Origin of the sequence: Rhodococcus sp. NPDC059968, assembly GCF_042738615.1 — a bacterium.
Classification (GTDB): domain Bacteria; phylum Actinomycetota; class Actinomycetes; order Mycobacteriales; family Mycobacteriaceae; genus Rhodococcus_F.
The window spans coordinates 57,672-115,342 of the sequence record NZ_JBHWUE010000001.1 but is presented as its reverse complement, the minus strand read 5'-3'; the positions used below and the strand labels follow the sequence as shown (position 1 = coordinate 115,342).

50 protein-coding genes and 1 pseudogene (2 of these 51 cut by a window edge) are annotated in these 57,671 nt (G+C 67.3%); 33 read left to right on the top strand and 18 right to left on the bottom strand.

All coding sequences use genetic code 11. The features are described from left to right. From ACFWAY_RS00530 to ACFWAY_RS00465, 14 genes are all read left to right on the top strand, one after another. Positions 1-791, top strand: the 3' end of a protein-coding gene (locus tag ACFWAY_RS00530; RefSeq protein ID WP_378457010.1) for a GMC family oxidoreductase. Its footprint begins 847 nt before the window's first position; only the last 791 of its 1,638 coding nucleotides appear in the window; its start codon lies beyond the left edge, outside the window; the stop codon is at positions 789-791. After that, positions 788-1,297, top strand: coding sequence for a hypothetical protein (locus ACFWAY_RS00525; RefSeq protein ID WP_378457009.1), 510 nt, complete (start codon positions 788-790; stop codon positions 1,295-1,297). The genes ACFWAY_RS00530 and ACFWAY_RS00525 overlap by 4 nt, the downstream gene beginning before the upstream one ends. Before the next feature lie 60 nt (positions 1,298-1,357). Continuing rightward, entirely contained in the window at positions 1,358-2,143 is a 786-nt protein-coding gene (locus ACFWAY_RS00520) for a GntR family transcriptional regulator (RefSeq protein ID WP_378509509.1), read from the top strand. Then, positions 2,136-3,956 (top strand): putative nucleotidyltransferase substrate binding domain-containing protein, encoded by a 1,821-nt coding sequence (locus ACFWAY_RS00515; RefSeq protein ID WP_378509508.1) that lies wholly within the window; start codon positions 2,136-2,138, stop codon positions 3,954-3,956. Before ACFWAY_RS00520 ends, ACFWAY_RS00515 begins: the two co-directional genes overlap by 8 nt. Next, a complete protein-coding gene (locus ACFWAY_RS00510) occupies positions 3,953-4,597 on the top strand; it encodes a PolC-type DNA polymerase III (RefSeq protein ID WP_378509507.1) in 645 nt (214 codons plus the stop codon). Before ACFWAY_RS00515 ends, ACFWAY_RS00510 begins: the two co-directional genes overlap by 4 nt. Positions 4,598-4,796: 199 nt before the next feature. Next, the gene (locus ACFWAY_RS00505) at positions 4,797-6,260 is read left to right on the top strand and encodes an APC family permease (protein WP_378509506.1); all 1,464 of its coding nucleotides are present in this window, start codon (positions 4,797-4,799) and stop codon (positions 6,258-6,260) included. Between the two features lie 44 nt (positions 6,261-6,304). Beyond that, positions 6,305-7,744 carry an aldehyde dehydrogenase family protein gene (locus tag ACFWAY_RS00500; RefSeq protein ID WP_378509505.1) on the top strand — a complete coding sequence of 480 codons (1,440 nt, stop codon included), beginning with the start codon at positions 6,305-6,307 and terminating at the stop codon, positions 7,742-7,744. Beyond that, positions 7,741-7,998: a hypothetical protein gene (locus ACFWAY_RS00495; protein ID WP_378457003.1), complete on the top strand. Its 258-nt coding sequence runs from the start codon at positions 7,741-7,743 to the stop codon at positions 7,996-7,998. The genes ACFWAY_RS00500 and ACFWAY_RS00495 overlap by 4 nt, the downstream gene beginning before the upstream one ends. A 35-nt stretch (positions 7,999-8,033) precedes the next feature. After that, positions 8,034-9,467, top strand: a complete 1,434-nt coding sequence (locus ACFWAY_RS00490; RefSeq protein WP_378509504.1) for an FGGY family carbohydrate kinase — start codon at positions 8,034-8,036, stop codon at positions 9,465-9,467. After that, positions 9,460-10,899 carry an NAD(P)/FAD-dependent oxidoreductase gene (locus ACFWAY_RS00485; protein WP_378509503.1) on the top strand — a complete coding sequence of 480 codons (1,440 nt, stop codon included), beginning with the start codon at positions 9,460-9,462 and terminating at the stop codon, positions 10,897-10,899. The genes ACFWAY_RS00490 and ACFWAY_RS00485 overlap by 8 nt, the downstream gene beginning before the upstream one ends. Beyond that, positions 10,896-12,230, top strand: coding sequence for an NAD(P)/FAD-dependent oxidoreductase (locus tag ACFWAY_RS00480; RefSeq protein ID WP_378509502.1), 1,335 nt, complete (start codon positions 10,896-10,898; stop codon positions 12,228-12,230). The genes ACFWAY_RS00485 and ACFWAY_RS00480 overlap by 4 nt, the downstream gene beginning before the upstream one ends. Before the next feature lie 82 nt (positions 12,231-12,312). Continuing rightward, positions 12,313-13,653, top strand: coding sequence for an MFS transporter (locus ACFWAY_RS00475; protein WP_378456999.1), 1,341 nt, complete (start codon positions 12,313-12,315; stop codon positions 13,651-13,653). A gap of 162 nt (positions 13,654-13,815) precedes the next feature. Then, a complete protein-coding gene (locus tag ACFWAY_RS00470) occupies positions 13,816-14,715 on the top strand; it encodes a dihydrodipicolinate synthase family protein (RefSeq protein ID WP_378456998.1) in 900 nt (299 codons plus the stop codon). Positions 14,716-14,909: 194 nt separating this feature from the next. After that, positions 14,910-15,944 carry a proline racemase family protein gene (locus ACFWAY_RS00465; RefSeq protein WP_378509501.1) on the top strand — a complete coding sequence of 345 codons (1,035 nt, stop codon included), beginning with the start codon at positions 14,910-14,912 and terminating at the stop codon, positions 15,942-15,944. 44 nt (positions 15,945-15,988) lie between these two features. On the opposite strand, the gene ACFWAY_RS00460 is transcribed toward ACFWAY_RS00465, so the two are convergent. Further along, on the bottom strand, positions 15,989-16,873 hold the full coding sequence (locus tag ACFWAY_RS00460) for an LLM class flavin-dependent oxidoreductase (RefSeq protein WP_378456996.1): 885 nt from the start codon (positions 16,871-16,873) through the stop codon (positions 15,989-15,991). 43 nt (positions 16,874-16,916) lie between these two features. Further along, the gene (locus ACFWAY_RS00455; protein WP_378509500.1) at positions 16,917-18,002 is read right to left on the bottom strand and encodes a LacI family DNA-binding transcriptional regulator; all 1,086 of its coding nucleotides are present in this window, start codon (positions 18,000-18,002) and stop codon (positions 16,917-16,919) included. 208 nt (positions 18,003-18,210) lie between these two features. On the opposite strand from ACFWAY_RS00455, the gene ACFWAY_RS00450 reads away from it, so the two are divergent. From ACFWAY_RS00450 to ACFWAY_RS00440, 3 genes are read left to right on the top strand one after another with little or no spacing between them, the layout of a single operon-like run. Next, a complete protein-coding gene (locus ACFWAY_RS00450; protein WP_378456994.1) occupies positions 18,211-18,876 on the top strand; it encodes a ThuA domain-containing protein in 666 nt (221 codons plus the stop codon). A gap of 20 nt (positions 18,877-18,896) precedes the next feature. Then, the gene (locus ACFWAY_RS00445; protein ID WP_283334878.1) at positions 18,897-20,684 is read left to right on the top strand and encodes a thiamine pyrophosphate-binding protein; all 1,788 of its coding nucleotides are present in this window, start codon (positions 18,897-18,899) and stop codon (positions 20,682-20,684) included. Continuing rightward, positions 20,681-22,267, top strand: coding sequence for a GMC oxidoreductase (locus tag ACFWAY_RS00440; protein ID WP_378509499.1), 1,587 nt, complete (start codon positions 20,681-20,683; stop codon positions 22,265-22,267). Before ACFWAY_RS00445 ends, ACFWAY_RS00440 begins: the two co-directional genes overlap by 4 nt. Positions 22,268-22,324: 57 nt before the next feature. Here the strand turns inward: ACFWAY_RS00440 and ACFWAY_RS00435 are convergent, their stop codons facing one another. The 3 genes and pseudogenes from ACFWAY_RS00435 to ACFWAY_RS00425 all read right to left on the bottom strand — a co-directional run bounded on the left by ACFWAY_RS00435 (position 22,325) and on the right by ACFWAY_RS00425 (position 26,766). Beyond that, a complete protein-coding gene (locus ACFWAY_RS00435; RefSeq protein ID WP_378509498.1) occupies positions 22,325-23,560 on the bottom strand; it encodes an MFS transporter in 1,236 nt (411 codons plus the stop codon). A gap of 116 nt (positions 23,561-23,676) precedes the next feature. Continuing rightward, positions 23,677-24,993, bottom strand: a pseudogene (locus tag ACFWAY_RS00430) (MFS transporter); the annotation flags it as partial. Between the two features lie 231 nt (positions 24,994-25,224). Further along, positions 25,225-26,766 (bottom strand): PucR family transcriptional regulator, encoded by a 1,542-nt coding sequence (locus ACFWAY_RS00425; protein WP_378456990.1) that lies wholly within the window; start codon positions 26,764-26,766, stop codon positions 25,225-25,227. A 132-nt stretch (positions 26,767-26,898) separates the two neighbouring features. Here ACFWAY_RS00425 and hisD point away from each other — a divergent pair, with 132 nt between their 5' ends. From hisD to ACFWAY_RS00390, 7 genes are all read left to right on the top strand, one after another. Further along, complete coding sequence (gene hisD / locus ACFWAY_RS00420) at positions 26,899-28,224, top strand: histidinol dehydrogenase (RefSeq protein ID WP_378509497.1); 1,326 nt, start codon at positions 26,899-26,901, stop codon at positions 28,222-28,224. Then, positions 28,221-29,615: an aspartate ammonia-lyase gene (locus ACFWAY_RS00415; RefSeq protein WP_378509496.1), complete on the top strand. Its 1,395-nt coding sequence runs from the start codon at positions 28,221-28,223 to the stop codon at positions 29,613-29,615. The genes hisD and ACFWAY_RS00415 overlap by 4 nt, the downstream gene beginning before the upstream one ends. Before the next feature lie 171 nt (positions 29,616-29,786). After that, positions 29,787-31,373, top strand: coding sequence for a GMC family oxidoreductase (locus ACFWAY_RS00410; protein WP_378509495.1), 1,587 nt, complete (start codon positions 29,787-29,789; stop codon positions 31,371-31,373). A gap of 35 nt (positions 31,374-31,408) precedes the next feature. Further along, positions 31,409-33,208 carry a thiamine pyrophosphate-binding protein gene (locus tag ACFWAY_RS00405; protein ID WP_378509494.1) on the top strand — a complete coding sequence of 600 codons (1,800 nt, stop codon included), beginning with the start codon at positions 31,409-31,411 and terminating at the stop codon, positions 33,206-33,208. A 12-nt stretch (positions 33,209-33,220) separates the two neighbouring features. Further along, on the top strand, positions 33,221-34,060 hold the full coding sequence (locus ACFWAY_RS00400) for a sugar phosphate isomerase/epimerase family protein (RefSeq protein ID WP_378456985.1): 840 nt from the start codon (positions 33,221-33,223) through the stop codon (positions 34,058-34,060). 174 nt (positions 34,061-34,234) lie between these two features. Further along, on the top strand, positions 34,235-35,617 hold the full coding sequence (locus ACFWAY_RS00395; RefSeq protein ID WP_378456984.1) for an NAD(P)/FAD-dependent oxidoreductase: 1,383 nt from the start codon (positions 34,235-34,237) through the stop codon (positions 35,615-35,617). 72 nt (positions 35,618-35,689) lie between these two features. Beyond that, a complete protein-coding gene (locus ACFWAY_RS00390; protein ID WP_378456983.1) occupies positions 35,690-36,754 on the top strand; it encodes a LacI family DNA-binding transcriptional regulator in 1,065 nt (354 codons plus the stop codon). Position 36,755: 1 nt separating this feature from the next. Here the strand turns inward: ACFWAY_RS00390 and ACFWAY_RS00385 are convergent, their stop codons facing one another. After that, positions 36,756-37,649 carry a LysR family transcriptional regulator gene (locus tag ACFWAY_RS00385; protein ID WP_378509493.1) on the bottom strand — a complete coding sequence of 298 codons (894 nt, stop codon included), beginning with the start codon at positions 37,647-37,649 and terminating at the stop codon, positions 36,756-36,758. A gap of 112 nt (positions 37,650-37,761) precedes the next feature. Between ACFWAY_RS00385 and ACFWAY_RS00380 the strand changes: the two genes are divergently transcribed. Together ACFWAY_RS00380 and ACFWAY_RS00375 are read left to right on the top strand one after the other, a co-directional pair. Further along, positions 37,762-39,252: a CoA-acylating methylmalonate-semialdehyde dehydrogenase gene (locus ACFWAY_RS00380; RefSeq protein WP_378509492.1), complete on the top strand. Its 1,491-nt coding sequence runs from the start codon at positions 37,762-37,764 to the stop codon at positions 39,250-39,252. Positions 39,253-39,264: 12 nt separating this feature from the next. Then, positions 39,265-40,425, top strand: coding sequence for an iron-containing alcohol dehydrogenase (locus tag ACFWAY_RS00375; RefSeq protein WP_378456980.1), 1,161 nt, complete (start codon positions 39,265-39,267; stop codon positions 40,423-40,425). A 2-nt stretch (positions 40,426-40,427) separates the two neighbouring features. Here ACFWAY_RS00375 and ACFWAY_RS00370 read toward each other — a convergent pair whose 3' ends face one another. The 3 genes from ACFWAY_RS00370 to ACFWAY_RS00360 form a co-directional block, all read right to left on the bottom strand. After that, positions 40,428-41,249 (bottom strand): PhzF family phenazine biosynthesis protein, encoded by an 822-nt coding sequence (locus ACFWAY_RS00370; protein ID WP_378509491.1) that lies wholly within the window; start codon positions 41,247-41,249, stop codon positions 40,428-40,430. Positions 41,250-41,323: 74 nt separating this feature from the next. Continuing rightward, a complete protein-coding gene (locus ACFWAY_RS00365) occupies positions 41,324-41,818 on the bottom strand; it encodes a DUF3830 family protein (protein WP_005244798.1) in 495 nt (164 codons plus the stop codon). A 68-nt stretch (positions 41,819-41,886) separates the two neighbouring features. Next, a complete protein-coding gene (locus ACFWAY_RS00360) occupies positions 41,887-43,128 on the bottom strand; it encodes an aspartate aminotransferase family protein (RefSeq protein WP_164059384.1) in 1,242 nt (413 codons plus the stop codon). Positions 43,129-43,242: 114 nt separating this feature from the next. On the opposite strand from ACFWAY_RS00360, the gene ACFWAY_RS00355 reads away from it, so the two are divergent. Continuing rightward, positions 43,243-44,691, top strand: a complete 1,449-nt coding sequence (locus tag ACFWAY_RS00355) for an NAD-dependent succinate-semialdehyde dehydrogenase (protein ID WP_378509490.1) — start codon at positions 43,243-43,245, stop codon at positions 44,689-44,691. Positions 44,692-44,695: 4 nt separating this feature from the next. Here the strand turns inward: ACFWAY_RS00355 and hsaB are convergent, their stop codons facing one another. From hsaB to hsaA, 4 genes are read right to left on the bottom strand one after another with little or no spacing between them, the layout of a single operon-like run. After that, a complete protein-coding gene (hsaB, locus tag ACFWAY_RS00350; RefSeq protein WP_378453456.1) occupies positions 44,696-45,283 on the bottom strand; it encodes a 3-hydroxy-9,10-secoandrosta-1,3,5(10)-triene-9,17-dione monooxygenase reductase subunit in 588 nt (195 codons plus the stop codon). Continuing rightward, positions 45,280-46,182 carry an iron-dependent extradiol dioxygenase HsaC gene (hsaC, locus tag ACFWAY_RS00345; protein ID WP_378453457.1) on the bottom strand — a complete coding sequence of 301 codons (903 nt, stop codon included), beginning with the start codon at positions 46,180-46,182 and terminating at the stop codon, positions 45,280-45,282. Before hsaC ends, hsaB begins: the two co-directional genes overlap by 4 nt. Next, positions 46,182-47,060: a 4,5:9,10-diseco-3-hydroxy-5,9,17-trioxoandrosta-1(10),2-diene-4-oate hydrolase gene (gene hsaD / locus ACFWAY_RS00340; protein ID WP_378453458.1), complete on the bottom strand. Its 879-nt coding sequence runs from the start codon at positions 47,058-47,060 to the stop codon at positions 46,182-46,184. The genes hsaC and hsaD overlap by 1 nt, the downstream gene beginning before the upstream one ends. An 8-nt stretch (positions 47,061-47,068) precedes the next feature. Next, complete coding sequence (gene hsaA, locus ACFWAY_RS00335) at positions 47,069-48,244, bottom strand: 3-hydroxy-9,10-secoandrosta-1,3,5(10)-triene-9,17-dione monooxygenase oxygenase subunit (RefSeq protein ID WP_378453459.1); 1,176 nt, start codon at positions 48,242-48,244, stop codon at positions 47,069-47,071. Positions 48,245-48,434: 190 nt separating this feature from the next. On the opposite strand from hsaA, the gene ACFWAY_RS00330 reads away from it, so the two are divergent. The 3 genes from ACFWAY_RS00330 to ACFWAY_RS00320 all read left to right on the top strand — a co-directional run bounded on the left by ACFWAY_RS00330 (position 48,435) and on the right by ACFWAY_RS00320 (position 50,467). Beyond that, positions 48,435-49,595: a Rieske 2Fe-2S domain-containing protein gene (locus ACFWAY_RS00330; protein WP_378453460.1), complete on the top strand. Its 1,161-nt coding sequence runs from the start codon at positions 48,435-48,437 to the stop codon at positions 49,593-49,595. Positions 49,596-49,597: 2 nt separating this feature from the next. Further along, the gene (locus ACFWAY_RS00325; RefSeq protein ID WP_378453461.1) at positions 49,598-49,945 is read left to right on the top strand and encodes a hypothetical protein; all 348 of its coding nucleotides are present in this window, start codon (positions 49,598-49,600) and stop codon (positions 49,943-49,945) included. A gap of 144 nt (positions 49,946-50,089) precedes the next feature. Next, positions 50,090-50,467, top strand: a complete 378-nt coding sequence (locus tag ACFWAY_RS00320; protein ID WP_005574864.1) for a VOC family protein — start codon at positions 50,090-50,092, stop codon at positions 50,465-50,467. A gap of 39 nt (positions 50,468-50,506) precedes the next feature. Here ACFWAY_RS00320 and dmpG read toward each other — a convergent pair whose 3' ends face one another. From dmpG to ACFWAY_RS00305, 3 genes are read right to left on the bottom strand one after another with little or no spacing between them, the layout of a single operon-like run. Beyond that, positions 50,507-51,544, bottom strand: a complete 1,038-nt coding sequence (dmpG, locus tag ACFWAY_RS00315; RefSeq protein WP_112301955.1) for a 4-hydroxy-2-oxovalerate aldolase — start codon at positions 51,542-51,544, stop codon at positions 50,507-50,509. Then, complete coding sequence (locus tag ACFWAY_RS00310) at positions 51,541-52,443, bottom strand: acetaldehyde dehydrogenase (acetylating) (protein ID WP_378509489.1); 903 nt, start codon at positions 52,441-52,443, stop codon at positions 51,541-51,543. The genes dmpG and ACFWAY_RS00310 overlap by 4 nt, the downstream gene beginning before the upstream one ends. A gap of 10 nt (positions 52,444-52,453) precedes the next feature. Beyond that, positions 52,454-53,239, bottom strand: a complete 786-nt coding sequence (locus ACFWAY_RS00305; RefSeq protein ID WP_378509730.1) for a 2-keto-4-pentenoate hydratase — start codon at positions 53,237-53,239, stop codon at positions 52,454-52,456. Between the two features lie 148 nt (positions 53,240-53,387). Between ACFWAY_RS00305 and kstD the strand changes: the two genes are divergently transcribed. The 3 genes from kstD (at position 53,388) to ACFWAY_RS00290 (ending at position 56,663) form a co-directional block, all read left to right on the top strand. Beyond that, positions 53,388-55,106, top strand: coding sequence for a 3-oxosteroid 1-dehydrogenase (kstD, locus tag ACFWAY_RS00300; RefSeq protein WP_378509488.1), 1,719 nt, complete (start codon positions 53,388-53,390; stop codon positions 55,104-55,106). After that, positions 55,096-55,962 (top strand): MaoC/PaaZ C-terminal domain-containing protein, encoded by an 867-nt coding sequence (locus ACFWAY_RS00295; protein WP_378509487.1) that lies wholly within the window; start codon positions 55,096-55,098, stop codon positions 55,960-55,962. The genes kstD and ACFWAY_RS00295 overlap by 11 nt, the downstream gene beginning before the upstream one ends. A gap of 173 nt (positions 55,963-56,135) precedes the next feature. Further along, positions 56,136-56,663, top strand: coding sequence for an NlpC/P60 family protein (locus ACFWAY_RS00290; RefSeq protein WP_005244825.1), 528 nt, complete (start codon positions 56,136-56,138; stop codon positions 56,661-56,663). Here ACFWAY_RS00290 and ACFWAY_RS00285 read toward each other — a convergent pair. Both ACFWAY_RS00285 and ACFWAY_RS00280 read right to left on the bottom strand, forming a co-directional pair. After that, complete coding sequence (locus ACFWAY_RS00285) at positions 56,642-56,974, bottom strand: hypothetical protein (RefSeq protein WP_378453467.1); 333 nt, start codon at positions 56,972-56,974, stop codon at positions 56,642-56,644. The genes ACFWAY_RS00290 and ACFWAY_RS00285 overlap by 22 nt on opposite strands. Then, positions 56,971-57,671, bottom strand: partial view of a DUF58 domain-containing protein gene (locus ACFWAY_RS00280; RefSeq protein WP_378509486.1) — the 3' portion only. 523 nt of this gene lie beyond the right edge of the window; 701 of the gene's 1,224 nt are visible here — the last part of the coding sequence; the start codon falls outside the window, past its right edge; its stop codon occupies positions 56,971-56,973. Before ACFWAY_RS00280 ends, ACFWAY_RS00285 begins: the two co-directional genes overlap by 4 nt.

Sequence of the window (57,671 nt, the reverse complement as noted above, 5' to 3'; positions counted from 1 at the left end):
GCATCGGAACACCGCGGCTCCTCCTGCTGTCGGCCGACGAGAAGCATCCGGACGGCCTGGCGAATTCCTCGGGGCAGGTGGGCCGGAACCTCATGCTGCACCCCAACTGCACCGCCGTCGGGTACTACGAGGACAACCTGGAGAGTTGGCGCGGGCCGGCCGGACAGCTGATTCACTCCATGCAGTTCTACGACACGGACACCTCCCGCGGATTCGTCCGGGGAGCCAAGCTGCACGCCCTCCCCACTCCGGGACCGCTGAACACGATCGAGACCCACCGGCAACTCGATTTCGACGACCTGTGGGGACCGGCCATCCACGATGTCGCGCGCGCGGCGTCCAACGGCATTCTCTGGGCGGCCAACGTGGAGGATCTGCCCGAAGAACACAACCGGGTCACCCTCTCCACCGAGGAGTTCGATGCCGACGGCCTGCCTGCGCCGAAGGTCGAGTACCGGGTCAGCGAGAACACCCGCAAGATCCTGAAATACACCGTCGACCGCATGGTCGAACTCCACGAGGCGGCGGGCGCGAAGCAGATCTTCACGCAGGAGTTGTGGGTCGACCAGCCAGGGCACCTCCTCGGGACGGCCCGGATGGGCGACGATCCGGCGACGTCCGTGGTCGATTCGTACGGCCGGGCCCACGATGTCGACAACCTCTACATCGCGGACGGCAGCATCTTCGTCACGTCCGGCTCCGCCAACCCGACCTGCACGATCAGCGCCCTCGCCCTCCGGGTGGGCAAGAAGGTCGTCGACGACGTCACCACACGGAAGGCATCGGCATGAGCACCACATCCCTCGACCTGCAGTCGGCACCGAAGCGGCGACTGTCGGTACCGGGCAGGCACACGGCACCGCCGTGGCCGCTCACGGACTCCGAACTGACGACGCTCCTGCGGATCGCGGACTGCCTGATCCCCGCGTCCGGTGAGAATCCCGCCGCCAGTGAGGCCGACGAGTACCTCCGCTACCTGAATCTGGCGCTGGCCGCGCGGGCCGACGTCTTCGACGCGGTCCTCTCCGCGGTCGACAAGGCAGCCGGTCTCCACGGTGACGACCTGCGCGCGGTGATCAAGCGGATGTGGGCCGAAGACAAGTGCACGTTCGATCCGCTGTCCTCGATCCTCGCCGGCGCCTACTTCATGACTCCCCAGGTCAAGGCACTGATCGGGTACCCCGGGCAGCACCGGGACGCCGCCGGATTCGAGGATGCGGCCAACGAACTGGACACCGGGATACTCGATCCGGTGCTCGAACGCGGCCACTTCTACGTGTCCGCGAACGGCGAATAGCCGGCTCGGGCGCTCCCCCGTTCCGCACTGTTGATCTATTGTCGACAAGAGGCTCCCGGCGTGGTCAACGTCGAGTCAACCACCATCAGAAAGGTCAACCCGATGACTCTGTCACCGAATCGTCCACCGGGATCGACTGTGGGTCGACGCGAGGACGGCGACATCTCCCTCGGGCGGATCCATCAGCGCACCACTCCGGGCACGGTCGCGGGCGTCCTGCGCACGGCGATCCTCGACGGCACCCTGGCCCCCGGCAGTCAGCTCCGCGAAGCACACATCGCCGCCGACCTGGGCGTGAGCCGGGCGCCACTGCGGGAGGCGCTGAGCATCCTCGCCGACGAAGGCCTCGTGGTGAAGATCGCGTACAAGGGTGCGTTCGTCGCCGAGGTCAGCGCGAAAGGGATGGCCGAGATCGCCAGCCTGCGCAAACGGCTCGAGCCCTATGCGATCGAACTGGCACTGCCACGACTGTCGGGTGCCGGCCGGACCAAGATCGTGCGGACCCTCCAGGACATGGCCCGGGGCGCCGACGACGGTGACCTGACCCGGACCATCGACGCGCACATGAGCTTCCATCGGGTGATCTACGAACTGTCCGAACACGGCCTCCTGCTGGACCTGTGGCGCAGCTGGGAATCCCAGCTCCAGTTGTTCCTCTCGGCGGATCATCAGTCGTTCCCCGACCTCCACGACGTCGTCGCCGAACACGAGCGTCTGCTCACCATCATCGATACCGGCGACCTCGAGGCGATCACCCGCGAGATCGACCGGCACGTCCACGGTTCGACCGACGCTGCCCCGGCCGCGACCGCGGCAGGCGACGGTTCTCCACCGTCGAATGCGTGAGTACGTCGACTTCCTCGGCAGTCAGCCGCCCTACGACGCGCTGGACTCCGCCGACCTCGACGCCCTGGCCCGGACGGTGGAGGTCGAGTACTTCGTCGCCGGCGCACGGATCGTCGAGGCAGGCGAGGCCCCACTCGATCACTTCTTCGTAGTCCGCACCGGCGAGGTCGAGGTGATCGACCGCGGCCGGGTCGTCGACCTGCTCGGCCCCGGCGAAACCTTCGGGCAGATCTCGGTGCTGTCCGGTTTGCCTCCGCCTCTCGCGATCCGCGCCTCGGAAGACACACTCTGCTACCGCTTCCCGGACCCGCGGCCGGTGCTGCGGCACCCGCAGCGACTCCAGTTCGGGCATTACGGCACCCTCGTCACGCGGGAACGATTGGCCCGCTCCGGACTGGTCGATCAGGCGTTGCGTGCGGCCCGTCATCAGATGCGCCCCGTCGTCTGGTGTCCCGCCGACGCGACCGTGAGCGAGGCCGCGTCCGTGATCACCGACGCCGGCCAGTCGTACGCGCTGATGGACCGGGGCGGTGCGATCGGCATCGTCACCGACAACGACTTCCGGCGGGCGTTCGCCGACGGGCACGTCGACGCGCACGGCCCGGCATCGGTCATCGCCTCGTTCCCCGCCCGGTCCGTCCCCGCCGAGACGCTCGTGGGCGATGCGTTCCTGACGATGGTCGAGTCGGGGGTGCACCACCTGGTCGTGACCGGCACCGGTGAGAGACCGGTGGGGATTCTCCGCGTCGTCGACCTCGCGTCGGCCGAAGTGCGCAATCCCCTCGTCGTCCGCCGGGCGATCGACGACGCGACCACGGTGGAGGACCTGGCGTCCGCGGCGGCCCTGCTCCCCGGAACCTGGGTCGAGTTGTACGACACCGGAGCGTCCGTCATGCACGTCGCGGGTCTGATGTCCGCGGTGATCGACGCGATCATCAGTCGGCTCGTCGAGCTGACCGACGTCGGCGCCGACCACGTTCCCCACCGGACGTCCTGGCTGCTTCTCGGGTCGGTGGCCCGGCGCGAACCCCTCCCCAAGTCGGACGTCGACACCGGCCTGGTCTGGGAAGACCTGCCCGGCACGGACTCGCCCGCCCGGAAGTTGCAGAACTGGGCCGGGCGCGTCCTGGACAACATGGAACGCTGCGGCCTGCCCCGCTGCGCCGACGGCGCCAACGCGACCAACCCCCTGTTCGCGCGCTCGCGCACCGACGCGGTCGCCGCCGCGACGTCGTGGATCACGAATCCCACCCAGAAGAACGCTCTGCTGCTGTCGTCGATGATCGCCGACAGCAGACCCGCCAGCGGGATGTCGCTCGGACGTTCGGTGTCCGACGCCATGCTCGCGACCACCCGCAGTCGCGAGTACCTGTCGGCCCTGCTGCGCTTCACCACCTCCCGGCGACCTCCGGTCGGGTTCGTGCGCAACTTCGTGGTCGAGCACTCCGGCGCCAACCGCGGCCACCTGGACCTCAAGGCGGGCGGACTCGTGCCGATCGCCTCCCTGGGCCGGTGGATCGCCGTGGTCACCGGGGACGATCGCGGCTCCACCCTCACCCGACTGCGGCGCGGTGAGGCCGCCGATCTGCTCACCTCGGACGAAACCGAGACGCTCGTGCGCGCGTTCGAGTACGTGTACGGATTGGTTCTGGGCCGCGAGATCGAGGCCATCAAGGGCAACACCGTCGCGACGACATGGGTCGCGCCCAACCAACTGGACACGCTCACCCGCCGGTATCTGCGTGAATCGTTCCGAGCGGTGGCCGAGGTCCAGAACCGGCTGGAAAGTGAATGGGTGGCGCGCCTTCCATGAGGGCGCACCGGAGGTTCCGCCGCCCCGACACTCTGGTGCGCCCGTGGCGCGACGCCGAGTTCGCGGTCGTCGATCTGGAGACGACCGGACTGGATCTGGTGCGGGACACCATCGTGTCCTACGGGGCGGTCGTGGTCCGGCACGGCCGCATCGTCATGGCGGAGAGCGTCTACGGGCTGGTCCACCCCGAGTGCGACATCCGCCCGGAGGCCGTTGCCGTCCACACTCTGCGGGAGGCGGACGTCGCCGATGCGCCACCGTTGAGCGAGGCCGTCGGCGTCCTGCGCCATCTCCTCACCGACCGTGCCCTCGTTGCCCACGCGGCGTGGGTCGAGACGGCCTTCCTCTCCCGTGCCTTCCGCGACAGCGGGCTGAAGTTCCGGCCGCCGGTCGTCGACACCGCTGCTCTCGCCCGTGCGGTCGGCGTGGCGCCGCGACAGCACCGGTGCGAGCCGAACCTGGAATGGCTGGCCGACACGCTCGGTCTGCCCGTCGTCGATCCCCACCACGCGCTGGGCGACGCGGTCACCACGGCACAGGTGTTTCTCGCACTGGCGTCCCGGCTCGAGCGCCTCGGTTGCGACACCGCACGGTCCCTCGTCGATCTGACTGCCGGCGATCGTCGCCTCGGGCGCGGTTGACGCAGAGGCAATCCAGTCGAAACAACTGGTGATTGAGGTCACACCGATTTGTGGTAGATTGTCGACAGTAGAACAAGAGCGGCGCATCCAGTCGCCTTCTTCCACGACAACCGAACCTCGTCTCGGCGCATCCCCCGCCGAGATACCCGCGACAGAGACCAGCGAGGTCACGATGGCCATAACCCCGGAAGAGCCCCCGGTGTCCACTCAACCGCCCACCGAGCCCGAGCGTCCGCTCCTCGATTCCGGAGCGGACAGCGATTCCGCGTATCTGGAGAAGCTCGGCTACAAGCAGGAACTCAACCGAACGCTGGGACTGTTCTCCGCCTTCGGAGTCCAGTTCACCTCGATCGCGATCGCCTCCGGTATCTTCACGACCCTGATCGTCGGATTCGGATTCTTCGGGCCCGCGTCGTTCTGGTCGTTCCTCGTCGGCGGCGGCCTGCAGGTGTTCACCGTGGGACTCGCGGTCGCGCAGCTCGTCTCGGCCTACCCACTGGCCGGCGGGGTGTATCAGATCACCGGGCGGATCACCGGGAAGCCGTGGCTGGCCTGGCAAACCGGATGGTGGCTGCTGATCGCGCACACCGTCGCGGTCACCACCGTCGCCGTGAGCATCGCCCCCTTCGTCGCCGGCTGGTTCGGCGTCACGTTCGAGGACAACACCGACGCACTCCCCTGGGCGCTCGGCCTGATCGTGCTCGGCACCGTCATCAACATCGCCGGAGTCAACGTCGCCGCCGTGCTCAACAACATCGGTGTGGTGGCGGAAGTGCTCTGCGTCGTCGCACTCGTAGCCGTGCTGCTGATCGTGAAGCATCCGACCCAGCCGCTGTCGTTCCTGAGCGAATCCGGCGGAACGACCACCGGCGGCAACTGGTTCGTCCCCTTCCTTCTCGCGATGATCCTTCCCGCATATGCGATCTCGTCGTTCGACGCGACCGGAAACGCCTCCGAGGAGACCAAGGACGCCGCCCGCAAGGCGCCGATGGCATCGGTGATGGCCAACGTCTCCTCCTACGTCGTCGGCATCTTCATGGTCGCGTTGATCATGCTCGCCATCCAGGACCTCCCGGCGGTCATGGAGAGCACCACCCCGGTCAAGCTGATCCTCGACACCGCGGTCGGTACCGCATTCGCGAACATCTTCGAGGCCGTCGCGATCGTCGCGCTGTTCGCCGCCCTGGTCATGCTGCAGCTCACCGGAATTCGCGTCCTGTGGTCACAGGCACGCGACGGCCAGATCCCCGCGGCGTCCTGGCTGCGGAAGGTCAGTGCCCAGCGGATCCCGATCAACGCGACCCTCACGATCTTCGCGATCTCCGTGGTGTTCGCACTGTGGTCCTCGCTGCTGTCCGTACTCGCAGCGATGACGGCACTCGCCTGGGGAATGGCCTACGGTGTCGTGGTCGTCGTCGGCTTCTACGGACTGGTCAAGCGCAAGTTGCCGTCCCACCCGTGGCACTACGGCATCGTCAGCCCGGTCATCTTCGTCCTGGCGATCGCCTGGTCGGTCGTGCTGTGCGCACTGCTGATCTACTCCGACCCCACCCATGTCGGCCTCGGCATGCTGCTGGTCATCGCGTCGGGCGCCGTCATCTACATGCTGATCCCCAAGAGCAGGCGCGGTAAGTCCATCGACACCCAGGCCGGACACCTCTGACAGCCCGCTCCCCCGAGAACCGACCCACATTCGAAAGGAACTTCATGTCATCCACGCTTCGTTCCGTCACCAACATCATCGACGGCAAGGCCGTGGCAGGATCCTCCGAGCAGGTGCGACAGGTCCGCAACCCGTCCACCGGCGAGGTCGTCGCCGAACTCCAGGAATCGACCGTAGAGGACGGCTACCGCGCCGTCGACGCGGCCCGCGCGGCCTTCCCGGCCTGGGCCGCGAAGACGCCCGGCGAGCGCTCGCAGATTCTGCACGACCTCGCCAACCTCCTCGAGGCGAACCTGGACGACCTCGCCGACCTCGAGACGCTCGATGCCGGCAAGCCGACCACGGCGGCGAAGGGTGACGAGCTTCCCGGCATCGTCGCGGCGTTCCGGCACTTCGCCGGTGCGGGCCGGGCGTTGTCCGCGCAGGCCGCCGGTGAATTCACCGCCGGCAACACCAGCTTCGTCCGGCGCGAACCCCTGGGTGTCGTCCTCGGAATCACGCCGTGGAATTTCCCGCTCTGGCAGGCGATCTGGAAGCTGGCGCCCGCACTGGTCGCCGGCAACACCGTGGTCATCAAGCCGGCCGAGCTGACCCCGCTGGCCACCACCCGGTTCGCGGAGCTCGCGCAGCAGCTGCTGCCCCCGGGTGTTCTCAATGTCGTGCACGGCAAGGGCAGTGTGGTCGGGGACGCTCTCGTTCGTCACCCCGACGTCAACCTCGTCTCCTTCACCGGCTCGACGTCGGCCGGACAGCGGATCGCCGAGGCGGCGGGTGCGACACCCAAACGGCTGGTGCTCGAGCTGGGCGGGAACGCTCCCGTCGTCGTCTACGACGACGTCGACCTCGAGGCCGCTCTCCCGATCCTCACCAACGGCATCCTGTTCAACGCCGGCCAGGAGTGCATGTCGGCAACCCGGCTGCTGGTGAGCGAGACCATCCACGACACGTTCGTCGCGGCGCTGGCCGACAGCCTGCGGGCGGCCCGGATCGGTGACGCGGCCGACGCGTCGACGGTTCTCGGACCTCTCATCTCGGAGGGCCAGCGGGCCCGCGTCGCCGGGCTCGTCGACGGCAGGCCCGACCACGCACGGGTGGTGACCGGCGGCAGGATCGTCGACAGTCCCGGCTACTTCTACGAGCCCACGCTCATCGACGGTCTGCAACAGGACGATCAGCTGGTGCAGGAAGAGATCTTCGGCCCGGTGGCGACGGTCCAGACGTTCACGGACGAGGCGGACGCGCTGGAGAAGGCCAATGCGGTCGAGCAGGGACTCGCCGCGTCGGTCTGGACCCGCGACATCGGTCGTGCGCTGCGGAACGTCAACGCGATCGAGTCCGGAGTCGTGTGGGTGAACAACCACATGGCGGTCGGCCCGGAAGGACCGCTCGGCGGTTTCAAGGGCTCGGGCTACGGTAAAGAGGGCGGCGCGGCCGGCCTCGAGGAATTCACCCGGGTCAAGCACGTCATCGTGAGCCTGTCGTGACGGCGCCGAGCCGCCACGACACCGCGTGGCGCACGTGGGAGCCGGCAGAGCCGGAAGACGCGGTCGGACGGGCCATCCGGCGGATCGACCTGCGCAGCGGTACGGCGTCGCCCTGGGCGCACGCCACCATGGTCGTGCCGTCGCGCGGACGCAAGTGCTGGTTGGTGACGTTGTGGGACGGCAACGTCGACGTGTGGCGGGTCGACGACACGACCGCGAGATACGAGTTCGATTTTCGCAATCGGACCGACTAGACCTGTCCCACCCATCCGATTCGAAAGGAAGAGCTGTGACAGTCCTTGCCATCGACCAGGGCACGTCCGGCACGAAGGCTGTCGTCGTCTCCGAGGACGGCGACGTCCTCGCGATCGCCGAAACACCGGTCCGTCCCGCATATCTCGCCGCGGGCGGCGTGGAGCAGGACCCGATGGAACTGCTGAGCTCGGTCCTCGAAGCGGGACGGAGCGCGGTCGCGAAAGCGGGTGTGCCCGTGTCCGCCGTGTCCCTCGCCAACCAGGGTGAGACCGTCCTGGTGTGGGATCCGGACACCGGCCGACCGCTCAGCCAGGCCGTGGTGTGGCAGGACCGTCGGTCGGACCAGCTGTGCCGCAACAAGTCCGAGTCCAAAGCATGGGTCGAACAGCGGACGGGCCTGGTGCTGGATCCGTACTTCTCGGCGCCGAAGATGCAGTGGTTGCGGCAGAACGCCACCGCAGCGGGCGTGGTCACCACGACGGACACCTGGATCGTGCACTACCTGACCGGAGAGTTCGTCACCGATTCCGCCACCGCCGGCCGCTCACTGCTCACCGACCTCGACACGGTCGCGTGGGATCCGCAGCTCCTCGATCTGTTCGAGCTCTCCGCCGAACGGATGCCCACCATCGTCGCCAACGACGTCGTCGTGGGAACCACGGATGTCTTCGGATCCGACACTGCCGTCGGCGGTCTCGTCGTCGATCAGCAGGCGGCCCTCCTGGCGGAGCGGTGCTTCGACGCGGGCACCGCCAAGTGCACGTTCGGCACCGGGGCGTTCCTGCTGGCCAACACCGGCACGCTCCCGGTCCGTTCGGCCGCCGGGTTGGCGTCCTGCGTCGCGTGGAATGTGCGCGGGAAGACGTCGTACTGCGTCGACGGCCAGGCCTACACCGCCGCCTCTGCCATCCGGTGGATCCAGGACCTCGGCCTGATCGAGTCGGCGCGCGACCTCGACAGTGTGGCCGCGCACGATTCCGGTGGAACGTACTTCGTGCCCGCGCTGGCCGGTCTCGCCGCACCGTGGTGGCGACCGGACGCGACGGCGTCGTTCTCCGGGATGACGTTGTCCACCGATCGGTCCCAGTTGGTGGCCGCCGTCCTCGAGGGGCTGGCGGCGCAGACGGCGGAGCTGGTGTCTGCCGTCGAAGGCGACCTGGGCGCTCCCCTCACCCGGCTGCGGGTGGACGGCGGACTCACGCGGTCCCGCCGCCTCATGCAGGCCACGGCCGATCTGATCCAGATCCCCCTCGACGTCTATCCGTCGTCCCACGCCACCGCTCTCGGTGCGGCGGCCTGTGCCAGATTGTCACTGAACCCGGACCTGTCCCTGGAGGACGCGGTAGCCGACTGGGAACCGGCGACCACCTACGAGCCGCGGTGGTCGGTCGACCGCGCGGCAGAATTCCGATACCACTGGCGGGCGGCCGCACGAGCGGCACTGCCACAGGAGAAAAGCGATGACTGACACCCCTCCGCCCCCCGACTACGATTTCGTCGTGCTCGGTGCGGGCATCGTCGGCTCGGCGATCGCGCGGGAGCTGGCCGGATACCACCACACCGTGGCACTCGTCGAGGCGCGGGACGACGTGGGCGACGGGACGAGCAAGGCGAACACGGCGATCCTGCACACCGGATTCGACGCGAAACCGGGCACACTCGAATCCCGCATGGTGAGCCGCGGTTACACGCTGCTCTCCGAATACGCACAGCAGACCGGGATTCCCGTCGAACGGTCGGGCGCCATCCTCGTCGCGTGGAACGACGAGGAACTGGCCGCACTGCCGGGCCTGCGCGACAAGGCGGCCGACAACGGCTACACCCACTGCGAGATCATCGACGCCGACGAGGTCTACCGGCTCGTGCCCGCGCTCGGTGACGGCGCGCTCGGCGGGCTCACCGTCCCCGACGAGTCGATCATCTGCACCTGGACCACCAACCTCGCGCTGGCCACCGACGCCGTCGCCCGCGGAGTGACGCTGCGGACGCGGACCCGCGCCGAGTCGGTGACGGTCGAGTCCGAGCGGACGATCCTGCACACCTCGAGCGGCGACATCGGCGCGCGGTGGGTGATCAACGCCGCCGGTCTGGGAGCCGACTACGTCGACAAGGAATTCGGTTACGACCGATTCCACGTCACGCCTCGGCGCGGCGAACTGCTCGTCTACGACAAGCTCGCGCGACCGCTGATCGACAAGATCGTGCTCCCCGTCCCGACGTCCCGCGGCAAAGGTGTTCTCGTCAGCCCGACGATCTACGGCAACGTGATGCTCGGGCCCACCGCGGAAGACCTCACCGACCGTTCCGCGACGGCGACGTCGGAAGCCGGCTTCGAGTTCCTGCTGGGCAAGGGCGGCAAGCTGATGCCGCGACTGCTCGAAGAGGAGGTCACCGCCACGTATGCCGGACTCCGTGCCGCCACCGATCACGGCGACTACCTCGTCGAGGTCGACCACGACCAGCGTTACGTCCTGGTCGGCGGAATCCGCTCGACCGGACTGACGTCCGGAATGGCGGTGGCCGAGTACGTCGGCGAACTGCTCACCAAGGCAGGCGTACTCGACAGCGCACGCACCGAATTGCCGCCGCCACCCCGGATGCCGAACATCGGCGAAGCATTCACTCGCCCGTATCAGGACGCCGAACTCATCGCGCGTGACAGTGAATACGGCAGGGTCGTCTGCTTTTGCGAGCGCGTCACGGCGGGTGAGATCCGCGACGCGTACCAGTCGCTGATTCCCCCGGCCGGACTCGAAGGGCTCCGTCGCCGCACCAGGGCGATGAACGGCCGATGCCAGGGCTTCTTCTGCGGCGCCGAGGTCGGTTCGCTCGTCGACGCACACCGATGCCCCGCCGGGTCGCCCGAGACGACCGAGACCCGGAAGGAAGCCGTCCGATGAGCGCTCCCGACACCTCACGCACCGTGATCACCGCCGATGTCGCCATAGTCGGCGCAGGCCCCGCCGGGTTGGCCGCAGCCACGCAGCTCGGAAAGGTCCACGGGCGCCAGGCTCTCGTCCTGGACCGCGAAAGCCACGCCGGTGGGATCCCGCGGCATTGCGATCACCCCGGTTACGGCATCCGCGACATGCACACGTTCATCGGCGGCCCGGCCTACGCCGAACGCCTGGTGCGGGAGGCGAAGTCCGCGGGAACCGACATCATGCCGAACGCGATGGTGACGGCAGTGCATCCGGGCGGCGCGCTCGACGTCACCTCGCCCGCGGGTCTCCTCCGCATCGAGTCCAGGGCGCTCGTCCTCGCCACCGGTGCCCGCGAGCGTGCCCGTCCGGCCCGGATGATTCCCGGCGACAGACCGTCCGGGGTCTACACCACCGGACAATTGCAGAACATCGTGCACCTGCACCACGGCCGTGTCGGAACACGCGCGGTGGTCGTCGGCGGCGAACTGGTGAGCTGGTCCGCGGTCATGACTCTGAAGCACGCCGGGTGCACGACCGTGCTCATGACGACGCAGTACCCGTCGCCGGAGTCCTACGCCGCCTTCATCATTCCCGGCAAGGCACTGTTCCGGCTCCCGATCGCCACCCGCACCCGCGTCGTGCGCGTCATCGGCCACGGAAATCTGGAGGCGGTCGAGATCGAGAATCTCGACACCGGCGCCCGCGAGATCGTCGAATGCGACACCGTCGTCTTCACGGGCGAGTGGATCCCGGACCACGAACTCGCGCGCACGGCGGGTATCGCCATCGACCCCGGAACGAAGGGACCGCTGGTCGACACCGCTCTGCGGACCAGCCGGCCGGGCGTCTTCGCCGCGGGCAACGTCCTGCACCCGGTCGACACCGCCGACATCGCTGCCCTCGACGGCACGTTCGTCGCAGACCGGGTGGCCGCGTTCCTCGACGCCGGCGAAGCGATCGATCCGGGTGCGACCGCGGTGCGCATCCTCGCGGCCCCGCCGTTCCGCTGGGTTTCCCCCGGAATCCTTCGGGCCGGCGACCCGGCCCCACCACGCCGGCGCCTGCTGCTGTGGACCGATCAGCTGGTCCGGTTCCCGAAGGTGACTGTCTCACAACGGGGTCGCGTCGTCGCGACCAAGCTGCTGCCGTGGGCCGCGTCACCGGGACGGGTCTTCCGCGTGCCGTGGTCGATCATGGACGCCGTCGACCCGGAGCAGGGACCCGTGACCGTCGGACTGGCGAACGCGCCTCAGGTGGGAACCATGCGCAACGCGGCAGGGGAATTCATCCCGACCCGCTGCAGCTGAGCACACCCCGACACCCTCTCTCGTTTCAGCATCATCTCTCACACAGATTGTCGACAATAAACTTCGATCGATCGGAAGACACATGACGGAAGTACAGGGCGGTTTGCACGGCCCCGAGATGCGGCGGGCCATCACGGCCGCCGCGATCGGAAACTTCATCACCTGGTTCGACTTCGCCGCATACGGGTTCCTCGCCGTCCTGCTCGGCAGGATCTTCTTCCCGTCCGAGAATCCGGCGACGAGCCTGCTCGCGACGTTCGCCGCGTTCGGAGTCGCGTTCCTGATGAATCCCATCGGCGGATTCGTCTTCGGCCGGCTCGGAGACAAGGTCGGCCGCAAGAAGATCCTTGCGACAGTAATCATCCTGATGTCGCTATCGACGTTCGCGGTCGGTCTGCTGCCGGGATACGCGACCATCGGCCTCGCGGCGCCTGCCCTGCTGGTGACACTGCGGATCATTCAGGGTTTTGCCGCCGGTGGTGAACCCGGCGGGGCGGCGACGTTCCTCGTCGAATCCGCGAAACGTGGCCGGCGGGCGCGCACCGTCAGCTTCTGGCACTGCTCGAGTTACCTCGCCAACGCGGCGGCCTCGGTTCTCATCCTCGGCCTCAACACCGCACTGAGCGAGGCGGCGATGTTCGAGTGGGGCTGGCGCATTCCCTTCCTCATCGCGGGACCACTCGGGCTGGTCGGGCTCTACATTCGCCTGAAGCTGAGCGACACAGCGGAATTCGAACGACTTCAGGCCTCGGGCGAAGTCAGCGAGTCCCCGGTCAAGGATGCCCTCGCGACCAGTCGCCGGCAGATCCTGCAGGTGGTCGGTTGTATTGCGCTGCAGGCCGCGGCCTTCTACTTCATCTTCGTCTACATGGAGACGTATCTGCAGTCGGAGGTGGGATTCTCGTTCGGTCTGGCCTCCGCGTCCACGGTCACCTGCCTGTGCTCGGCGGCGGTCGCCATCTTCGTGTTCGCCCGCTTCTCCGACCGCTACGGTCGCAAGCCGGTGATCATCCTCGGTGCCGTCTCGAGCACGCTGATCGTCTATCCCGCGTTCATGGTGTTCGCGACGGGGAATGTCCCCGCAATCGTCGTGGCGCACGCCGCGATGGGGATCTGCCTCGCCATGTTCATGTCCGCGTCGGGCGCCGCGATGGTGGAGATCTTCCCGAGTCGTGTTCGGTACGCAGGATTCTCGATCGGGTTCAACATCTCGGTCGCAGTCTTCGGCGGCACCGCGCCGTATGTGGCGACGTATCTGATCGCGGCAACCGGCAGTCCGTTGTCGCCCTCGGTCATCCTGATCGTGACGGGTGTGATGGCCATCGTGGCGGCGGCGACGCTGCACGAGACCGCAGGCCGGAAAGTCGATGCGCGGGTCTCGGCGGAGCCCCTCCGCCGCGATCCCATCACCGTCGGCGAATAGCGGCCGAAGAACCCCGGCCGATCCCTTGACACCACCGCGGATCGACCTTAGATTTAACATCGTTCTCTTGTCGACAATCGCCAATGTAACAATCGCTGAGGCCTAGAGCGCGGTCGACACCACAAGACATCACCTGACCACCACCACCGAACAGGACACGACATGACCAAGAAGCTGGGTGGCATCCTCGCCGCCGTCTCCACTCCCTTCGCCCAGGACGGCACCGTCGACGAGGGCGCACTGCGCAACCACGTCGACTTCCTGATCGAGAACGGACTGCACGGCCTGGTCCCCGGCGGCAGCACCGGAGAGTTCGCAGCACTCACGCTCGACGAGCGCAAGCTCGTCAACACGGTCGTCATCGACCAGGCCGCCGGTCGCGTGCCCGTCGCACCCCAGACCGGCTCCACCCGCACGGCGGAGGCCATCGAACTGTCCCGGCACGCAGCCGACGCCGGCGCCGACGCAGTCCTGCTGGTGCAGCCCTTCTACGAGGCCCCCACGCGCCACGAGGTCATCGAGTACTTCGCCACCGTCGGCGAAGCGGCGAACATCCCGGTGATCGCGTACAACCTGCCGGGTGTCACGGGAATGAACCTCGACCGCCCGTTCTACCGTGAACTGCTCGAACGCACGGACGCCGTCAAGTACATCAAGGACACGTCCGGATCGATCGAGCAGGCCTTCGACCTCATCTTCAACCTCGGCGACGCCATCGACACCTTCGTCGGCTGGGACACGATCGTGCTGCCCGCCTTCTCCGCCGGTGCCGCCGGGTCCATCTGGGGTGCGCCCAACTTCGCGCCCAGGGAGTGCGTCGCGATCTACGAACTCGCCAAGGCCGGCAAGTACACCGAGGCCCTCGAAATCTTCAAGCGGCTATGGAACGTCCTCGACTTCCTCGGCAAGGAGGGCTACGCCGTGGCCACCAAGGCCGCCGCTCAGGCCGTCGGCGTGGACCTCGGAGTGCCCCGCGCACCGTACGGTGAGCTGCCCGCGGACAAGAAGGAAGAGCTCACCAAGCTCATCGCCGAGACCGGACTCACCTACGCCCGCAGCTAGGGCGTGTGTCCCGATCCCAGACCGCGCGCGTTCATCACGGAGTGACCCTTCCCCGACACGTGCGCAGAGGCCGGCAGCAATCACCCCCGCTGCCGGCCTCGCCTCTCGCCGGCAGGCGCAGAGAAGTTCAGCCCTGGCAGGGTGGAACCAGGCAACGCAATTGCAGAACGCAGACGAACACACGGAGGAACATCGTGCGCTGGAGTCGAGTAGTCAACGTAGTGAAGTGTCACGTCGGGGGCGAGATCAACAACGTCGTCACCGGCGGAATCGGCGACGTCCCCGGTGCCACGGTCTTCGACAAGATGAAGCACTTCCGCGAGCATCGCGACGACCTCCGGCAGCTTCTGCTCCACGAGCCGCGGGGCTCGGTGACCCAGTGCGTCAACTTCGTCGTCCCGGCGACGGACCCCGAGGCCCAGATGGGCTACGTCATCGCCGAGTCCACGGAGTACCCGGCGATGTCGGGCAGCAACACCATGTGCGTCGCCACCGCCCTGCTCGAGACCGGCATGATCCCGATGGTCGAACCGGTCACCGACATCGTGCTGGAAGCACCCGCCGGACTCATCCGCATTCGCTGCACCTGCGAGAACGGCAAGGTGACCAGTGTCGAATTCGAGAACCAGCCCGCGTTCGCCTACGAGATCGGGGTGCCGCTCGAACTCGACGGCTATGGCACCCTCACCGTCGACGTGGCGTGGGGTGGCATGGCCTACGTACTCGCCGACGCCGAACAGCTCGGATTGAAATTGCAACCCGACGAGGCGCGCGAGATCTGCGGTCTCGGACAGAAGCTCAAGACCGCCGCCGCCGAACAGATCCCCGCGGTGCACCCGACCAATCCCGAGTTCGCCGGAATCACCCAGACCGAGTTCGTCGGCCCGCTCGCACGCACCGACGGGGTGCTGACCGCCCGGAATGCCGTGGTGGTCTCCCCCGGCCGACTCGACCGCTCGCCCTGCGGCACCGGCACGTCCGCCCGACTGGCGGTGCTGAAGGCGAAGGGCCTCATCGAGGTCGGGGAGAAGTTCGTGCACGAATCGGTGATCGGCAGTCGCTTCGAGAGCCGGATCGACAGACTGACGAAGGTCGGCACGTACGACGCCGTGGTCCCCCGTGTGAGCGGCCAGGCGTACATCACCGAACTCAGCCAGGTCGGGCTCGACCCCGCCGACCCGTTCCCGACCGGCTACACGCTGTCCGACACCTGGCCGACCGGCAACTGACCCCCCACGTGAGTGGCAAAGTGTGCTCGGGCACTCTTTCCCACTCACGTGGGGATAAGGGGTTTGACGGCGCGGCCGAGGAACTCGACGAAGCCCAGCAGGTCCGGTTCGTCCTCGGTCGGCGCGAAGGCCACCGACGTCGCGCCCAGGCGGACGAGCCTTCGCACCTCCTCGGCGACGGTCTTCGCGTCACCCGCGACCCCGATTCCGGTGTCGGACGGCTTCTCCCACCGCGCCAGTTCCTCGTCCACCCGGCGCCGCGCACCCTCGCCGGTGGCGGCGATCTTCGGAACGATCATCCGCTGCGAGGCGGCACCGTCGGCTCCGATTTCGTCCAGGATCAGGTCGCGGGTTCTGCGGATTTCGTCGTCATCGACCGCGGAAGTGACGAGGTTGCCGTCACCCAGACGTGCCGCGAGGCGTATCGACTTGGGGCCCTCGCCGCCGAGCATCAACGGAACCCGTTCGGTGGGAGGCCAGTCGAGTCTCACACGATCGAGCCGAACGTACCGCCCCTGCGTGGTCACCGACTCGCCGTCCAGCAGTGCCCGGAGCGCCACCGTGTACTCCTCGAGGAGGGTCATCGGCGACGCCGCCCGCGCGCCCACCTGCTCCATCCACCTCTGCACCCCGTGCCCGACGCCCGCGATCACTCGACCGGGAAACAACCGGGTGAGCGTGGCGATCTCCATCGCGGTGAGCGCGACATTGCGCAGCGGGACGGGCATCAACCCGACGCCGACGTGGATTCGCTCCGTCCACGCGAGTGCTGCGGCCGCCGAGGCCACGGCGCTCTCCTTGAAACAGTCTTCCCACAACCAGATCTCGTCGAGGCCACTGTCCTCGGCCACCCGCGCGAAGTCCTTCAACCGCTCGGGTTCGATCGTCGGGATGAACGTCACGCCCAGTCGCGGCACTGCACTCGTCATCGATCCATCATGAGGGATGACGCCCGGCCGTCGCGGAGCATCGTCACATTTCGCGCGGCGGCGCGGTGCTGGATTCGCGCGGCGGCGCGGTGCTGGCGCGGACGACCAGTGACGTCTTCATCAACGATCGTGTGCGGGTACCGCCACCCAGGCGATCGAGCAGGATCGTCGCGGCCGCGCGGCCCTTCTCGACGATCGGTTGATGAATTGTGCTGAGACCGAGAAGTTCTGCAACGGGTGCGTCGTCGAACCCGATGACGGACAGGTCGTCGGGCACCGCCAGACCGCGCTCGCGTAACACCTGCCACGCCGCCACCGCGTGCACGTCGGACGTCGCCACGAGGGCGGTCGGCTGAGCGGCGTCGAGCAGGATCCGGGTGGCCTCGGCACCGGCGGCGCGATCGATGTTGCCCGCCACGACGATCGACAGTTCCTCCACCGGGAGGTGGTGGTCGCGGGCTGCGGCGAAGTAGCCGGCGAGCCGCTCCCGCGCGTTGCGCTCGGTCGCCGCGCCGACCTCGTCCACCGTGACCATCCGGCAGTCGGAATCCTGGCCGAGCTTGTCGACGATGATCCCGATGCGTCGATGGCCCAGGCTCAGGATGTGATCCATCTGCAGGTAGGCGCCGTGCCGGTCGTCGATGGCCACGAACGGCAGTCCCGCGCTTCTCGGCGAATCGACCACGACGGCCGGAATGCCGCGCGCGATGATCGCCTCGACCAGGGGATGACCGTCGGGGACGTTGTGGATGACCACACCGTCCACGAGCCCACGGAGAACCAGCGAGTTCGGTGGTGAATCCGGGGAGCCACCACGCGAGGCCGGGAACAGGGTGAGGGCGATGTCGGCCGAGTTCCCGATCTCCGCGATGCCCTTCATCAGCAGGGTCACGGACGGATCCTCGAGCGCTTGCACCGGGGAGTCGGGCACGATCACGCCGACCGCGCCGATCCGCCCCGACCGCAGACTGCTTCCGGCGATGTTCGGCCCGGCGTAGCCGAGTTCCGCGGCGACGGAATAGATGTGTTCCCGTTGTGTCGCAGAGACCTTCGACGATTTGCTGAAGGCGTAGGAGACGGTGGCGACCGATACTCCGGCCGCTTTGGCGACGTCTTTCATCGTGACCACGTGGTACTCCCTCGTCGGCGTTCATCGGCCACAACCGGCCGTTGCGCACCGAAGCGCACAGGTGGCGAAGCCCGATCCTAGTCCGCGTTCGGGTGCTTCCGACGTTCCCCTCGACATCACCCATTGACACCGGTCCAGCCGGTGATACGATTCACCACCATAAGTTAATCGTTTCACCATTCCGGTTTCACCATCCATGGGAGCACTCATGACCAAGGTCCTCTACCTCTACGGCGGCTGGCCCGGCCACCATCCGTACGACATCGCCGCATGGGCACGCGAACTGTTTTCTGAACTGGACTACCAGGTCGAGGAGTCGCAGGACATCTTCACCCTCGACCGCGACCTGACCGGATACGACCTGATCGTGCTCGGTTGGAACAACGCGCTCACCACCGAGGACCTGAGCGATTCGCAGGAGAAGAACCTGCTCGACGCCGTCGCCGCCGGAACCGGGGTCGCAGCGTGGCACGGCGCCGCCGCCGCGTTCCGGGCGAGCCTGAAGTACCACTTCCTCCTCGGCGGCGATTTCGTCGAACATCCCGCGGGAGAAGCTTTCCCGCAGCCGTACAAGGTGAGCATCACCGACCGAGAGCATGAGGTGACGGCCGATGTCGAGGACTTCGCCGTGGCGTCCGAGCAGTACTACATGCACGTCGACCCGAACAACCGGGTACTCGCGGAGACAGAGTTCAGCGGCGAGCACCTGCCCTGGCTGGAGGGACTGCGCAGCCCGGTGGCGTGGGTGCGCCAGTGGGGTGCCGGCCGGGTCTTCTACCACTCGATCGGCCACACCCCGGAAGACCTGTCGGAGCCGAACGTGCGCCGACTGACCAAGCAAGGACTGCGCTACGCCGCCCGCGTAGCCAACTGACACAGCAAGGAGACACGATCATGGCGAAATTGACCGGCGGGCAGGTGGTCGCCCAGGTCCTGAAGCAGTACGGCGTCGAGTACGTCACCGGCATTCCCGGCCACGGCATCTGGTCGCTCACCGATGCGTTCCTGGAGAAGGGGTCCGAGATCCCGTTCATCCAGGTCTACCACGAGCAGAGCGCCACACACCTCGCGGACGGGTACTACCGGGTGTCCGGCAAGCCGATGGCCGCGGTGGCGTCGATCGGGGCCGGTGCGGCGAACACCGTGCTCGGACTCGCGACCGCATACAGCGACTCGACGAGTCTGCTGTGCATCACCGGCGGACCGCCCACCCACATGCGCGGGCGCGGCCTGCTCCAGGAACTCGAGCGGCACACCGACAACGGCTTTCCGCAGGTCACCGACGCAGTGTCGAAGCGCAGCTGGGTCGCCACCCGCGTGGAGGAACTGCCGTTCATCATGCACCGCGCATTCAGCACCATGCTGACCGGTCGCCCGGGGCCTGCGCACATCGAGGTCCCGATGGACGTGCAGGCCGAGGCCGCCGACGTCTCCCTCCACGACCTCGCACGACGGCTGCCGGTCGGGCTCCAGCAGCCCGACCCGCTGGCGATCGACAAGGCCGTCGACGTGCTCCGTGACTCACGCCGCCCGGTGATCGTCGTCGGCGGCGGCGCCATCACGTCCGACTCGGCCGACGAAGTGCTCGCCCTCGCCGAGGCGTGGCAGATCCCCGTGGTCACCACGTGGAACGGCAAGGGCGCGTTCCCCGAGGACCACGCACTGTTCGCAGGCAGCGTCGGCCAGACCGGAACGATCGTGGGCAACGCCGTCGCGTCCCGCGCCGACGTGGTGATCTCCATCGGATGCCGGTTCACCGACTGGTCCTCCTCCAGCTACGCGCAGGGAGTCACGTTCTCGATCCCGCCGGCCAAGCTCATCCACATCGACATCGATCCGCACGAGATCGGCAAGAACTACCCGGCGGAGGTCGGCATCGTCGCCGACGCCAAGCCGACCGTCGCCGCGATCGTCGCCTCCCTCCCCCGCAGCAGCGCCGACCGGTCCGAATACCTTGCCGAACTCGAGCAGCTGAAGGCGGAGTGGGAGACCAAGCTCGCAGGCCGTCGCGATTCCGACCGGTTCCCGTTCACCTCCCAGCGCCCCCTCGGCGGCCTGCGGTCGGTGATGGAACGGGACGGCATCATCGTCGCCGGCTCCGGCAACACCCAGGGCGCCGTGAAGCAGACGTTCCCGGTGTATCACCCGCGCACCCACCTGACGTCCGGCGGATTCTCGTCCATGGGCTGGGCCGTGCCCGCCGCCATCGGCGCCAAGCTCGCCGCCCCCGACCGGCAGGTGGCGTGTGTGCTCGGTGACGGCGACTTCCTCATGACGTCGCAGGAGATCGGTGTCTGCGTGCAGCACGACATTCCGGTGGTCTTCGTGGTCCAGGACAACGCCGGCTTCATGTCCATCCGCGGTGGCCAGCGCAAGCAGACCAGCCGGCACATCGGCACCGAGTTCAACCGCCCCGACGGCACCCCGTACAGCCCCGACTTCAAGGCGCTCGGCCAGTCCTTCGGCCTCGAGTCGTTCCGGGTGGACGACCCGGCCGACCTCGAGAGCACCTACCGGAAGGCCTTCGACTCGAAAGCTCCTGCGCTGATCGAGATCCCGACCGATCGCGACGCGGCCGGACCGTGGGTTCCCGGCTGGTGGGACTTCCCGGTTCCCGCCTACATCGAGGACGAGCGCCAGGACGAGTACTGGGCGACGCGAGCAAAGGAACAGCACCTGTGAGAACGTCGGGACACGATCAGATCGACGCGTATTCACCTCTGCGCGAGGGCGCGGTGGTCGACGTGGGCGACTCCGACACGGTCACGGCCGATGTCGTGGTCGTCGGATCCGGGATGGGTGGTTCGACGCTGGCGTGGGCGCTCCGCGATCGGGACGTCGACGTCCTGGTCGTCGAGCGCGGGCGGTTCCTCCCCCGCGAGGTGGAGAACTCGCAGGCCGCTGAAATGTTCCTCGAGGGCCGGTACAAGACCGCGGAACCGTGGTTCGACGGCAGCAACGGTGAGCCGTTCCAGCCCGGCGTGTACTACTGGGTGGGAGGCAACACCAAGTTCTACGGCGGCAGCCTCCCCCGCTTCCGCGTCACGGATTTCGAGGAGACGCAGCACTGCGACGGCATCTCACCGAAGTGGCCGTTCAGCTACGCCGATCTCGAACCGTTTTACGCCGAGGCGGAGCGTCTCTACCAGGTGCACGGTAGCGACGGCGAGGATCCGACGGAACCGCCGCGGTCGTCTCCGTACCCGTTGCCACCGCTGCCGCACGAGCCGACGATCGAGCGTTTCGCATCGTCCCTTCGTCAGCAGGGCCTGCACCCGTTCCACACACCGAACGGCATGAACCTGACCACACAGGAGCGTCGACGGCAGTCGACGGCGTCGGACGGCACCCCGTCGCAGACCGATCACAAGAGTGAGGCGGAGAACCGGGCCTTGCGTCCCGCGCTCGAGTCGGAGCGGGTGCGCCTGCTCACCGAGGCGAAGGTGACGCGTCTGCTCACCGACGCGAAGGGAACGCGAATCGTCGCCGCGGAGGCCGATTTCCGTGGTCGCACGATCCGAATCACGGCCAATCAGTTCGTGGTCTCGGCGGGCGCGGTCAACACCGCGACACTGCTGCTCCGATCGGCCGACGAGCGGAATCCGGACGGCCTCGGCAACTCGTCGGGGCTGCTGGGCCGGAATTACATGGTGCACAACAGCACGTTCTTCATGGGCGTCAACCCCTTCCGCACGAACACGACTGCGTGGCAGAAGACCCTGGGAATCAACGACTGGTACGTCGCGGGCCCGAACAACGAGTACCCGCTCGGCAATCTGCAGATGCTCGGCAAACTGCAGGCCGCGCACGTGAAGGGGGCACGGCCCTGGGCTCCGATGTGGGCGCTGAAGGCGGTGGTGGATCGCAGCCTCGACATCTACCTCACCACCGAGGATCTGCCGACGCGGAACAACCGGGTCCGGATCGACGGCGACCGGATCGTCGTCGACTGGACTCCCAACAACACTGCACCGCACAGTGAACTGGTTCGCCGCGTCTCCGCGGCGGTCCGCAAGGCGGGGTATCCGATCATCCTCACCGAGCGGATGGGGATCGCGACGAACTCGCACATGTGCGGAACCGCGGTCGCGGGTACCGATCCGGCGGCGAGTGTCCTCGACCCGAACTGTCGCAGTCACGACGTCGACAACCTGTGGGTCGTGGACGGTTCGTTCTTCCCGTCGTCGGCGGCGCTCAACCCCGCGCTGACCATCGCGGCCAACGCGTTGCGAGTCGCACCCCACATCGCTTCTGCCGCAGTGTGATGTGATCGGAACACGTGATCGCCCGGCCTCGCTCTCGGAGGCCGGGCGATCACGTGTTCATTTCCAGCTGATCTGTTCCGCGGCGAGCGGATGGTCCTCGGTCTCTCGGGTTTCGCCGGCAGCATTCGCCACCAGCCCGGCGAGGACGGCGCCGGCGAGGACGATGTAGAAGGCCTGCAGGAGTCCGAACTGCTCCCCGAGCAACCCGAGGAGCGGCGGCCCGACCAGAAACGCCATGTACCCGAGCGTCGATACCGCGCTGACGCGTCGCGCGGCGTCGGCCCCCGAGTCGGCCGCCGCGGACAGTGCCAGCGGAAAACCGAGGGCCACCCCGACACCCCACAACGCGCACCCCAGTGCGGCGAGTACCAGGTTCCCCGCCAGGATCACGATCAGGATCCCCGCCACCGCGAGCGCCGCGGACCAGCGGACGGTCGCAGAGCGGCCGTACCTGTCGACGACGCGCCCACCGAGCAGGCGGCCCGCCGTCATCGCGGCCACGAACACGACGTAGAACGCGGCGCCGGTGGCCGACCCGACGCCGTATCCGTCGACGATTCCCAGTGGCAGCCAATCGTTGGCACTTCCTTCCGCGAACGCCATGCCGAGAGCGATCAGGCCGAGGAGAACGATCCGGGTGTCCCGCCATATGGCCAGACCGCTGGACGTGCCGGACCGACGGCGCGTGCGCCCGACCTCTCGTCCGGTGGCCGGAGGTAGCAGGGCCACCACGCTCCCGCTCGACACGAGGACCACGACGGCAAGCACCCCGAGGTGCAGGGGTACCGGAACGTCGAGCAGTTCGGCGATCGCCCCGAGGCCGGCGCCGGCGAGCGTTCCGAGACTGAATGCGCCGTGTAGTAACGGCAGAAAGCTGCGTCCCATGCGCTTCTCGATCGCTGCGCCCTCGACATTGAGCGCCACCTCGCACATGCCGAACCCCGCACCGGTGAACGCGAGTCCCAGAGCGACCAGAGCCGCGATCGCGACACCCGAACCGAGCCCCACCGTGAACAGGCCGAGGCTGGCGACGGCCGCCGCGGCCGTGATGACGTGACGGGCGCCGACCCGGGCGACGACGGGACCGGCGAGCAACAGCCCCGCCATCGATCCGATCGACAGACCGAGAATGATCAGGCCCATGTCGCCCGTGCCGACTCCGAGGGACGAGCGAATGGCCGGCGTGCGGGTCACCCAGGACGCATAGGTAATCCCCGTCCCGACGAAGATCGCGAAAGTTGCTGTTTTCCAGCCACACTCACCGCGCTTCAACGGCGGACTCTCGGTAGGCACAGCTGTCTCCTGTTCGCGTCGGGAAATGGTTAATCGTATCACCGGATAGTGACACCAAAGCGGTCCGGCACCTCGGGAGAGGTACCGGACCGCAGGAACCGAAAGCGCCGGAGGACCTATCCGGTCGCGACCTCGTGTCTGCTCGTCTCCGACGCCGGCTTGTGGTAGCGCGGCACCAGGCGCATCAGCGCGGGACCGCCGATCGCGATCAGCACGAGAAGGATGACCGGCAGTAGGGGCATCCATTCGATACCGAGGTTGTCGACGACGACGGTGATCGCGGCCGGCCCGACGAGCATGCCCACGTAGCCGATTGCGTTGACCAGACCGATGTTCCGTCCCGCGTTCTCGGGATCGCGTCGCCCGGCCGCCGACAACATGAGCGGCGCCATGCACGCCAGGCCGAGTCCGAGCAACACGAAGCCGGTGAGGGCGAGCGGCGCCGATCCACCCAGCATCGCGAGAAGCGCACCGGCGGCACCGATGACACCGCTCGCACCGACGATCAGTCGAGCACCGAAGTACTCGGCCAGCTTGTCGCCGAACAACCGGCCGACGAACTGCGCTCCCGAGTAGAGGGTGACGGCCGTCGCTGCCAGGCCCGCCGTGGTGCCGACCGCGCGGCGAACGAATTCCTGACCCCAGTCCAGGACCGCGCCCTCGCTCAACATCGATCCGAGCAGGAGCACACCGAATCCGATCATCACGAGGAGCGTCGCCGTGGTGGCCGAACGCTTCCCCGGGTGCGCGGGGTCGGCGGCGCCCGGAATCTCGTCCCGTTCCGGAGGCAGCAACTCGTCGAGGGAGAGAAGCCATTTACCGAAGACGACACCGAGTACCGACAGGACCACGCCGATCGAGATGTAGGCGACGGCCGGACTGTCGGTGAAGTGCCGCGCCAGAGCGCTGCCGACGAGGCCGAGAACGAAGCCACCCGCCGGGTAGGCGGCGTGGAACGCGGACATGATGGGTCGCCCGTAGTACCGCTCGACCTGCACACCGTGGGTGTTGAACGCCGTGTCGAAGGCGCCGCGGAGCAGTCCGATGAGCACGCCGATCACCATCGCTCCGACCAGTCCGTCGAGGAAGGCGAGGGGGATGTAACAGAGGGGGTAGACGACCATCGTGGGCATGGCCGTGTTTCTCGGACCGTACCGATCGATGAAGGGGCCGATGGCGAAGCAACCGACGGCGGCGCCGATGCCGATCGACAGCGCGAGGAGGCCGAACTGGGAGTCGCCGCCGTCGCCTTCCCATCCGAGGTGACTACGCAACGAGGTGGTGCTCGTCGACCACATCAACATCACGGCGCCCAGCTGGAAGAAGCCGAAGAATGTCGCGATTCGCGCCTTACGCACGCGTGTATGGTCGAGCACGGGAGCGGTGCCTGCTCCATGTGTTGCCATGATTTCGTCCTTGCGGTAGGTCTCGGACCGCCGCGGGCGCCTACGGGGGTAGGCGTCCGTTCAGCGAGAAGCGAGTGCGTGAACTTTCGATCAACGCCGACTGGATGGCCGGAATCTTGGGGAAAACACTACGAAGGTGACGCGCCGCACAACAGGTACAGACCGTGTACCTCCTGCGCGCGAACTGCACAGAATGAGAAGACGGCACTGACCGTGTCATCGTCGCCCGCTCCGCCATCATGGTCGCCCGCTCCGCCATCATGGTCGCCCGCTCCGCCGCGCCACGATTGACGACCCCTCGAGCAGATCCAGCCCCTTCACCGCCAGCAGCAGGCTTTGCCGGGTGGCGGCGTCATCGAGGGATTTGCCCAGGATCGCGGCGATGCGGTCGAGCCGGTTGTACAAGGTCCGGCGCTGGATGAAGAGTTTCTCCGCCGCTTCGGTCTTGCGGCCGTCGACGGCGAGGAATGCTCGCAGTGTCGGCAACAGCGGGGTCGTGGACTGCGCATCCTTCGTGAGCAGTGGGCCGAGCTCGTCCTCGACGAAGCTGGCGAGCTCGGGCCCCTGCGCCAACGTCACGAGCAGACGTTCGACGCCGAGATCGTCGAAATGCAGCATGGGTGAGGCAGGCAGGGAACGCGACACCGCGGCAGCACTTTTCGCCTGCGTGACCGCGACCTGCAGCATCGACGCGGGCACCGCGCGGCTCATGCCGCCGCCGTGCTCCATCGTCCCGAGCAGGCCCGCGAGCTCGGCGCGGGTCCGGCCGGACTCCGCCGCCACGGCCACGACGTAGTCGCCCATGTCGGCGCTGATCGCACCCGTGTCGATCTGACGGCCGGCGCGCGGACCGGGCGACTCGTCGCGGGCATCCTTGTTCGCGATGACGACGACGATCTGCCCCGACCCCAGCTGGTACCCGAGTCTGCCTGCCTGGTCGACGAATTCGGCCCCGGAGAGATCGCCGATCAGCAGTCGCGTGATCAGTGCCGTGCTCCGCTGATCGTCCCTCGCTTCCCGGCTCCGGTCGGTCAGCAATGAGATCGCGACGGACGCGGCAGCGCGCTCGGTCGCGAAAGCCGCGGTGGACCGTTCGGTCGCGGGCCGGTCGGTGAAGACGTGAATCCAGCCCCACGGCTGACCGCGCATCAGCACCGGCCTGCGGACGCATCCACTGTCGTCGCTGTGGAGGCCCCGCGCGTGCCGGTCCCAGTCCTCGATGCCGGCCTCTTCGTCGAACTCGCCGACGTACGCCATCACGCGATGCGCGATGTTCTCGAGTACCACCGTGCCGTCGGTGAGTTCGGCCAGCGTCTGCACGATCGAGAGATAGTCGGCGCCGTCCAGGAGCAGGTTCGAGAACGTGGACTCGACTTCCCGTTCGTAGGTGAGGGCCTGCAGGCGCTTGTCGGTCAGGATCTCGTGGACCTGCGACGAGACACCGGCGAACGACACCTCGCGGGCAAGGGCGATGATCGGCAGGCCGCAGGCCTGCCCTTCGGCGACTACTGCATCCGGTACGCGGTCGAACATCCGTCCCGACTCCTCGATGACGAGAGCGGCGGCCCCGGCATGAGCGGCTGCGCGCACGAACACCTGTTGAAGGGCGCCCGTGCTGCCCATTCCGAGCCCGGCGGTCAGGAGTAATTCTCCACCCCGGAGGAAGCGGGCGATATCCGAGATCTCCGACGAATGCACCCAGCGGACCTCACGGTCGAGGCTGCCGGATCCGGTCAGGACACGGGCTCCCGCGTCTTTCAGGAGATCGATGTCGAGAGCGTCGGCGACGGTGAAGACCATGCTCAATGGTACACAGAACGTGCATGAACCGACGCAAACAGTTCCCACAATGCAACTGTCGGAAACACGTGCGGCACCGCGATGCTGAGTGACAACAGATCCAGCCCCTCGCTCATCCGAAGGAAGCATCCCATGTCATTCGTTCTCAAGGCCGCCGTCGGTGAACCAGCGCAGCGGGCGAGCAACCCCGCCGTGGTCGACACCGTCGCCGCCGTCATCGCCGATGTCCGCGCGAACGGCGACGAGGCCGTCCGGAAGTACTCCGAGAAGTTCGACGGCTGGTCCCCCGAATCGTTCCGGCTGAGCGAGGACCGGGTCGCGGAGATCGTGAAGTCCGTTCCCGAGACCGTCCTCGACGATCTGCGATTCGCGCAGCGCCAGATTCGCGACTTCGCCCAGGCGCAGCGGGACTCCATCCAGGACCTCGAGGTCGAGACCCTGCCGGGCGTGTTCCTCGGGCACCGCAACGTCCCGATCGACGCGGCTGCCGCCTACGTCCCCGGCGGGCGCTACCCACTGACCGCGTCCGCGCACATGACGGTCCTCACCGCGAAGGTCGCGGGTGTCGAACGCGTGGCCGCGACGACGCCTCCGAATGCCGGGGAGCCGCCACAGATCAGCGTCGCGGCGATGCACCTCGCCGGCGCCGACGAGATCTTCGTCCTCGGCGGAGTGCAGGCCGTAGCCGCACTCGCGCTGGGCACCGAAACCATCGACCCGGTATCCATCCTCACCGGCCCCGGCAACGCCTACGTGGCCGAGGCGAAGCGCCAGCTGTTCGGCGAGGTCGGGATCGATCTCTTCGCCGGACCGACCGAAACGCTCATCGTCGCCGACGACCTGGCCGACCCGTTCACCATCGCCGTCGACCTGCTGAGCCAGGCCGAGCACGGCCCCGATTCGCCGTGCGTGCTGATCACCACGTCGGAGTCCGTGGGCCGAGCGGTGATCGATCATATCGACGCCCTGCTCCCCGGCCTGGTCACCAACGCGATCGCCGGCCCCGCGTGGCGTGATCACGGCCAGATACACGTGGTCGACACCCTCGACGAGGCGTACCGACTTGCCGACGTCTTCGCGTCGGAACACGTCCAGATCCTCACCGAGGACCCCCGTCGGGCCCTGACCTCCATGCGGAACTACGGCGCCCTGTTCCTCGGCGAAGGCACGTGTGTTCCTTACGGCGACAAGCTGATCGGCACCAACCACGTTCTCCCGACGCTCGGTGCGGCCCGCTACACGGGCGGTCTGTGGGTGGGCAAGTTCCTCAAGACGCTCACCTACCAGGAGGTGCGCGACCTCGGCAGCAGCGCGAAGCTCGGCGAGGTGTGCGGTCGCCTGTCGCGTCTGGAGAAGTTCGAGGGGCACGCCCGCTCCGGCGACCTTCGCGCCGCCAAGTTCGGCAACGCCCCGCTCCCGTGGGGCAACGTCCCGACCCGGGTGACGTCCGAACGATGACCCGCATCGAGCACGACCTCCTCGGCGACCGCGAGGTCCCCGACGACGCCTACTACGGCATCCACACGCTGCGGGCGACGGAGAACTTCCCGATCACCGGCATTCCGCTGGCCAGCCATCCCGACCTCGTGTCGGCGCTGGCGTCCGTCAAGCAGGCGGCGGCGCAGACCAACGCCGGCCTCGGCCTGCTGCCGCGGCGCGAAGCGGACGCCATCGTGGCGGCCTGCGAGGAGATCCGGGCCGGCGCCCTGCGCGACCAGTTCGTCGTGGACGTCATCCAGGGTGGTGCCGGCACGTCGACGAACATGAACGCGAACGAGGTGGTGGCCAACCGGGCGCTGGAATTGCTCGGCCACCGGCGCGGCCGCTACGAGTATCTCCATCCGCTCGAGCACGTAAACATGAGCCAGAGCACGAACGACGTCTACCCCACCGCGATCAAGGCCGGCCTGCAAACCGCCCTGACCAGGCTACGGGCAGCCATGCACGACTTGGCGGCGGCGTTCGCGGTGAAGTCGACGGAGTTCTCCGACGTCCTCAAGGTCGGCCGCACCCAGTTGCAGGATGCGGTTCCGATGACCCTGGGGCAGGAGATCGCGACGTTCGCTCTCATGATCGACGAGGATTCTCAGCGACTCGGGGAGGCGGCGACGCTCATCTCCGAGATCAATCTGGGCGGAACAGCGATCGGGACCGGCCTCAATGCGCACCACGAGTACGCGTGGCGGGTGCGCGAGCATCTTGCCGCGATCACCGGGATCGAGGTGACGACGGCGTCCGACCTGATCGAAGCCACCCAGGACGTCGGGGCGTTCGTCCAGCTGTCCGGGGTGCTCAAGCGCACCGCGGTGAAGCTGTCCAAGATCTGCAACGATCTTCGGCTCCTGTCGTCGGGTCCGCGCGCCGGCTTCGGTGAGATCACGTTGCCGCCCGTGCAGGCGGGGTCGTCGATCATGCCGGGCAAGGTGAACCCGGTGATCCCGGAGGTGGTGAACCAGATCGCCTTCCGGGTGGTCGGCAACGACCTGACCGTGACGATGGCGGCCGAGGGTGGGCAGCTTCAGCTCAATGCCTTCGAGCCGGTGATCGCGCACAGCCTGTTCGAGACGATCGAACTGCTCACTCGCGGTTGCACCGTCCTGCGGGAGCGATGCGTGGTCGGCATCGGCGCGAACATCGACCACCTGAAGAACATGGTGGACGCATCGATCGGCGTGGTCACGGCCCTCAACCCGCACATCGGGTACACCGCGGCCACCGCGATCGCTGCCGACGCACTCGCGACCGGGCGCACCGTCGCCGCGCTCGTGCTCGAGCGGGGCCTGCTCAGTCGCGAGCAACTCGACGACGTGCTGCGGCCGGAAAACCTCACTCGACCACTCGTGCCCTGACGGCGCGAGCAACTCATCCTCAGCCGGGATGAGTTGCTCGTGCGGGGTTGACATCCAGCACACTGCCGCTAACCTTTAGTTATACGTATAACCAATTCACCGACTGCCGGTTCGCGTCGACCCGCCCGGCAGAACCGTGACACCACTCCCTACGACCGAGGAGCAGGACCCATGAGAGACGCATCCGTGGGGGAGCCCACAGGCCCGAGCAAACACAGCTACGACGTCGTCATCGTCGGCAGCGGAATGGGCGGCGGGACGCTCGCCTACGCGCTCGCGGACTCGGGAGTCGATGTGCTTCTGATCGAGCGCGGCGACTTCCTGCCGCAGGAAAAGCAGAACTGGGACCCGCAGGAAGTTTTCGAGGGACACCGGTACGCGAATGCCGAGCAGTGGTACGACACCGAGGGCACACCGTTCAGCCCCGGCACGTACTACTACGTCGGCGGTAACACGAAGCTGTACGGTTCGTCGCTGGTGCGGTTCCGGCGTGAAGATTTCCAGTCGACGCAACACGAGGCCGGCGAATCTCCCGAGTGGCCCTTCTCGTACGACGACTTCGCGCCGTATTACGCACGGGCAGAACAGGTGTACCGAGTCCACGGCGATCCCACCGACGACCCGACGCTCCCCCGCGACGAACCCTTCCCCTACCCGGCGATCGGACACGAGCCACCGGTGCAGGAGGCGGCAGACGCACTGCGGCGTCTCGGGTACACGCCGTCGAACATCCCACTGGGCATCGACCTGCGGGACGGTGGCGGATGTATTCGATGTCAGACCTGCGACGGGTTCCCCTGCCGGTTGCTGGCGAAGTCGGACGCGGATGTGCGCTGCGTCCGGCCGGCCATCGCGTCCGGCTCGGTGGAACTGCTGACCAACGCGTACGCCGAGCGCGTACTCACCGACGAGAGCGGGCAACAGGCCACCGGCGTGCAAATCCGGCACCGCGGTACCGAACTCGTCGTCGACGCACGCACCGTGGTGGTGTCCTGTGGCGCCGTCAACTCCGCGGCGCTGCTGCTCCGGTCCGCGAACGCCGCACACCCGGACGGTCTCGCCAACTCCTCCGGCATGGTCGGGCGAAACTACATGGTGCACAACAACTCCATCATGGTCGGCATCAACCCGCTGAAGAAGAATACGTCCGAGTTCCAGAAGACGTTGTACATCAACGATTTCTACACGCACGGCACCGCAGACCACCCCTACCCGCTGGGACACGTGCAACTCATCGGCAAGTTGCAGGGCGAGATGATCAAAGGCCAACGGCCGCTGATCCCCAAGTGGGCACTGAACCAGGCCACGGCCCGCAGCATGGACTGGTGGCTGTTCACCGAGGATCTGCCCGATCCGGACAACCGGGTCACGCTTACCGACGACGGCAACATCCAGATCGCGTGGACCCCCAACAACACTCGCGCCCACGAGGTCCTCGTCCGCGAGGTACGGAAGATCCTCCGGAAGATCGGCTATCCGTTCGTCTTCAGCCAGGGCACCGGCATCGAGGTCAACTCCCACCAGGCCGGCACGGTACGGGCCGGAACCGACCCCGCGACCTCCGTGCTCGATGCCGACTGCCGCACCCACGACGTGAACAACCTGTACGTCGTCGACTCGTCCTTCTTCCCGTCCCTGCCCGTGATGAACCCTGCCCTGTCCATCGCGGCCAACGCCTTCCGCGTCGCCGAGAGCATCGCCGACCGAGTCGGCAAGACCCGTTCCCACGACACCCCGGCCCAGTCCGCGTCCCTGTGACGCTTCGCCCCCACCACACCCAGAAAGCCTCTTCGATGACAACACAGAAACTCACCGGCGGACAGATGGTCGTCGACTTCCTCATCCGCGAGGGAGTCGAGAAGGTCTTCGCGATCCCCGGACACGGCAACACCGCCCTCCTCGACGCGTTCGTCGACCGAGCCGACGAGATCGAACTGGTGCCGGCCATGCACGAACAGGGCGCCGCCCACATGGCCGACGGCTACTACCGGGCCTCCGGCAAGATCGCCGCGATCTGTACCTCCATCGGACCGGGCGCGACCAACACCCTCACCGGACTCGCGACGGCCTTCGCCGACTCGATGCCGATGCTCCTGATCACCGGCGCCGTGCACACCTACATGGAGAACCGCGGGGTGCTCCAGGAGATCGACCGCCCGCACGGCAACAACTTTCCCCGCATGGTGGAGCCGGTGGTCAAGCGCTGGTGGCAGCCCAGCCGCCTGGAACAGCTTCCGGTGGCGCTCGCCCAGGCGTTCAACACCATGCACGAGGGTCGGCGCGGACCCGTGCTCGTCGACATCCCGCAGGACCTGCAGGCGGAGTACGGCGACTACACCCCGGACACCGGTGCCCGCCGTCCTGCCACCCGTGCAACCGGTGACCCGGCCGTGATCGCCGAGGCCGCACGCCTGCTCGCCGGTGCGAAACGTCCCGTCATCGTGGCCGGCGGCGGCGTCATCCACGCCGAGGCCGCCGCGGAACTGATGGCCGTCGCCGAGCACCTCGGCGCACCGGTGACGCACTCGTTCCAGGGCAAGGGCGCGTTCCCCGCCGACCACGACCTCTACGCGTGGCCGTGCGGCGACATGGGTTCGATCCCCGGCAACGGCGTGACGCGCACAGCCGACGTGATCCTCGCGGTCGGCTGCCGGTTCAGCGACCGCATCACGTCGTCGTACCGTCCCGGCGTCACGTTCGACATCCCGAACACCAAGCTCGTGCAGATCGACATCGACGGTTTCGAGATCGGCCGCAACTACCCGGTCGAGGTCGGCGTCGTCGGTGACGCGAAAACGTCCCTCGCCGCGCTGCGCGACGTGCTCGCCGACCTCGGGCCTGCCCTCGACTACCGCGACACCGACTATTTCGCCGAACTGCAGGACCTCAAGGCGCAGTGGGAAGAACACCTGCGGCCGATGCGGACCACCGACTACCTGCCGATGACCAATTCGCGGGCGATGGTCGAGATCCGCAAGGCCCTTCCGCGCGAGGGCATTCTGGTCACCGACTCGTCCAACCCCGCGAACCAGGCGTTCAACGAGTTCCCGATCTACGGCCCGAAGACCAACATCGTGGCCGGTGGCTTCTCCGGCATCGGATTCGGTGTGCCTGCCGCGATCGGCGCGCAGATCGGTGCCCCGGACACCCCGGTCCTGGCGATGGTCGGCGACGGCAGCTTCCTCCAGACCGGCACCGAGATCGCGACCGCCGCCATGCTCGGGGTGCCGCTGGTGATCGTCGTACTCAACAACGGCGGCTGGGAAGCGATCAAGGACCTCCAGATCAGCCTGTTCGGTGAAGAACGCGAAATCATCTCCGGGTGGAAGAACCTCGACGGGACACCGTATTTCGCCGACATCACCCGGTTCGCTCAGTCACTCGGCTGCAGTGCCGAGCGCGTCGAGGACCCGGAGAAGCTGGCCGACGCCATCGAGCGCGCGTTCGCGACGCCGGGCCCGGTGATCATCGAGGCGATGAGCGCCCACGAGCTGCCGTGGACCGAGATGCACCCGACCGGCTGGTGGGACATCACCGTTCCCGCGTACCACGGCGAGGTCCGCGACGACTATGTCGCGCAACGCGGATTCTGATCGGAGACCGGCATGGGAGAGATCAAACTCGGTCTCAATCTGGAGTTCGCCCGATTCGAGAACGGGTCGTTCGACTGGGCCATGGACCAGGCCGCGGAGATCGGCTACAAGTACGTCGAGCCGATGGTCTACTGGGGCCGCGAGTTGCTGAGCACCGCCGGGTACTTCCACACCCGGTCGATGCTCGACGACCCGCTCATCATGCGGGACGCCGCCGAATCGCGCGGGCTGACCATCTCCTCGCTGTCCAGTCATGCACCGCTGGCCAAGCCGGACGTGAGCGTCGACTATCTGAAGCAGTCGATCCGCTACGCGGCCGAGGTCGGGTCCCCGATGATCATGGTCGACGATGGGCCGCTGCCGACGTGGACCACCGAGGCGGAAAACTACACGCTGATGCGGTACACGCTGCAGGAGGCGGCGAAGGTGGCCGAACCGCGCGGCATCAAGATCGCGATCGAGACGCACGGCGAGTACACCGCGACCCCGGAGCGGCTCGAGAAGATCATGACGCTGATCGACAGCCCGGCGCTGACGATCAACCTCGATACCGGCAACAGCTATCTCAGTGAGAACGACCCGCACGAGTGGCTCGACCAGATCGTCGGCGGCGTCACGCACCTGCACGCCAAGGACATCGGTGTCGAGGACGCGAAGAGGCTGCGCGGCAAGGTCCGCGGCATGCTCGGCTGCGCCTGCGGCGACGGCGTCATCGACTGGGAACGGATCGTAAAGACCCTGCACGACGCCGACCACGACGTCGTTCTCTCCGTCGAGTGCGGTGGCCTCGAGGCCGCGAAAAAGAGCTACACCTACCTCACAGATCTGATCACTCGCACCCGGGCCGGCTGACAACGGCGTCGCCGGTCCCGCAGGTGATCTCGCGACACGCCGGGTCCTGAACCGACATTCGAGTCTCCGGTGCGTCGTGTCCACCGTGCCGCCCGACACCCCGTGTGTCGGGCGGCATGCTTCACCCCTACCAGTAGTGCGGATGGCGATAGCGCGATCCGGGAAGAGCTCGTGATGAATACTCCTGCCCGCACCGAGGCACGTCATCGCGTGGTGATCGTCGGTTCCGGATTCGGCGGCCTGTTCGCCGCGAAGGCGTTACGCCGCGCCGACGTCGACGTGCTCGTCGTCGACCGCACCAGCCACCACCTGTTCCAGCCGCTGCTGTACCAGGTGGCGACCGGAATCCTGTCCGAGGGAGAGATCGCACCGTCGACCCGGATGGTGCTGAAGAAGCAGTCGAACGCCTCGGTGATCCTCGGGGACGTCACCGGCATCGACCTGGCCGCGCGCAGGATCACCTCGACCCACCGGGGTGGAACGACCACCACCGAGTACGACAGTCTGATCGTCTCGGCCGGAGCCCGGCAGTCGTATTTCGGTAACGACCACTTCGCCGAACATGCCCCCGGCATGAAGACCATCGACGACGCACTCGAACTCCGTGGCCGGATCCTGGGCGCGTTCGAACGTGCCGAGCTGTCCACGGACCCCGAGGAGCGGGCCCGCCTCCTGACGTTCGTGGTGGTCGGCGCAGGACCCACCGGGGTGGAGATGGCCGGTCAGATAGCGGAACTGGCGCATCGAACCCTCGTCGGCGCGTACCGGAACATCGACACCCGTGACGCCCGGATCGTCCTGCTCGACGCCGCGTCGGCGGTGTTGCCGCCGTTCGGCGACCGGCTCGGGTCCACCGCCGCCGAGCGCCTCGAGAAGATCGGCGTCGAGGTGCGGCTCGGGGCGACCGTCACCGACGTCGACGCGGACGGCGTGACGATCAAGGACGGGCGAGGCGAGACCGTCCGCATCGAATCCGCGTGCAAGGTGTGGTCGGCGGGTGTGGAAGCCAGCCCGCTGGCCCGGCAGCTGGCCGAGCAGTCGGGGGCCGAACTCGACCGCGCCGGGCGGATCGCCGTCCACGAGGATTTGACGGTGCCGGGACACCCCGAAGTGTTCGTGATCGGCGACATGATGGCCCGCGACCGCCTCCCCGGGGTGGCGCAGGTCGCGATCCAGGGTGGCCGCTACGCGGCGCAGCAGATTGTCGCCGATGCCGGCGGGCGCGCATCCTCACCCGCCCGCGTCCCCTTCCGGTACCGGGACAAGGGGTCGATGGCGACGATCTCGAGATTCAGCGCGGTCGTGAAGGTCGGGGGCATCGAACTCGCGGGATTTCTGGCCTGGATCCTGTGGCTGGCCGTCCACGTCGTCTACGTCGTCGGGTTCCGGAGCCGGCTGTCCACGCTCATGTCGTGGACGTGGACCTTCCTCGGGTCGTGGCGGGGACAGATGACGGTCACCGATCAACAGGTGGTGGCGCGCAACGTCATGGGCAAACTCGTTCTCCTCGACCGGTGTGAGGACGACGATGACGCTGTTGTCGCCAGAGCGAGCTGACACCCGGGGGACGCGCACGGTCCGGCCGATAAGCTGGGCTCGGTAACCGTGCGACGGAGAGGATCGGCATTCGTGACCACGATGCACGACGTCGCCCGAGCGGCAGGCGTGTCGCAGGCCGCGGTCTCGTACGCGTACAACCAGCCCCACAAGCTGTCCGCAGCCCGGCGCGCCCACATCTTCCAAGTGGCCGCGGAACTCGGCTACGCCGGTCCCAACCCCGCGGGACGCAATCTCCGCACCGGGCAGGTCGGTGCACTGGGGCTGATGATCACCGACTCGTTGCGCTACGCGTTCGACGATCCGGCCACCTCGCAGCTGCTGAAGGGCATATCGGAGGTCGGTGAACTCGCCGAGGTCGCGCTGACGCTGCTGCCCTGCCCACTCGAGTCGACCCGGGTGGCCGAGGGTTCCGGCGTGCTCGTGCGGGGCGCGGTGGACGGCTTCCTCGCGTACGCGATGCCGGACGGCCACCCCGGAATGCAGACGGCGATGAGCCGCCGGCTGCCGATAGTCGTGATCGACGGTCCCAATCCTGGCGGACTGCCGCGGGTCGGAATCCGGGACCGGCAAGCTGCCAAGGAGATCGCGGAGCACGTCCTGTCGCTCGGACACCGCCGCGTCGGGTTTCTCGTCGACCGGCTCGTCCCCGACGGGAAGGGCGGGCCCGTCGACGCCGCCCGCACCAGGGCCGCACGAGACCACGTGATGAAGGAACGCCTCGCCGGCTACGCGTCCGCCTGCCGCAAGCACAAGGTGCCGTGGTCGTCCGCCGTGGTCGTCGAAGCAGGCGGGTTCGACTACGAACTGTCGCGCACCGCCGTCGAGACGCTGCTCGATGCCGGCCCCGTGACCGCCGTCATCGCAGCCTCCGACCTGCTGGCCCTCGCGGCCATCGACGTCGCACACGAACGTGGCCTCCGGGTGCCGCAGGATCTGTCGGTGGTCGGTTTCGACGACATTCCCGCGGCCCGGGCCGCCGGACTCACGACGGTCCGGCAACCACTCGTCGACAAGGGCCGCGAGGCCGCGCAACTGCTGCTCGACATCATCGGCGGCGGAGCGGGACGGGAAATCACACTCCCCACCGAGCTCGTCGTCCGCGAGAGTGCCGGACCCGTTCCCGCGGATCGGTGAGTTACCCTGTTGCGCCTCGCAGTTCGGGATTGCCGTCGACGATGGAGTAGAGCGCCTCGGTGATCGCCTTGACCCGGGCGAGTCGCGTCAGTTCCCGCGGTACCACCAGCCAGTAGGTGCGGTGCGCGATGAAGTCGTCGCGGAGAACCGGCACGAGATCCTCGTCCAGCGCCCCGATGTAACTCGGCAGCGGCGCGATCCCGACCCCGTGCTTCACGGCCTGGTAGTGGCCCGCGATGTTGTTGGTCTGGATCTGCGCCTGGAAATCCGGAATCAGCGCGTCGAGGATTCGCAGCGGTTCGACGTCGAGGAAGGCATCGACGTACCAGATGAGCGTGTGGTGCCGGAGATCGTCGAGTGACGTGATGGGGCCGTGGTCGTCCAGGTAGTCCCGTGACGCGTACAGACGGAGGTCGTAGTCGGCCAGTTTGCGGACCACGATGGACCGCGGCGACGGACGCTCGAGGGTGACGGCGATGTCGAAGTCGCGCCCGGTCAACAAGTCGTGGGTGGTCGACGTGACGAGTTCGGTGAACAGATCGGGGTGCTCGGACCGCAGTGCGGCCAACCCCGGCACCAGCACGAACGACCCGAAACCGTCAGGAGTGATGATCCGGACGGTGCCCGTCAGCCCACCCAGGGACGACGTTTCATCGAGAGCGGAGAGCACCGCGGATTCCACCGCCTCCGCATGGGGAACCAGTCGCCGGCCCGCCTCGGTGAGCTGCCACCCCGACACGCCACGATCGAAAAGTCTCGTGCCCGTGTCTTTCTCGAGTCGGGTGATTCTCCGCGAGACGGTCGTGTGATCGACACCGAGCCTCTTCGCCGCATCGGCGAGGCGGCCGGTTCTCGACAACTCCAGGAGGTAACGCATGTTGTCTGCCGTAAACATCGCCCACATCCCTCGTGCAAAAGTGCAGTCCGAAGTGCCATTTTACTCGTTGACGCAGGCATTGTTGCCCAGCAGACTCGTGGGCACCCCACCTTTCCCAGGAGTGAACCCCATGGCCGTTATCTCGCATTGGCTCAACAACAAGTCCTACCCCGGAACGCGCGTCGATACCGCGCCCGTGACGAACCCGGCGACCGGTGCCGTGACCGGTCAGGTCGCCCTCGCCAGCGTCGAGGACGCCCGCGCCGTGATCGATGCCGCCGCCGCCGCGTTCCCCGCCTGGCGCGACACCTCCCTCGCCAAGCGTTCCTCCATCGTGTTCAAGTTCCGGGAACTGCTCAACGAGCGCAAGGGCGAACTCGCCGAGATCATCACCTCCGAGCACGGCAAAGTCGTCTCCGACGCGCTCGGTGAGGTGAGCCGCGGGCAGGAAGTCGTCGAATTCGCCTGCGGCATGCCCCACCTGCTCAAGGGCGGCATGACCGAGAACGCCTCCACCAACATCGACGTCTCCTCCATCCGCCAGCCCGTCGGCCCGGTCGGGATCATCTCCCCGTTCAACTTCCCCGCCATGGTCCCGATGTGGTTCTTCCCCATCGCCATCGCCGCCGGCAACACCGTGGTGTTGAAGCCGTCCGAGAAGGACCCGACCGCCGCGATCTGGATGGCCGAACTCTGGGCCGAAGCCGGCCTCCCGGCCGGGGTGTTCAACGTCCTCCAGGGCGACAAGACCGCCGTCGACGAACTCCTCACCAACCCCGCCATCAAGGCCATCAGCTTCGTCGGCTCCACCCCCATCGCCCAGTACGTCTACGCCACCGGCACCGCCCACGGCAAACGCGTCCAAGCCCTCGGCGGGGCGAAGAACCACGCCATCGTCCTCCCGGACGCCGACCTCGACCTCGCCGCCGACGCCATGGTCAACGCCGGCTTCGGCTCCGCCGGCGAACGCTGCATGGCCATCTCCGCCCTCGTCGCGGTCGGGGACATCGCCGACGAATTGGTCGCCAAAATCAAGGACCGCACCGACACCTTGAAGATCGGCGACGGCACCAAGGACTCCGACATGGGCCCGCTGGTGACGAAGGTGCACCGCGACAAGGTCGCCTCCTACATCGACGCCGGAGAAAACGACGGCGCCACCATCGTCGTCGACGGCCGCACCGTGCAGGCCAACGGCGGTGCGGACGGGTTCTGGCTCGGACCGACCCTGATCGACCACGTCACCACCGACATGTCCGTCTACACCGACGAAATCTTCGGACCGGTCCTGTCCGTGATCCGCGTCGACTCCTACGACGAGGCCCTGGAATTGGTGAACTCCAGCCAGTTCGGCAACGGCACCGCCATCTTCACCAACGACGGCGGCGCCGCCCGACGATTCCAGAACGAGGTCGAGGTCGGCATGGTCGGCATCAACGTCCCCATCCCCGTCCCGATGGCCTACTACTCCTTCGGTGGCTGGAAGAACTCCCTCTTCGGCGACAGCCACGCCCACGGCACCGAAGGCGTGCACTTCTTCACCCGCGGAAAGGTCGTCACCACCCGCTGGCTCGACCCCAGCCACGGCGGCCTCAACCTCGGCTTCCCCCAGAACAACTAAGGAACCTCTCCCATGACCGCACACCTCTCACTCCCCCGCTTCGCCAGAATCGGGGCTGGAGCAGTCGACGAGATCGGCTCGGTTGTCGACCAATTGGGTCTGCAGAGGCCGGTTCTCGTCACCGACTCCTATCTGACCGGCACCGGCGCGGCCGATCGGATCATGAGCCTCCTCAGGTCCGCGGGCAAGGAGCCGGCACTATTCGCCGGCACCGTGCCCGACCCCACCACCGATTCTCTGGAGGAAGGGCTGAGGATCGTCGCCGAGCACAATGCGGATTCGGTGATCGGGTTCGGTGGCGGTAGTCCGATGGACACCGCGAAGGCATTGGCCGTGCTGTCCGCGAACGGCGGCGAGATGCGGTCGTACAAGGCACCTCACGTATACACCGGTAATGCACTGCCGATCATCGCGATACCGACCACCGCCGGAAGCGGCTCGGAGGCGACGCAATTCACGGTCATCAGCGACAGCGCGTCCGACGAGAAGATGCTGTGCCCGGGGCTCTCCTTCCTGCCGATCGCCGCGATCGTGGATTTCGAACTCACGATGTCGATGCCGCCGCGGCTGACCGCCGACACCGGAATCGACGCGCTCACTCACGCGATCGAGGCGTACGTCAGCAAGAAGGCCCAGCCGTTCACCGACGGACTCGCTCTCTCCGCGATCCGCACCATCGGCAAGCACATCGGCACTGCGTATGCGGACGGTGAAGACCGCACCGCGCGGGAGGCGATGATGGTCGCGTCCATGCAGGCCGGCATGGCGTTCTCCAACTCGAGTGTGGCGCTGGTGCACGGAATGAGCAGGCCGATCGGTGCGCATTTCCATGTCGCACACGGACTGTCGAATGCCATGCTGCTTCCCGCCATCACGGCGTTCTCCGTGAAGGGAGCGGAGAGCCGCTACGCCGACTGCGCGCGTGCGTTCGGCGCTGCACCGGAATCGGCGGGCGATTCCGTCGCAGCGCAGTTCCTCGTCGAAACCCTGAGCACGCTGTGTCACGACCTGAAGGTTCCGACGCCGCTCGCATACGGGATCGACCGCGACGCCTGGGACGGCCTCATTCCGTTGATGGCAGAGCAGGCGCTGGCGTCCGGATCGCCCGGCAACAATCCGGTTGTGCCCACTGCCGGCCAGATCGAGACGCTGTATTCGGAGGTCTTCAGCTAGCGCTAGAACCCGACGGTGCCCCTGAGGTATCGCCGGTACGCCCCGGACAGGTGGACGCGGTCGCCGGTCACCTCGCAGTGAACTGTTCCTCCCCGCGCTGACAGTTGGCGTCCGACAAGGCTGTTTCGGCCCAGGACGTCAGCCCAGTACGGCGCGATCTGCGAGTGCGCGGACCCCGTCACCGGGTCTTCCCGAACGCCGGCGGCGGCGCCGAACCAGCGCGACACGAAGTCGAGTCCGTCCGAGTCCGACGTTGCGGTGACGACGATGCCGCGCACCTTCAGCGGGCTGATCACGGCGAAGTCGGGGGCCATCGACGCGATGTCGCGTTCGGACTCGGCAACGAACACGAGGTCAGTGGCCTTCAGGCACTCCCGCACCGGAATGCCGAGTGCTGCGACGATCCGGGAATCGGCCGCGGTCGGCACCGGCCGCTCGGCCGGGAAATCCATCACCAGCGTCGCGTCCGGTCCACGGTCGACGTGCAGCCAGCCGCTGCGCGTCCAGAACTGGATGCGGGCGGCCCCCGGGTGCACGTCCTCGAAGATCTGTGCGGCGGTGGCGAGGGTGGCGTGGCCGCACAGGTCCACCTCGACGGCCGGAGTGAACCATCGCAGGTGATACGCCGGGTGTTCCGGGTCGTACGGCTCCGCGTCCACGGGAAGGCGGGCGGTGTAGAACGCCGTCTCGGACAGGTTGTTCTCTTCGGCGAGTTGCTGAAGAACCGAATCGTCCAGCCAGTCGGTCAGCGGCATGACCGCCGCCGGGTTGCCCTCGAAGGGTCCGGCGGCGAATGCGTCGATCTGATAGATGTCCAGCTTCATAACGTCCGATGGTGGTGGACGATCCGGCACCCGTCGAGGGCCATACCGCACACTCTGGACCGGTCCCGCCGACGTCAGGCCCGCGCGAAGCTCATCGTCTCGCCTTCGACCCCGCGCATCCAGAGGTCGTTGCACGCGGCCGCCAGTTCCGGCAGTCCCTCCTCGATGGCGGCGAACACGTTGCCGGGCACCCAGCCGACGTCGCCGTTGAGCAGGAGATTGTTGCGGCCATAGAAGATCGCGAGGTCGGTGGCGCCCTGCGCGGCGTGCGCCTCGGAGCCGGGCTCGTACCCGTAGGCGGAGTTGCCGATCTCCCACGGCTCGAAGTCGAACAGGCACACGTCACCGGGAATCGGTGTGACGGTGGGGTTTTCCCGCCTCGGTGCCGCGGTGATCCGTGGGATCAGCGTGTACACCTCGTTGCGCGCGTACTTGGCGTGGTACGCGTCGCCGCTCTGCGGAAGCACGTCCCACACCGCGTCGCACGTGAGTGGTGCGTCCTCGTCCAGAAGCCGGGCACGGCAGGTCACGCCGCGCTTGTCCAGGCTGATGGTGATGTAGCGAGCCACAGGTCCTCCTTCGGAGCCTGTGAGTACTTATTAACCGCGGGCGGTTAATAAATACTCACGGGTGCTTGTCACACTTCGTCGAGTACTTCGGACCAGATTTTCAGGGCGTCCTCGATCTGTTCCGCCGTCACGATGAGCGGTGGAATCATCCGTACCACGTTCATGTGGGCGCCGCAGGTCAACAGCAGGAGCCCCTTCTTCGCGGCCAGCTGCTGCGCCGCAGCCGCTTTCGCGCGGTCCGCACTGCCGTCGGCGGCCGTGAACTCGCTGCCCACGAGCAGTCCGAGACCGCGGACGTCGCCGATCCCGTCGATGGCGCGCGTGCGCGCACCGTCGAGCAACTGGACGCCCCGCGCAGCGGCGTTGGCCACGAGATCTTCCTTCTCGATCACCTCGAGCGTCGCGACAGCGGCCGCGCAGGACACGGCGTTCCCGCCGTACGTTCCGCCCTGCGACCCCGGCCAGCCCTTGGCCATGAGTTCCTCGGACGCCGCGATGCCCGACAGCGGGAAGCCGCTGGCAAGACCCTTGGCGATGGTGATGATGTCGGGGCGGACGTCGAAGTGCTGGTGCCCGAAGAACTTGCCGGTGCGGCCGAAACCGGTCTGGATCTCGTCGATGACGAGCAGGATGCCGTATCGGTCGGCGCGCTCGCGGAGCCCCTGGAAGAACGCGGTGTTGCCGGGCACGTAGCCGCCCTCGCCGAGGACGGGCTCGACGACGAACGCCGCCGTCTCGTTCGGCGCGGTGAGTGTCGCGAAGATGTAGTCGAGTTCCTTCAGCGCGAACGCGGTCGCCTCCTCCTCGGACCAGCCGTAGCGGTAGGCGTTGGGGAACGGTGCCACGTGCACGCCGCCCATCAGCGGGCTGAAGCCGGCCGAGAACCGGGTGCCGGATGTGGTCATCGTCGCCGTCGCGACCGTGCGTCCGTGGAATCCGCCGTGGAAGACGATCACGTTGGGGCGGCCGGTCGCCTGCCGCGACAGCCGCAGCGACGCCTCGACGGCCTCGCTCCCCGAGTTCGCGAAGAACAGCGAGTCGAGTCCCGGGGGCAGGACCGACCCCAGTCGATCGACCAGCTCGAGCATCGGCTGGTGCATGACCGTCGTGTACTGGCCGTGGATCAGGGAGCCGACCTGTCTGCGCGCGGCCTCCACGACGTGCGGGTGACAGTGCCCGGTACTGGTGACGCCGATGCCCGCGGTGAAGTCGAGATAGCGGCGGCCGTCGGTGCCGTAGAGGTAGCAACCTTCACCGTGATCGACCGTCACGGGTGTGGCCTGAGCGAGCAGTGGAGATAGCCGAGTCACGAGAACCCTCCCACGCGTAGATGCCGTCCGATGTCGGCAAGTGCATTGTCAGATTGTTGACAATCTGTATAACATGGGGAGCGTCCCTTCGGCAACGGAGAATGGGGAAAAATCATGCTCGAGGAAGCAGCAATCGCATCGGTGCAGACCGGCCTGTTCATCGGCGGCAAGTGGCGCGACAGTGCCCGCACGATGCCGGTCCACGACCCGTCCACCGGACAGATCCTGTGCACGGTCGCCGACGCCGACGCCGCGGAGGCCCGCGAGGCGCTCGATGCGGCGGTGGCGGCGCAACCGTCGTGGGCGGCCACGACACCCCGCGAACGCAGCACCATCCTCATGAACGCGCACCGGCTGCTGCTCGAGAACGTCGACCGGCTCGCGCTGGTCATGACGCTCGAGATGGGCAAGCCACTCACCGAGGCACGGGGCGAAATCGCCTACGCCGCAGAGTTCTTCCGCTGGTTCGCCGAGGAGGCCGTCCGCATCGACGGCGGCTACATGACGGCGCCCGGCGGCGGGTCGCGGTTCCTCGTCACCAAGCAGCCCGTCGGACCGAGCTTGCTCATCACCCCGTGGAACTTCCCGATGGCGATGGGCACCCGGAAGATCGGGCCCGCCATCGCGGCCGGGTGCACCTCCGTCATCAAACCTGCGGCCCAGACACCGCTGTCGATCCTGGCGCTCGCCGACATCCTCACCGAGGCCGGCCTGCCGGACGGCGTCGTCAACGTCGTCACCACGTCCAGCCCCGACGAGGTCATCACTCCACTCATCCTCGACGGCCGGGCCCGCAAGCTCTCGTTCACCGGTTCGACCAAGGTCGGGAAGCATCTGCTCGAACTGTGCGCCCGCACGGTCATGCGCACATCCATGGAACTCGGCGGCAACGCGCCGTTCCTCGTCTTCGACGACGCGAATCTCGACGACGCCGTCGACGGGGCGATGGCGGCGAAGATGCGCAACATCGGCCAGGCCTGCACGGCTGCCAACCGCATCCTCGTGCACAGTTCGGTCGCCGAGGAATTCACCCGCAAACTCACCCAGCGGATGGAGGCCCTGCCCGTCGGGCGCGGCACCGAGGACGGCGTCGTCGTCGGACCGCTGATCGACGAGGCGGCTGTCGCGAAGGTGAGCAGTCTCGTCGCGGACGCGATCGCACGCGGCGCCTCGGTACTCACCGGCGGCGAGGCACTCGACCGCCCGGGCAACTTCTACCCGGCGACGGTGCTGACCGGTGTGTCCGACGACGCCGAGATGTGCCACAACGAGATCTTCGGTCCCGTGGCCGCGATCAGCACGTTCGAGACCGAGACCGAGGCCGTCGAGCGGGCCAACGACACCCCGTACGGGCTGGTGGCCTACGTGTACACGGAGAGCCTCAAGCGCGGCATCCGCGTGTGCGAAGCACTGGAGTCGGGCATGGTCGGACTCAACCAGGGAGTGGTGTCGAACCCTGCCGCGCCATTCGGCGGCGTGAAGGAATCCGGGCTCGGGCGCGAAGGCGGGACCACCGGCATCGACGAATTCCTCGAGACCAAATACATCGGTGTTGCCGTCTAGAAATCTAGAGCCAGGTGTCTTCCGACGACGTCGTGAGGAACGCTTCGAGGTCGTCGCGCCACGGCGCGGGCACGGTCTTGTCCGGTTCGATGCCGGTGTACTGCCCGCGGTAGAACAGCAGCGGTCGCTCCTCCCTGATCTCGCTCAGGGAGGAGACCCGGCCGAACGCGACCCAGTGGTCGCCGCCGTCGTGCACGCTCTCGAGCGAGCAGTCGATGTGGGCGAGCGAACCGGTGAGGATCGGTGAGCCCAGCGGCGACTCCGTCCAGTCGATCCCGGCGAACTTGTCCGGATCCCGGGAACCGAAGCGGGCGCACGACGACTGTTGTTCTTCCGCGAGCACATTGACGCAGAAGATGCCACTGCGCTCGATCGCCGCCCACGACCGCGACGTCTTGGTCGGGCAGAACAGCACGAGCGGGGGTTCGAGCGACAGCGCGGCGAACGACTGGCACGCGAACCCCACGGGCTCGCCGTCGTCGATCGTCGTGATGATGGTGACGCCGGTGCAGAACTGGCCGAGCACCGTCCGGAACCGTCGCGGATCGATCGCCTCGGCCGCGACGGCCCCGTCCCCGGTCACCTCGCTCACGGCTGCATTCCGACGCTGAAGTCGTGACCCCACAGGCTGACGGCCGTGCTCTCCCTCGCGATCCAGCTCTCGTCCTCCACCTGACGTCCCTCGCAACCGAATTCGACGTCGAAGCCGCCGGGGGTCTTCATGTAGAACGACAGCATCAGGTCGTTGACGTGGCGGCCGAGCGTGGCCGACATCTTGACCTTCTTGCGGAGCGCGCGGTCGAGGCACAACCCGACGTCGTCGGAGTTCTCGACCTCGATCATGAGATGCACGATGCCGCTGGGCGTGGGCATCGGCAGGAACGCGAGGCTGTGATGCCGCGGATTGCAGCCGAAGAACCGCAACCACGCCGGCTTGCCGTCGGCGGGCCGCCCGACCATCTGCGGGGGCAACCGCATCGAGTCGCGCAGGCGGAAGCCGAGGACGTCGCGGTAGAAGCGCAGCGACGCCTCGTCGTCCGTGGTCGAGAGGACGACGTGCCCGAGACCCTGCTCACCGGTGACGAACTTGTGCCCGTACGGGCTGACCACCCGCCGATGTTCCAGGGCTGCGCCGTGGAACGCCTCGAGCGTGTTGCCGGACGGGTCCTCGAACGTGATCAGCTCGTCGACCCGGCGGTCCTGCAGCTGCTCGGCGGTCCCCTCCTTGAACGCGACGCCGGCCGCCGACAGGTTGTCGCGGACCTCCTGCAGCTCCGCGGCATTGGCCGTCTCCCAACCCGACACCGACAGCCGGTCCTGCTCCCCGGGGAAGATCACGAGGCGAGCCGGAAAGTCGTCCATCCGCAGATACAGGGCGTCCGGGTCGGAGCCCTTGCCCTCGACCATGCCGAGCACCTTCAGACCGTATTCGCGCCACGCGGCCATGTCGGTGGCCTCGATGCGCATGTATGCCAGTGAACGAATACTCATCACTTACCCCCGTCCAGGAGGAAATCGGTTGCCAGGCGATTGAACTCGTCGAACTTCTCCAGCTGCGCCCAGTGTCCGCAGCCGCCGAAGACGTGCAGCTGCGCCCGCGGAATCATCTTCAGCGCCACCAGCGCCCCGTCGAGCGGGTTGACCCGGTCTTCGCGACCCCAGATCAGCAGCACGCGCTGGCGCAGCTTGTAGGCGTCGCGCCAGAGCATTCCCAGCTCGAAGTCGGCCGAGGAGAACGACTTTCCCATCGCCTTGGCGGCGGCGAGCGACTCGGGCGTGCTCGCCGCGGCGAAACGCTCGTCGATCAGTTCGTCGGTGATCAACTTCTGGTCGAACACCATGATGCGCAGGAACGCCTCGAGATTCTCGCGCGTGGGTTGGTACCCGAACTTGCCGAGGTTCCTGACGCCCTCGGTCGGGTCCGGGGCGAACAGGTTGACGCTCAGTCCGCCCGGACCCATCAGGACCAGCCGGCCCGCCCGGTCCGGGTAGTCCAGCGCGAAACGCACTGCCGCACCGCCACCGAGCGAGTTGCCGAGCAGGTGGACGCGTCCGCCGATGTCGAGCGTGTCGAGCAGATCCTTCAACGCGGACGCACTGTGCACGAAGTACTGCGGGTGCTCGGTCGGCTTGTCCGATAACCCGTATCCCGGCTGGTCGACGGCGAGCACGTGGAACTTCTCGGCGAGAACCGGGATGTTCCTGGCAAAGTTCGACCACGACGAAGCGCCCGGACCGCCGCCGTGCAGCAGCACGATCGTGGTGTCGTTGCCGACCCCGGCCTCGTGGTAGTGCAACTTCAGGTCGGGCCGCACCTGGGCGAACTTCGAGGTGGACTCGAATGTGAGGGCCTCTTCGGTAGTCGTCACGCGTTCTCCTAGACCATCGTGTCGGTGACGGGCAGACCGAATTCGCCTGTGCCGTACATGACGTAGGCGCGCTCGGGATCGTTGGCCGCGTGGACGCGTCCGGCGTGCGCGTCCCGCCAGAAACGCTGCAGCGGCGTTCCGTTGGCCAGCGCGGTGGCCCCCGAGCTCTCGAACAGTTTGTCGATCGACGAAATGGCGCGGCCCGTGGCGCGCACCTGGTCGCGGCGTGCCCGCAGCCGCATCTCGAACGGGACTTCCTCACCGGCGACGAGCAGTGCGTATTCGTCGGCGACGTTTCCGGACAGCTGGCGCCAGGCGGCGTCGATGTCACTCGAGGCCTCCGCGATGCGGACCTTGGCGAACGGGTCGTCTTTCGCCTTCTCACCGGCGAACGCCGCGCGGACGCGCTTGCCCTGATGTTCGACGTGCGCATCGTAGGCGCCGTAGGCCATCCCGACGATCGGCGCGGAGATGGTGGTGGGATGGATTGTTCCCCAGGGCATCTTGTAGACGGGCGCGGTGTTGCGCTCGAGCCCGGGTGCGGTGAGGTTGCTCATCGCCTTGAAGCTGAGAACGCGGTGCGTCGGGACGAACACGTCGTCGACAACCACGGTGTTGCTGCCGGTTCCGCGGAGTCCCACGACATTCCACACGTCGTCGATCCGGTAGTCCTCGCGCGGGATCAGGAAGCTGACGAAGTCGACCGGACGCCCGTCCTTGATGACGGGCCCGCCGAGCACGGCCCAGCTCGCGTGATCACAGCCGGACGACCAGGCCCAGGCACCGTTGACCGTGTATCCGCCGTCGACGACCTGGCCGGCGCCCATCGGCGCGTACGAGGACGAGATGCGGACGTCGGTGTCGTTGCCCCACACGTCTTCCTGAGCCTGCTGGGAGAACAGTGCGAGGTGCCAGTTGTGGACACCGATGATCGACGAGACCCATCCGGTGGAACCGCAGGCGCTCGCGATCTTCCGCACCGCGGAGTAGAAGAGCACCGGATCCGCCTGGTAACCACCCCACTGTGCGGGCTGGAGCAACCGGAAGAATCCGGTCTCCTGGAGCGCCTTCATGGAATCGTCGGGGATACGACGTAGATCCTCGGTCTCCTGCGCACGCTCTCGCAGCGTCGGCAGTAGTGCGTCGAGCCGCTGCATCACCTCGTGACTGTCATGGTCACCCACAGGACGCTCCTGTCTCGTTCGATGGTTCACTTATCTTCTGAGACTAGAACACGTTCCCATTTATGTCGAGATACCGGCAAAGGTGCTGTTTGACGGCCCGGGTCTGGAAGAAAGCACCCGAAAATCTGGCGGATCGTGTCGAAGTTCTATAACGTGTTCTACTAACAGCATGAAGGGATGTGAGGGCACAATGGCGCAGATTCGCGAGATCGATGTGGGCACGGTCCAGACCCGCTTCGCGCGTGGTTGGCACTGCCTCGGTTTGACCAAGACGTTCAAGGACGGCAAACCGCATTCGATCGAGGCATTCGGCACCAAACTCGTCGTCTTCGCCGACAGCAAGGGCGAACTGAAGGTTCTGGACGCGTATTGCCGGCACATGGGCGGCGACCTGTCGCAGGGCACCGTGAAGGGCGATTCCGTGGCCTGCCCGTTCCACGACTGGCGCTGGGGCGGCAACGGCAAGTGCACCAGCATTCCCTACGCACGCCGGGTTCCGCCGATCGCCCGCACCCGGGCCTGGCTCACCCTCGAGCAGAACGGCCAGCTGTTCGTCTGGAACGACCCGGAGGGCAATCCCCCGCCGGAGGACGTGACGATCCCCCGCATCGAGGGCGCATACAGCGACGAGTGGACCGACTGGACCTGGAACTCGATGCTGATCGAAGGTTCCAACTGCCGCGAGATCATCGACAACGTGGTCGACATGGCGCACTTCTTCTACATCCACTACGCGTTCCCGACGTACTTCAAGAACGTCTTCGAAGGCCACATCGCGACGCAGTACCTCAACACGAAAGGTCGCCCCGACGTCGGGATGGCGACGCAGTACGGCATGGAATCGCTGCTGCGCTCCGAGGCCGCGTACTACGGGCCGTCCTACATGATCAATCCGCTGTGGAACAGCTACGGCGGGTACGAGGTCGAGAGCGTCCTCATCAACTGCCACTATCCGGTGACGAACAATTCGTTCGTGCTCCAGTACGGCGTGACCGTCAAGAAGCCGACCGGCATCGACGACGAAACAGCCGACAAGCTGGCCGCGAAGTTCACCGAGGGCATCGCCGAGGGATTCCTGCAGGACGTCGAGATCTGGAAGAACAAGACCAAGATCGACAACCCCCTGCTCTGCGACGAGGACGGTCCGGTCTACCAGCTGCGACGCTGGTACGACCAGTTCTACGTCGACGTCGCCGACGTCACCGACAAGATGACGCGGCGCTTCGAGTTCGAGGTCGACACCACCAAGGCCAACGAGGCCTGGCAGCACGAGGTCGACGAGAACCTGGCCCGTCAGAAGGCCGAACGCGAGGCCGCGGAGCGGTCCGAAAGCAAGGAAGCGCAGGTCTGATCATGAGTGCCTCGACCGAATGGGCCAAAGCTCCCGACTTCGCCGGGCAGCCTGCTCGGCTCGAGGCCATTCATGCGCAGACGTTGGCCGACAAGGCCAATTACCTCGACGACGGCATGAAGGAAGTCGAGTGCCGGACGTGCGGAACCTGTGTGCTGGTGCGCAAGAACAGCCTCGAGCACACAAGCGTCCAGTGGACGGACGACCCTGCAAAGACGTGCCCGACGTTCCGGGACGCCGTCGGAGAGGGACAGTCCACCGCGCTCCGCGAGGGGTGCCCGCGGCTGTGGGACAGTATCGATCACGCGGTGATGGAGGGGTTCATCGACGTGCGAGATCGCGTCGAATAGTCGTTGGCACGCTGCGCGCGGATGCGTCGCCCAGTGTGACATTCGTGCAGTCAGTGCGGCTTCGGCCTGCACGAATGTCACATTGGGCGCTTAGGCTGGATGTGCCGTCGGATTCGGCGGTTCCAGCCGAACCGGAGGCGTGCCATGACAGGCCGAATCGTGCACTTCGAGATCCCTTTCGACGACGGTGACCGCGCACGAGCGTTCTATCGGGACGCGTTCGGGTGGGCCATCGCCGAGATCCCCGACATGGACTACAGCATGGTCACCACCGGACCCGTCGGCGAGAGTGGCATGCCCGACGAACCCGGGTACATCAACGGCGGCATGATGCAGCGCGGGGAGGTGACCTCTCCGGTGGTCACCGTCGACGTCGAGAGCATCGAATCCGCCCTCGAAAGGATCGAATCCCTCGGTGGCAAGACCGTCACCGGCAGGACCCCCGTCGGGAACATGGGATTCGCCGCGTACTTCACCGACTCTGAGGGCAACGTCGTCGGGCTGTGGGAGACCGCCCGCTGACCCGTGAGTACTTATTAACCGCCCGTGGTTAATAAGTACTCACAGGCGCTCGCGTTGCAGTTCGAGCGCAATGTCGATGAGCTGGTCTTCCTGCCCGCCGACGAGCTTGCGCTTACCCGCGCGGACGAGGAGTTCGGCGGACGAGACGCCGTACCGCTCGGCCTGGCGTTCGGCGTGCTTGAGGAAGCTCGAGTAGACACCGGCGTATCCCATCATCAGCGCCTGGCGGTCGAGGAGGCATTCGGCGGGCATCGCCGGACGCACCACGTCCTCGGCAGCGTCGGCGATTGCGAAGAAGTCGATCCCCGTCTTGACGCCGATCTTGTCGCACACGCCGACGAACGCCTCGACCGGCGCGTTGCCGGCGCCGGCACCGAATCGTCTTGTGCTGCCATCGATCTGCTTGGCACCTGCGCGGACCGCGGCGATCGAGTTGGCCACACCGAGTCCGAGGTTCTCGTGACCGTGGAATCCCACCTGCGCGTCCGAGCCGAGTTCCTGCACCAGAGCCTCGACGCGGTCCGACACCTGCTCGAGCACGAGCGCGCCGGCGGAGTCGACGACGTACACGCACTGGCAGCCCGCGTCGGCCATGATGCGGGCCTGCTTGGCGAGCTTCTCCGGTGCAATCGAATGCGCCATCATCAGGAAGCCGACGGTCTCGAGACCGCGGTCGCGGGCCAGCCCGAAGTGCTGGATGGACACGTCCGCCTCGGTGCAGTGCGTGGCGATGCGACAGATCGAGGCGCCGTTGTCCTGGGCGACGATGATGTCGTCCTTGATGCCGAGGCCCGGCAGCATCAGGAAGGCGATCTTCGCGTTCTTCGCCGTGTCGACGGCGATCGAGATGAGTTCCTGCTCCGGCACCTTGGAGAACCCGTAGTTGAACGAGGACCCACCCAGTCCGTCGCCGTGCGTCACCTCGATGACCGGGACCCCGGCGTTGTCGAGCGCACCGACGATGGCCCGGACCTCCTCGCCGGTGAACTGGTGCCGCTTGTGGTGCGAACCGTCCCGCAGGGAGGTGTCGGTGACGCGGATGTCCCAGCTGGCGTCGAAATGGACCATAGTGCTCATGCCTCCACACTCAGGAGCTTCTGGGCGATCTCCTCGCCCACCTTGGTTGCCGCTGCGGTCATGATGTCGAGGTTGCCCGCGTACGGCGGCAGGAAGTCGCCTGCGCCCTCGACCTCGACGAACGTCGTGACTGTCGCCTGCCCGCCCGACACGATGCTCGGGTCGTCGAACTGCGGTTCGTTGAGCAGCCGGTAGCCGGGGACGTACTGCTGGATGTCCGCGACGACGCGGTGGATGGAATCGGTGATGGCGGCGCGGTCGGCGTCCTCGGGGATCGCGCAGAAGATCGTGTCGCGCATGATCATCGGCGGGTCGGCCGGGTTGAGGATGATGATCGCCTTGCCACGCCGCGCTCCGCCGATGGTCCCGATGCCGCGGCTGGTGGTCTTGGTGAACTCGTCGATGTTGGCGCGGGTGCCCGGGCCCGCGGAGACGGACGCCACCGACGCGACGATCTCGGCGTACGGCACGTCGACGACGCGGGAGACCGCGTACACGATCGGGATCGTGGCCTGCCCTCCGCACGTGATCATGTTGACGTTGGGGGCGCCGAGGTGTTCGAGCAGGTTCGCCGGCGGCACCACGGCCGGTCCGACCGCGGCCGGTGTCAGGTCGACGGCGCGGATGCCGGCGGCCTCGTACCGCGGTGCGGCCTCCCGATGCACGTACGCGGACGTGGCCTCGAAGACGAGGTCGGGTTTCTCCGGCTGGTTCAGCAACCAGTCGACACCCTCGGCCGACGTCTCCAGTCCCAACTTGCGGGCGCGTGCCAGGCCTTCGCTCTCGGGGTCGATCCCGATCATCCAGCGGGGTTCGAGCCACTCGGATCGCTGCAGTTTGTAGAGCAGGTCGGTGCTGATGTTGCCCGAACCGACGATCGCCACACTTGCCTTGGTCATGAACAAACTCCTACTTGAACTGCAGGGATACGGATCCGAGCCCACTGAACTCGGCGCGGAAGTGATCGCCCGGGTGCGCGTCGATGGCGCGGGTGCACGATCCGGGCAGCACGATGTCGCCGGCCTTCAGCCGGACGCCGAAACTCTCGACCTTCTGCGCGAGCCAGGCGACGGCCGTCACCGGGTTGCCGAGCACCGCGTCGCTGCGCCCCTCGGCCTTGGTCTCGCCGTTGCTGGTCAGGACCGCATCGATGGATGTGATGTCGATGTCCGCGGGCCGCACCCGGTTCTTGCCGAGCACGAAACCGGCGGACGACGCGTTGTCCGCGATCGTGTCCGACAGCGTGATCTTCCAATCGGTGATCCGGCTGTCGATCAGCTCGATGGACGGCGCGAACGCCACGGTGGCGTCCAGGACGTCCTGCTCGGTGCAGCCGGCGCCGGGGAGGTCGGCGCCCAGCACGAACGCCACCTCGACCTCGACGCGCGGGAAGCAGAACCGCGCCGTGTCGACGGGCTGGTCCTCGAACACCTCCATGTCGGCGAGCAGGTGGCCGTAGTCGGGTTCGTCGACGCCCATCATCTGCTGCATGGCGAGGGACGACAGGCCGACCTTGTGCCCGACGACCTTCGCTCCGTCCTGCAGCCGGCGGCGGATGTTGATCAGCTGGATCTCGTAGGCGTCGACGACGTCGATGTCGGGATGGTCCGCGGTCAGGGGGCCGATGGGAGCGCGGCCCCGCTCCGCGGCGTCGAGCTGATTCGCCAACTCGGTGCGTAGTTGCGTCGAGAGCATGGTGTGAGGGCCTTCCGTGAAGTTCGTTTGTGTGCGCACGCCCACCGGTTTTTACTGCAACGTGTTTCGTTCTTGTTTGTTGGCGTCAGTAATACTTCCTGGCAGAAAGGATGGACTGACAACCCCATCATTCTATAACGTGTTCTACATGAGCAAGCACGAATACGACATCGTGGTCGTCGGAAGCGGTGCCGGTGGAATGACCGCGGCCCTCACCGCGGCCCACAAGGGACTCAGCGTCGTCATCCTCGAAAAGGCGCCGCACTTCGGCGGCTCCACCGCGCGCTCCGGCGGTGGCGTGTGGATCCCCAACAACGAGGCGCTGATCGCCGCGGGAGTCGAGGACACCACCGACGCCGCGCGGACCTACCTGCACAGCATCATCGGTGACGTCGTCCCGAAGGACCGGATCGACGCCTACATCGACCGCGGCCCCGAAATGCTGTCGTTCGTGCTGAAGAACAGCCCGCTGAAACTGCAGTGGGTGCCCGAATACTCCGACTACTACCCCGAGGCCCCCGGCGGACGGCTCGGCGGACGGTCCGTCGAGCCGACACCGTTCGACGGCAGGAAACTCGGCGCCGACCTCGCGAGGCTCGAACCCGACTATGTCAAGGCGCCGTCCAATTTCGTGATCACCCAGGCCGATTACCGCTGGCTGAACCTCCTGATGCGGAACCCGCGCGGCCCGCTGCGCGCCGCCCGGGTCGGGCTCCGGTTCCTCGGCGCCAAGCTCACCGGGAAGCGCCTGCTCGTCCGCGGTCAGGCGCTCGTCGCGGGACTGCAGGCCGGGCTGAAGGCCGCCGGCGTCCCGATCCTGCTCGACACCCCGCTCACCGACCTGTATGTGGAGGACGGCGTGGTCAGGGGCGTCAACGCGACGGTCGACGGACAGCCGCAGGTGTTCCGGGCGCGCCGCGGCGTCGTGATCGCGTCGGGCGGTTTCGAGCACAACGACGAGGCCCGCAAGAAGTACCAGCGGGCACCGATCGGCACCGAATGGACCGTCGGCGCGAAGGCCAACACGGGCGACGGCATCTGGGCGGGCGAAAAGCTCGGCGCCGCGCTCGATCTGATGGAAGACGCCTGGTGGGGACCGTCCATCCCACTCACCGGGGGCCCCTGGTTCGCGCTGTCCGAGCGGAGCCTGCCGGGCTGCATCATGATCAACGAATCCGGCAAGCGCTTCGTCAACGAATCCGCGCCATACGTCGAGGCGACGCACGCGATGTACGGCGGCACGTACGGCCAGGGCGACGGACCGGGCGAGAACGTGCCGTGCTGGCTCGTCCTCGACCAGCGTTACCGCGACCGCTACGCGTTCGCCGGAGTCACCCCCCGCTCGCCGTTCCCCGGTCGCTGGCTGAAGGCCGGTGTGATCGTCAAGGCGGGCACCGTCGCCGAGCTGGCCGGGAAGATCGGCGTGCCGGTCGACGCGCTCGCCGAAACGGTCTCGCGTTTCAACACTTTCGCCCGCAACGGCAAGGACGAGGACTTCGGCCGTGGTGAGAGCGGGTACGACCACTACTACGGGGATCCCCGCAACAAGCCCAACCCGAGCCTCGGGGCGCTCGAGAAGGCGCCGTTCTTCGCCGTCAAGATGGTCCCGGGCGACCTCGGCACCAAGGGCGGCCTCCGCACCGACCGCAATGCGCGCGTGCTGCGGGAGGACGGCAGCACCATCGAGAACCTCTATGCGGTGGGCAATGCCAGCGGCCCGGTGATGGGCCACACCTACGCCGGACCCGGCGCGACCATCGGCCCGGCGATGACGTTCGGCTATCTCGCGGTTCTCGATATCCTCGACAAGTCCTCCCGGACCGATTCCCCGACGTCACTCACCGGAGACACCACCAATGCCCCTTGATCCGAACATCGCCATCGGAGCCGAACTGCCCGTTCAGGAGTTCTCCTGGACCAGTTCCGACGTGCAGCACTACCACCTCGCTCTCGGTGCCGGATCCCGTCCACTGGACGAGAGGGAGTTGCGGTACCTGACCGACGGGAAGCCGCAGGTGCTCCCCACGTTCGCTACGGTGGCCGCGAATTTCCACGCGACCGAGGCCCCCCGTGTGTCGTTCCCGGGCGTCGAGATCGACCTCGCCAAGGTGGTCCACGGCAGCCAGGAAGTGACCGTGCACCAGCCGATTCCCCCGGAGGGCAAGGCCCGCACCACCACCCGCATCGCCGAGGTGTGGGACAAGGGCAAGGCCGCCGTCATCGTGCAGGAATCGACGACCACCGACCTCGGCGGCACTCCCCTGTGGATCGGGCGTTCGTCCATCTTCGCCCGCGGCGAAGGCGGTTTCGGCGGTGAGCGCGGACCGTCCCAGTCCGTCGAGTTACCCGACCGGCCTGCCGACGCCGAGGTCGACACGCCCGTCCTTCCGCAGCAGGCGCTGATGTACCGGATGTGCGGCGACCGCAACCCCCTGCATTCCGACCCGAAGTTCGCTTCCGCCGCAGGGTTTCCCGCCCCGATCCTGCACGGCCTGTGCACCTACGGAATGGTGTGCAAAGCGGCCGTGGACGCGGTACTCGACTCGGACACGTCGCAGGTCGCGGGCTTCCGAGTCCGGTTCGCGGGCGTGGTTTTTCCGGGCGAGACGCTGCACACGCGAATCTGGCGGGAGGAGGGCAGACTACTCATCTCGGCCACGGTTCCCGAGCGTGATCATGCCCCAGCCCTGGCCGACGTGGTACTGACCCTGACCCAGGGGTGACAGTTACCGAAATTTGACCGAATGTGCCCAGTTCGGGCGGATGTTCGCAATTATCAGGCACGATGCCGCAACACTTTGTACGCTTTCCGGGACCTCATCGAGACGTCTCAACCGATGGTCGGGACGGTTCCAACGGCTCTCCAACGAGCAGTAGCGAACAAAGGGGGGACCTCGTGTCCCAGCGCAGACATCTCCGTCCCGTGCGGCGCGCTGCCGTTGCCGGCGCTCTCGCGTTCTGCGCGACCGCCCTCGTCGCTCTTCCCGCGAATGCCGCACCGGTCGCGGGAAGTTCCGACAGCGGCAGCACCGGCGGCAGTTCGATGGGTTCTTCCGTTCTCCCGACGCCCATTCCCACCCCGACCGGGCTGGCCGCGCTCGCGGCCGCGACGACCCAGACTGGCAAGCCTTATCTGTGGGGTGGGACGGGTCCCGACGCGTGGGACTGCTCGGGGCTGGTTCAGTGGGCATTCCGGCAGGCAGGGGTGAATCTGCCACGCACCACGTGGGAGCAGGCTGAGGTCGGCGCCCCCATTCCGCTGTGGGCGCTGGCTCCCGGCGACATCGTGGTGCTCAACCCGGATGCGTCGCACATCGGTATCTACGCGGGCTTCGGTCAGGTCTTCAATGCGTACGGACGCGGCGTGCCCGTGGGTCTGGCGCCGCTGTCGCAGTTCCACATCTACAGCATCCGCCGGTTCTGACCCTCGGCCGTGGGTGTGCGTCTGCCGACGTACGGCCACACCGCGACGAGGAACAACACCACCACCGCGACCGGCCCGAGCAGGGACGCCCACGCCGGCCCGTCCGGCAGTGCCGCTGCCAGACCGGCCGCGGCGCCGGTGACGACCGCCCCCAGCAGTAGCGTCGGGATTCCCGGTGCGAGGCCGGTGTACGCGACGAGCAGCAGTCCCGTCGCCGCGACACCCGCGGCGGCCGCCGCGAGCGCGGACGCGTTGCCCAGGACGAGCGCGACCAACGCCCCCTGCACCGCGATCACCGCTACCCATCTCATCGGAGTGCCCTCGACGGCCGGCGGGCGCGATCGGCGAGGGCCAGCGCGAGATCCAGTGCGGAATCGTCGTCCCACGCCACCACCGGGACCCCGAGAACACCCATGTTCCGGTACATGTTCCGCCGCTCGAGCCGCCACATCCTGCCGGTCATCGGCTCGAGTTCGTACTCGAACGGCGGGCCGCGGAGCACGTCGACGGCCACGACGACGTGACCGCGCCGCCTCAACTCCAGCAGTGACAGCGCGAAGTTGGTGTCCAGCATGGTGGAGAACGCGATGACCACGGCCCTCGGCGGCAACGCGACCCGCGGGACGAGTGTGCCTTCGGAGGCACCGGCCTCGGAGTCGAGCACGGTGTCGAGGATCCGGTAGAACTGCCTGCGTCCGATGTCGGCGCCGAGCCACCGCAGCCGGAGCCCGTGGGCGACGACCCCGGCCCGGTCGCCGCGCTGCAAGGCCGTCTGCACCACCTGCGTGGCCCCGCGCACGGTCCGGTGCAGGCTCGCCGACGCCGGGCCCGGCGCCTGCGGCGTGGTGTCGAGTACGGCGACGACGTCCGCGGCGCGGTCCATGATCCGTTCGGTGACGTGGAGCCGGCCGCGCCGGGCACTCACCGGCCAGTTGACGCTGCGCAGCGGGTCTCCCGGCGTGTGGGGGCGGATGTCCCCGAACTCGACGCCCGAACCGAATCGGCGGG

Coding starts and splice junctions, on each gene's coding strand:
- ACFWAY_RS00460 (WP_378456996.1), bottom strand. CDS start 16,873: ATGACGAGTGCAGTGCCGCGACTGGGCGTGACGTTCATCCCGACGATC.
- ACFWAY_RS00405 (WP_378509494.1), top strand. CDS start 31,409: ATGACAACACAGAAACTCACCGGCGGACAGATGGTCGTCGACTTCCTC.
- ACFWAY_RS00380 (WP_378509492.1), top strand. CDS start 37,762: ATGGCCGTTATCTCGCATTGGCTCAACAACAAGTCCTACCCCGGAACG.
- ACFWAY_RS00285 (WP_378453467.1), bottom strand. CDS start 56,974: ATGAGATGGGTAGCGGTGATCGCGGTGCAGGGGGCGTTGGTCGCGCTC.
- ACFWAY_RS00445 (WP_283334878.1), top strand. CDS start 18,897: ATGGCGAAATTGACCGGCGGGCAGGTGGTCGCCCAGGTCCTGAAGCAG.
- ACFWAY_RS00475 (WP_378456999.1), top strand. CDS start 12,313: ATGACGGAAGTACAGGGCGGTTTGCACGGCCCCGAGATGCGGCGGGCC.
- ACFWAY_RS00470 (WP_378456998.1), top strand. CDS start 13,816: ATGACCAAGAAGCTGGGTGGCATCCTCGCCGCCGTCTCCACTCCCTTC.
- dmpG (WP_112301955.1), bottom strand. CDS start 51,544: ATGAGCACTATGGTCCATTTCGACGCCAGCTGGGACATCCGCGTCACC.
- ACFWAY_RS00370 (WP_378509491.1), bottom strand. CDS start 41,249: ATGAAGCTGGACATCTATCAGATCGACGCATTCGCCGCCGGACCCTTC.
- hisD (WP_378509497.1), top strand. CDS start 26,899: ATGTCATTCGTTCTCAAGGCCGCCGTCGGTGAACCAGCGCAGCGGGCG.
- ACFWAY_RS00320 (WP_005574864.1), top strand. CDS start 50,090: ATGACAGGCCGAATCGTGCACTTCGAGATCCCTTTCGACGACGGTGAC.
- ACFWAY_RS00510 (WP_378509507.1), top strand. CDS start 3,953: ATGAGGGCGCACCGGAGGTTCCGCCGCCCCGACACTCTGGTGCGCCCG.
- ACFWAY_RS00395 (WP_378456984.1), top strand. CDS start 34,235: ATGAATACTCCTGCCCGCACCGAGGCACGTCATCGCGTGGTGATCGTC.
- hsaC (WP_378453457.1), bottom strand. CDS start 46,182: ATGAGTATTCGTTCACTGGCATACATGCGCATCGAGGCCACCGACATG.
- ACFWAY_RS00310 (WP_378509489.1), bottom strand. CDS start 52,443: ATGACCAAGGCAAGTGTGGCGATCGTCGGTTCGGGCAACATCAGCACC.
- ACFWAY_RS00410 (WP_378509495.1), top strand. CDS start 29,787: ATGAGAGACGCATCCGTGGGGGAGCCCACAGGCCCGAGCAAACACAGC.
- ACFWAY_RS00305 (WP_378509730.1), bottom strand. CDS start 53,239: ATGCTCTCGACGCAACTACGCACCGAGTTGGCGAATCAGCTCGACGCC.
- ACFWAY_RS00375 (WP_378456980.1), top strand. CDS start 39,265: ATGACCGCACACCTCTCACTCCCCCGCTTCGCCAGAATCGGGGCTGGA.
- ACFWAY_RS00415 (WP_378509496.1), top strand. CDS start 28,221: ATGACCCGCATCGAGCACGACCTCCTCGGCGACCGCGAGGTCCCCGAC.
- ACFWAY_RS00385 (WP_378509493.1), bottom strand. CDS start 37,649: ATGTTTACGGCAGACAACATGCGTTACCTCCTGGAGTTGTCGAGAACC.
- ACFWAY_RS00515 (WP_378509508.1), top strand. CDS start 2,136: ATGCGTGAGTACGTCGACTTCCTCGGCAGTCAGCCGCCCTACGACGCG.
- ACFWAY_RS00480 (WP_378509502.1), top strand. CDS start 10,896: ATGAGCGCTCCCGACACCTCACGCACCGTGATCACCGCCGATGTCGCC.
- kstD (WP_378509488.1), top strand. CDS start 53,388: ATGAGCAAGCACGAATACGACATCGTGGTCGTCGGAAGCGGTGCCGGT.
- ACFWAY_RS00450 (WP_378456994.1), top strand. CDS start 18,211: ATGACCAAGGTCCTCTACCTCTACGGCGGCTGGCCCGGCCACCATCCG.
- ACFWAY_RS00525 (WP_378457009.1), top strand. CDS start 788: ATGAGCACCACATCCCTCGACCTGCAGTCGGCACCGAAGCGGCGACTG.
- ACFWAY_RS00325 (WP_378453461.1), top strand. CDS start 49,598: ATGAGTGCCTCGACCGAATGGGCCAAAGCTCCCGACTTCGCCGGGCAG.
- ACFWAY_RS00425 (WP_378456990.1), bottom strand. CDS start 26,766: ATGGTCTTCACCGTCGCCGACGCTCTCGACATCGATCTCCTGAAAGAC.
- ACFWAY_RS00485 (WP_378509503.1), top strand. CDS start 9,460: ATGACTGACACCCCTCCGCCCCCCGACTACGATTTCGTCGTGCTCGGT.
- ACFWAY_RS00295 (WP_378509487.1), top strand. CDS start 55,096: ATGCCCCTTGATCCGAACATCGCCATCGGAGCCGAACTGCCCGTTCAG.
- ACFWAY_RS00330 (WP_378453460.1), top strand. CDS start 48,435: ATGGCGCAGATTCGCGAGATCGATGTGGGCACGGTCCAGACCCGCTTC.
- ACFWAY_RS00500 (WP_378509505.1), top strand. CDS start 6,305: ATGTCATCCACGCTTCGTTCCGTCACCAACATCATCGACGGCAAGGCC.
- ACFWAY_RS00355 (WP_378509490.1), top strand. CDS start 43,243: ATGCTCGAGGAAGCAGCAATCGCATCGGTGCAGACCGGCCTGTTCATC.
- ACFWAY_RS00400 (WP_378456985.1), top strand. CDS start 33,221: ATGGGAGAGATCAAACTCGGTCTCAATCTGGAGTTCGCCCGATTCGAG.